We start from the raw sequence: 49,938 nt of genomic DNA on the forward strand, positions 1-49,938 counted from the left end.
GATTCCCGTAATAAGTAACCCATATTTTACGATGAAACACTATTCAGTGATAAATCCGCACTACGCACTGCACACAGATCGATTTGGGGGTCCCGGGGTTGGTGCACTTCCGCTTATGGATTTAAGCAGAAGTACACCAAACATCACCACGTCCAGTGTAGATCGAGGGTACACTCCCTCTATCGTACGGTAGTAGCCGTTTAGACATATATAAACTTCATGTCGCTATATCGAAAATCCGCCGTCTGGAAGTTGAGACTACATCGGGTATAGCGGGGCTCTGATGCGTGAATTTGACCGATTCAATCTGTGGAAACTACCTCAGATCACTTTCCAAGCGGCCATTCTTGTCACACTTCCAATCGTATGAACGAATTTTCGAGACTTCCAATAGTGTAGCCACTCAGACGGCGCGCTAACCCAGACAGAGTATCTCTCTACCCGATTCCAGTCTCCTTCTTCAGCAGCGTCAGCGTGTTGTCCGCTGTAATCACCGGTGAGTGCTCATACTCGCCGGTCAACTCGGCCTGCACGAGCAGATCGACCGCTCGCCAGATCGAGTACAACAAACAGGCGAACGCGAAGTAGAAAAATCGGAGCCCGAAATCCTTCGAGGTCGTCGCGGCCATGAACCGCTTGATCGACCTGTAGCCGCTCTCAATCTCCCACCGATACCCGTACTCAGTGAGGTGACCACTCCCGCAATTCGTCATGAACACCGAGTACTGCCGGTGGTCGTCGTGTTCGGAGTTCTCCTTCCGACGATAGATCAGCGTCGTCTCGTGCCACTCGTTGTTCCCAAGGTGGAGCTTCCGGTCGGTCTCGTAGCGGTCCTGGTCGCGCTGGAGCAATCGCTTCGCCTGAGCCCTCTCGCTGGTCTGCATCCGCTTGGGCACGACGTACGAGCGCCCGCGCTGGCTAATCATCTCCAGAACGTGCTGACTGTCGAACTCTCGATCCATCAGCACGTTATCGACGTGAACTAGCTCTTCGGCGGAGTCAAGCAGATCTTCGACGATCTCTTTGCGTGACTCGCCTTTCCGTACCGGACGGGCATCAAGGACGAGCGGGACTGCGTTCCCGACCAGCTGGACTGTCGCCCACTGATAGGCGTACTCGTCGGTGTTCTCTTTCGTTCCGATGATCTCGTCCTCGTGGCCGGTTCGGTCGCCTGTGAAGGGATCGGCTTCGGTGATGTCGATCGCGACGATTCCTGCGCGGAAGAACTCCTCCGTCTCTGCGATCTCGTCAATGAGTTGCCGGACCGCCTGTCGATACATCTCTCGAATCTGCTCGATAGAGAGACCACGAATGTGGTCGCGATAAGCGTGTCCGAGTGGTGTCCGCTCCCACGTCGACTCGTGTACGAAGCTGCGAGCCCCTTCGTTGGCGGCCAAGTTCTCACGAAGCCCGAGATACGTCTGTAAGCTCCAGTAGGCGTTCTCGTGGATCTCACAGCCCTCGCCACGGTCCAGTGAGAACGCGGGGAAGACGACGTGGCTGACATGGTCACAAATCTCCTCAGCCTGTTTTAGGACTAATTGGTCGTCGGGGTCTGAGTCCTCTCGATCGTCATCGTGGCGCCAGCGAGGAGCTACGAAGCGGCGAATGAAGCGCTCCGTCGTGGCGACGTCGTCGTCATGGGGGGGACGGTACCAGCCCAGACAACTGATGTGGTGAGCGCCGTTCTCGCCGAATACATAGACGCAGAGCGTCTCATCTACGCGACGGACATACCAGGCGTGTTTCGTGCTGATCCGAACACCTGCCCGGACGCTGCACCGTTCGACGAGCTCACTCCAAGCCAGCTGGTCTCGCGCATTCTCGATCTCGACATGGCCGCTGGCAGCAGTGTCCCGATCGATCTCCACGCTGTGAAGATGCTTCAACGGGCGCAATTCGAGACGATCGTCCTCGATGGAGGCGACCCTGAGAACATTCTTTCTGCGGTCCGAACTGACGAATTTGAGTGGACGAGAATCATCACGGACCAAAAGAACGATTCCCCACTGTGAGCCAGGAAGGGAAGTTATCCGAGTGGAGCACCAACCATGAGTATGTCTTCCTACGAGGCGTCCTTCGAGATCGACTCGAAGACCGATTCGTACGCTGCTCGACGCATTCTGGAACGGGTATATGATACGATTCGAGAAGAATCACGGAGCGTTCGAGAAGGGACGGACGACGCCGATGAGCTCTTGGAAGAGTTCCGGACGCTTCGAGACGCAGCGAAGCAGCCCACGCCGGGGCGGCTGACCATCACCTACGAACAATACGACGACGAATTCGAGAACTGAGCTCGCAGAACACCCGTCGCGATCGGCCCGACTTCGCTGCTGGGTGCACGCGTGTAGACGTGTTGTCCTGACTGGACGAGCTCGACCCCTGCTCGTCTGTCTATAAAAGGGACAAGAGATGGGTAGGTAGCGCCACTCGGAACCGAATCTCATCACATTCGAATCAGCGAATCCGATGCCGTCGCGGTGTGGCAAACGTTCGACGTCGGCGGGTGAGATGGTCCCGCGGCCACGGTCACGTGAGGACCGATGGCGGAACCTATCCCCTATCGGCCGACGGTCGAGTCCGCTCGCTCCTGGGCAAACAGGTCAAGGACGACCTTCGAGCCGCCGAGTATGACAGGGCCGACGAACAGGCCGATGGCCCCGAACAGAACGATTCCCCCGAAGATACCCACGACGATGGTCGCGACGTTGATCGCCCCGCTCCGGTTGATGATCGCCGGTCGAAGATAGAGGTCCGAGGCGCTGACCACCGACCCGTAGACGAAAAACAGTACCGCTGTAGTGGGGCGACCGATCGCGAACAGGTAACCCGAAACCGGAAGCCAGACACCGAATGCCCCAACGAGTGGGAGCAACGTGAGAACAAATGTCGCCACGGTCAAGAACACAACCCCGGGCATGCCAACGAGCGCCAATCCGATGCCGAGTAGTACCGCCTGGACCGCCGCGACGGCGACGTTCCCGATAACTGACGCCCACATGAGGGCGTCAAGTTCCCTAAGAAGTTCTCGTTCCGCACGATCAGAGAGCGGGACGATCGACTGCAACCATGTGACTAACCGTTCACCGTCTCGCAACAACGCAAAGAGTACGAAGACCGTCACGGTGAGTCCGATGAGCACCCCAGGGAGACCGCCGATGACGGTTACCGCGCCGGTTGCGAGACGCTGCAACCCGCTCGCGATCGGCTCTTGATAGGTCGCGTACAACAGGTCGAAATCGATCACGTAGCCAATGGTTTCGAGTCGAGCCTGAACGATCTCGAGACTGAGTTCCCCTTCTTGGAGGGCGGTTAGCAGCCCCAGTCCCTGCTGAATTGCGACTGCGAGGAGATACGCGATCGGGATGAAGAGGACAACTACCGAAAGCGAGATGAGGATGAGGGCGGCTGTAGCTGAGCTCGTGTGACGCTCGAGCGTCCGTTGTGCGGGTGCGAGGACGTATGCGAGGACGATCGCGAGCAGGATATACTGAAGCTGTGTGAAAACGAAAAGGAGGCCGAGAACCCCACTCACGACCGCCAAGATCGACAGTACAACGTGGTCCGAAAACCAATGCTGACGGTCTCCCTGTTCAGTCATATTCAGTATAGAGATTCCCCTCATCCTTGACTTGTGTGTACAGAATCGGGCCATCTGTCAGTGGTCGTCACCGGCTCCGAGTACGGACACAATAACGCCAGACTGGCTCTGTTGAAACCTTCAGAAGTTGATAAAAGCGGTGTGCTGAATATCGAAACTCCCCACAAGAACATGCCAGAGAACAAGTTCCCTCGTGCCGCTGTGTTCTTTGTCGTAGCGTTCGGCGCTCCTGTTCTCCTGAGCCTGCTTACGGGGGAAGAATTCAATCGTGGCGTCCAGATCGGCGTCGTAATGGGGATAATATTCGCAGTGATGAGCCTGTATTTTGAACCGACATTTGAATCAAGTGACTGAATTTTCACAGGCCGCCAGAGTTCAGCAGATGAGGCTGTGTCACTACTAGCTCTGTTTGGCGTTGTTGAGATGCTTAGATGATCATCGGTTCCCCCGGTGGTGTGACCGAATGCAGGCCCTCCCGAAGTCGCAGTTGCTCCGACTTGGCTCGGCGAGCTGTTGCTCGTACTCTTCGAAGTCCTCGAACTGACGGTAGTACCTGATCTCGACCACGGGACTATCCGTCTGGAGAGCCTATATTAGAGGATGGCAGATAATAGGAGCGGTCGAGACAAGCAAGCGCGAGACGCTGAGAGACGCCAGCAAGAGCGTGATGTCGCCACGGAACTGGAGCGAGGAGACGAAAAAGAGCCACCGGTCGAGGCGGCGGAACTCGGCGATTTCGAAGTGGAACTCGAAGCAATGAACTTCCCGGCGACTGGGGCCGAGATCGTCGCGACGTTCGGCGACCACACTATCGAATCGGTCAAGGGGAGCTACACGATTGAGGATCTCGTCCCAGAGACGGACGAGGAGACGTTCGACTCCCCGGCTGCCGTGCGAGTGCAGGTACAGCGGCCGACAGTTGCTGCGGCGATGAAACGAGTCGTCGAATCCAGTGAGACGCTTCGAAATACGGAGTTCAGTTGGACACAGCGCAAAGCGTACGAGATGACCTTCCAGGAACTCGGATCGATCGACGCCGATGACGACGACGAAGGGATCACAGCCATCAGCGACTGGATCGTCGATCAAATCCACGAGAAAGAAAAACTCCCGACATCCCGGGCTGTGCGCCGACAAGCGGCGAAGTTCTGTCGGGCGAACGGCTACCAGGTACGGGTCGACGAGTGGCTCGGCATCTAGAGCGACGGTCACGGGCACCCGTGGAAGCGACTGCTGGAACGCGCCAGGCGTGACCGATACGCATACCTCTCAAACGGCTGTTTCAGTAGGAACGGTACCGAATCAACAGGATTTCAACAGAACCGCAAATCGCTACCGCTCACAGGCGGTCGATAGCGAGCGAGTGGGGAGAGCCAGTCCATGCGCTTTCGGCATCGCGGTCGCCCGTGATTCGTGGAAACGCTGACCGCAGAAGACCAGTACGGTATCCACCCTCTACAAGTGTCCAGGCGTCCATAATTGATTATGGTTGATCTGATTTCTCTCGGCGGACTGCTCCTCGCGTTCTTCCTCGTCATCATGAACGGGGTCTTCGTCGCTGCGGAGTTCGCGTTCGTCAAAGTCCGTCCCACGCAGGTGACCGCACTCGTCGAACGCGGCAAGCCGGGGGCAGCACTCGTTCAGGAGGTCATCCAGAATCTGGACGACTATCTGGCTGTCAGTCAACTCGGCATCACGCTCTCCTCGCTTGGCCTCGGCTGGATCGGTGAACCGGCTGTCGCAGCGCTCATCGACCCCGTCCTCGGCCAGGTGCTTCCTGCGGGAGCGGTCCACCTCGTCGCGTTCATCCTGGGATTCGGGTTCATCACGTTCCTCCACGTGGTGTTCGGCGAACTCGCGCCAAAGACGTTCGCCATCCAGGAGGCCACGCGTGTCGCGCTCCTCTTGGCCCCGCTCATGAAGTTCTTCTACTACGTGTTCGTGCCCGGCATCATCGTCTTCAACGGCACAGCCAACTACTTCACCCGCCTCGCTGGTGTCTCCCCGGCGTCCGAGAGCGAGGAAACCCACACCGAATCCGAGATTCGGATGATCCTCACCCGCTCGGAGGAGACTGGACACATCGACCTCGACGAAGTCGAGATGATCGAGAGCGTCTTCGACCTCGGGGATACGGTCGCCCGCGAGGTCATGATTCCGCGTCCAGACGTGGAGACCGTGCCCGCTTCGATGCCGCTCTCGGAACTCCGGTCGGTTGCCGCCACCGGGACCTACACGCGCTATCTCGTGCTCGACGAGGACGGCGACCAGCCGCTCGGATTCGTCCACGCCAAGGACATCCTGCGAGCGAGTGAAACCGAGGCGGATTCCAAAGATTCTGTCACGGCGCGTGTGCTCGCACGAGAGGTCCTCACAATCCCGGAAACGCGTCGGATCGACGCGATCCTCGCCGACTTTCAGACGCGGGGGGAGGGCCAGATGGCCGTCGTCGTCGACGAGTGGGGCGTCTTCGAGGGCATCGTGACCATCGAAGATATCCTCGAAGAGATCGTGGGCGACATTCAGGACGAATTCGATACCGCTGCGCAGGAGCCATCCATCGAGAAGCGAGACGACGGCGCGTACGTCGTCGACGGAGGGATCCCCATCCAGGATGTGAACGATCGGCTCGACACTCGATTCAAGAGCGACGACGTCGAGACGATCGGTGGGTTTGTCTTCAGTCGCCTCGGCAGGGTTCCCGAAGTGGGCGATCAGATCGATGCGAACGGGTACGTCCTTCAGGTCCAGACTGTCGACGATTCTCGAATCGAACGACTCGTGATTCAAGAGGCACAGGCAGTACAGGAGTCGGACGACGAGTAGAGTAAGAGCCCAGTTCGGGACGCGAACGAAACGGACCCAGCGCGATTCGAGAGGTCGTAATCCGGAGTGCCTGATTAATCACTGCGGACAGGATTATCCCCGTTCGGCCCCTACTATATTCACTTACCATGCTCGCTCAACAGCCTTCCACGTCCGAATCCGACTCGCGTCGAAAGACGACACTCTTCTGTCCCAGTTGCGGTCACGAGAGCGATATCACCGGAGATTGGACCGTTCATACGGAGCACGGTCGCCAAATGTACGACTGCCCAGTCTGTAACACGACTATCACAGAACGTCTCCGAGAGCTCCCGCTAATGGCTCCGAATGGTTAATGAACTAAATCCTCACTTATCACTATCTGGCAAGTTGAGGCTTCTTTCGGTAGGAACCGGTAGTCAGAAGCCCCTGTCTTTGTGTTTCGGGAGCTGGACGGACTATCTCGAACCAGGATGGTTCTCCCAGTAGTCTCTCTGCTATTGCTCTGGGTAGATGCCGATTCAGAAATGGAACAACGTCACACAGTGTCGCCAGACAGGCGACGACGTGAACCTTGAATTAGGCGCGGACGACGTTCGTCGCACGCGGGCCCTTGGGAGCCTGTTCGATGTCGAAGTCAATCTCGGTACCTTCCGTCAGATCTTCACCGCCAACGTCCTCCATGTGGAAGAATACGTCGTCGTCAGCATCCTCAGTCGCGATGAAACCGTAGCCGCCAGTGTCGTTGAAGAAATCAACCTTACCGTTTGCCATTGCAACTAGACACAGAGCAATCATACGGTTAAGACTCCCGTATTCGTTTTCTTATACGAGAAAACTCTAAGCAAACATCCAAATAAATAACGATTAGGGACTTGATCGACGATGTGCGTGGTTCCACGGAGAAGCCACACCTGATTCGCCAGAACGAATAGTGGCTTCCGACGAAGCCATACTTCTCGCTTCGCGAGAACCCTTAGTCCCTCCGCTGCCCAGCCGTTAAGCGATGACTCTTCGGAAGCCACTCGTCGGAAAGGACGGATATCGTTCTCGATCAACGCGACCGTACGAACGTTGGTTGCTCCAGCCGCCCACATAGGACCATGGCCGAGTTTCCAGCCGAACAACAACTCGTACTACGGGCGCGTTCCCAGTTGGATCAGTGGACGAAGAGTGCCCGAATAGAGGCGTACGCCGAACTGTTCAAAGGTGACGATTCGATCCTTTCCCCGAAAGAGGTACGGCTCCTTGATGCACTCGACTCCGAACTGGAGCGAGAGGGCGACGATGGCGTCTGGGGAGCCGATCAATACGGAATCCACACGGCGGCAAGTTCGGACACCTCACTCGGAGTAGTCTGTGTGTACCACCCACAGATCACCAAAGACTCCGTCCTTCGTGGGGCCGACGATCTCGACGACGAGACCGAAGATCGACTCAATGCCGCACTTTGGCGATACAGCGAGCGGGTTGCAACACTCATCGAAGCAAAACTCGACGAGTTCGTCCGTCAGACCTAGCGGTAAGCCCCGGTCATATCCACTCTTGGGTGATCGTACGCAGCTATTGTATTTGGCGAGGGAATCCCGCCGTTGACAGCGCGGCGGAGGTCACACGCTGGCAACGGAGTCGTTCATAAACGCGAACGCTATCTGCTTCGCTGTTTCCAAGTCGGCGGCGGTTCCAAGGTCACCGTCCTGCCCCGAGTGAGATACGTTGTATTCCCAGACGTTCCTTCCGTCGATGACCTCGTTGATGTATACTGCGCTTCTGGTGTGTTCCTGGCGATAGAGTACCGTGGTATAGTCTCGCCCCATGACTTCGTCGTGTGTTGTCCGCTCGGTTTCTAACATCCAATCTCCCGGAATATTCTCTTCAGAGTTCATAATTATTTGTCGTTCGCTATCGGCATAACGGTTCCGGTGCGCTCTTTCCGGTCGTCTCTGTCAGGGTGGGCGTCGCCGCCCTCGGCGAACGCGTTCGAGCGGTTCAATAGATAGATATTCGCCGTTGTCGATGGAGACGCGACAGCCACACTACTCCCCACCCCGGACAACGTGGCCGTACTTCAGTAGGGCAACGAACACAATCCCGCCGACTGCGTTTCCTATCGTAGCGAACGCGAGGAATGATACGTAGTCAATTACTGATACGAGGGGTGAGAGGAAGACGCCGAATAGCACTTCAACGTTACCCGCAATTGAATGAGGAAGGTGGAGGACACCGATTGCACCTGTGACGATCCAGATAATAATGAGACGGCTTGTCGTCTCTTGAGCAGCGGTAACAAGCCACGCTAGTAGTCCCATCAACCACCCCGCAAGCACACCAGCGATGAATAGCCATTCGAAGCCATGGTTAACGAGTGAGAGAGCGATCGTCTCGAAGGCTTCCGGCGAGGCGACACCGAGATCAGGCAGCAGCGTAACGACGAGTGTGACGAACGCCGCACCACCGACGATATTACTGACGTAGACCAAGCCCCAGAGACGGCCTAGCTCCGCGAGTGACGCTTGTCCGTCAAGTACCGGCATCACAGCCACGGTCGTATGTTCGGTGAACAGTTCTAACCGTCCTAAGATGACAAACATGAATCCGACGGAGTAGGTGCTCGCGAGTAGCAACTCCGTTCCGAGATCACCGTACCCACCGGGTGAAAGAGTGAGTATCACCGCCATCAATAATGGTCCAAACCCGATATCGAGACCTGCTGAGAATCCAGAGAGCAACAATCCGTTCGTTTCGCGGTGGACTTCGTGGGACCCGCGTTCAATCAACGAATCGAGAACCTCTGTCACTCGCATTGGATCAACCGTGTCCTTGCTTTTCGGTCCAGATTCCTTCACGTACTTCCTCCGTGTCCGTCACTGCAAAAGCATATTGACCAACGCGAATCAGACTTCTCTACGTGACCAGTTCGGGAGCGTTCTAGTTTGGCCGAGGCAGAATACCGAATGGGCTGCCCGGAATCTCGAGGCGCTGAAACCTCGCTATACTCACGAGGACGTACTGAACGATCAGAATTCGAGCTGCTGTTAGAAGCTCGTGCTGTGTCTTCTCCTCGTTGTCGCAATCACCAACTACGAACGGGGAGACAATCCGAGAGGTACCATAATCACGGTATGAGGGCTCTTTTATGGCACCCTGAAACATTTTCAATTGTGATCGGAATACGGCTAGTATGAGCGACAGTGATGGAAGTCGCCCGAGCGACACGATGCGGAAGCGCGTACCAGAGAGCAGTCGGAAGTTCTGGTTGCTGTTGAACGCGAATCGGTGGCTGGTCGCTGCCGGGATCGCGGGCGGCGTGTTCCTCGTGCTCGCCATCATCGGGCAACTCCACCCGACCGGGACGCCGGCGTTGTTCAGCCAGGCGGACCCTATCGAGACGCTGTTCTAGGGGCTGCTCACGTCCATCATCACGGGCGTTACGCTCGTGCTCACGCTCAGCCAACTCGTACTCTCCCAGGAACAGGGACCGGTCGGGGACCAGCGCGAACGCATGGAGGGCGCGATGGCGTTCCGGAAGGACGTCGAGGACGTTATCAAGGAGCCTGTGAGTCCCGCCCAACCCTCGGCGTTCCTCCGGTCGCTCGTGAAACTCACGAAGCGCCACACGGACGCCCTCCAGGACGCCATCGCGGACATCGACGACGACAACCTGGACGACCAGGTGGCCGCGTTCACAGAGAACGTGAAGAGGAACGCGGACGCCGTCCAGAGCAATCTCGAAGGGTCCCAGTTCGGCGAGTTCGACGTGGTGTTCTCCGCGCTGAACTACAACTACTCGTGGAAGGTGTACGCAGCGCGCCGCATTCGCGCAGAGAACGAGGACGTGCTCACCGAGGAAGCGCACCACGCGTTCGACGAACTCATCAACGCGCTCGAACTGTTCGGACCGGCGCGCGAGCACTTCAAGACGCTGTACTTCCAATGGACGCTCATCGACCTCTCCCGGACGATGCTGTACGCGTCCATACCCGCGCTCCTCACGGCGGTCGCGGGCGTCGTCTACCTCGAACCGGGGCTGTTCCCGGGGACCGTGTTCGGCGTGCGCACGCTCGTCGTGGTGGTGAGCGCGGGCGTGGCCATCTCCCTGCTGCTGTTCGCGTTCCTGTTATCCTACATTCTTCGCATCGTCACCGTGACGAAGCGCACGCTCTCCATCGGGCCGTTCATCCTCCGGGAGACCGACCGGTCCCGCGATCTCGACTGGGGCGAAACCGAAGCGAAGAGCGGGGAGAACGCAGACGTCGGCAACCAGAACGAGTAGCGCGGCCCGAGACTTACATGGTGGTGTCGCGTACACCACGTGTATGACACGGTGCTCGTCCCGACCGATGGCAGTAACGCCGCGAGTCTTCCCGATCCAGTGATCTCGCCGCTTCGGAGCTATCGCCAACTTATGGACCCCGGATGGAGCGGTGGCCGGTGTCCCCGACGTTCGACCAGCGGACGCTTGCGACCCTCGTTCGAGAGGAACTTGACGAGTTTATTCGCCAGACACAGGACTAGCCCTTCGTTCTCGTGGTCCGTCGACCGTAGACCGTACCGGCTAATCGGTGGAGAGGCGTTCGCTGAACCTACTTTTCGAAGTCTATCCGTTGCGTTCGGGAGCACCCGTCACCGACCACAGGACTATCCGACTAGAGAGCCAAAACCCAAGCATGGCAGATGACAAACAGGGCCGAGACGAGCAAGCGGATGACGAAAAACGTCGCCAGCGAGAGCGGATGCAAGAGGAGGCACGTACCCGCGCCGATGAAGAAGAGCCGATGCGTGGCGATCCTAGTGAGCGGCTCGGTGACCTTGATGAAGCACTCGAAACCCACGACTATCCGACGACAACGGATGAATTGGTCAAGGCCTATGACGACTATGAGATCGAAACGCAGGGCGGGACGGAAACCCTCGATGAAGTACTTGCCGCAACCGATAACCAGACGTACGACTCCGCCGATGACGTTCGAAGACGGGTACTGGGACTCATACATCGCTAAATCCTGTCGTCCCGATATCCACTACTGGCCGTCTTTCACTGTCCACTCTTAACTAGCTCCCACCCAACTTTTCGGCGTCGCCGAGAGCTGGTTGGACGATGAAGCTAGCTGTCGGCGGCTGACGACGCCGTGATATTCGTCACCATCCGTTACGACGACGGCATCGAGTTCCTGATTCTCGAATGTCCCGGCGATTTTTGAAAGTGATGTGCTAATGTCGAACTCGGTGACCTTCGTGGAAAGAATCTCGGAGATATCCATGGTAACTCTCTAGTGAGAGGAGTGCTGGACGGGTTTGCTTGTTCCACCTCCGGCCCTTTCAGTGGGAGGTGTTCTGAGTGACGAGATGCTGATCTGAGACAGACTGGCTATGCATTGAAAGAGGCAGTCTCAACTTCTGCACAAACTGGAAGATGAGACTACACCCAGTATAGAGAGTCCAGAATGTGCGATTTTAGCCAATCCATCCTTCTGCACACGCTTCGAGCAGAACCTCAAAAGCAATTTCTAGTTACCATTCTAACTATTTTCCGGATTAGCGACTCACTGAACCAGCGCTGCCGCTGATCACCCAGTGTTCAACGTCTCGAAATCAGTTCTAACCGATGCCAGTTTGCTTCAGCAGCGTGAGAACCGTGTTAGCCGTCACAATCGGTGATCGCTCGTACTCGCCGGTCACGTCGATCTGCACCAGCAAATCAACAGCACGCCAAATCGAGTACAGCAGGGATCCAAACGCGAAGTAGAAGAATCGTAGCACGAAGTTCTTTGACGTCATCGCGGCCATGAATCGCTTAATGCTTTTGTAGCCGCTTTCAATCTCCCAGCGATATTCATACTCTCGCAACAACTCGGGCTCGCCATTCGTCATGAACACCGAATACTGACGATGATCCGTGCAATTGGAATTAGCCCTGCGTCGGTACACAAGCGTTGTTTCGTGCCGCTCGTCGTCGTTTAACAGAAGATTCCGATCGGTCACGTACCGGTCTTGATCCCACTGGAGTAACCGCTTTGCTTGGGCTTGCTCACTCGTTTGCATTCGCTTTGGAACAACGTATCGAAGCCCACGCTGGTCAATTTCCTCCAAGATGTGCTGACTGTCGAATTCCCGGTCCATCAAAACATTATCGACGAGAACCTGCTCTTGGGCGGAATCCAAGAGATTCTGCACAATCTCTAACCGAGTATCACCCTTCCGAACCGATCGAGCGTCCAAAACAATCGGTACTGCATTGCCGACGAGCTGGATTGTCGCCCAGTGATAGGCGTACTCACCGTCTTTCGCCCCGATAATCTCGGATTCATGGTCAGTACGGTCGCCAGTGAACGGATCGTCCTCGGTCCTATCGATCGCGACGATTCCCCCCCGATGGAACGCATCTGTCTCGGCAAGCCAGTCAAGTAATCGGCCAATTGCCTCACGAGACATCTCGTGGATTTCGTCGATAGAGAGGTCACGAAGGTGTGTTCGGTGAGTGTGCCCGAGCGGTGTCCGATCTCGGTGAGATTCAAGCGTGAAACTTTGTGCGCCTTCGTTGGCTGCCAAATTCTCGCGCAGCCCGAGATACGTCTGCAAGTCCCAGAACGCGTTCGCGTGGATCTCACAGCCTTCACCACGGTCCAGCGAGAACGTCAGGAAGACAACGCGGCTGACATGGTCGGTGATCTTCTCTGCCTGCTCTATAACGGTCTGATAGTCCAGTTCTGCCTTTTCAGAACCACCGTCATGATGTCTAAGCTATCGCTCTGGTTCATGCGGAACCGCGATACCTGCATTCTGGGCCTTGATGAGGATCGTTCGAGCAGCTGTCTCAACCGTCCCGCGAAGACCAGATGTGAAGCGGTTGTGCCAACTGCGCCACAGCGTCGACTGGTCCGGGATCATCTCAAAGCCGAGTCGCTTGCAGAGATCGAGTGCTTGAGCGTTGCACTACTGGGCGTCCAAACTGACCATATTCCCGATCAGGAAATATTCCCTCCATCTCGGTGGTGGAGCGGGGTATAGAGGGCTGGAGTACCTACTAGTAGTCATGTCCGAATCAGAAGTGACCCGCTGGGAGTACGAGACGCTTCGCCCACCGCGCGATGAGACCCAAAAAGAAGTAGAGGATCCGAAAGCAGAGCTGAATCAACTCGGTGCAGAAGGCTGGGAGTTTGTGGAGACGATCGACTACGAGGGAGGCGGTACTAAGTATCTCGTTTTCAAGCGACCTGCCCAATCGGGTGAGCCAGTATGACTGACGAGACCGACATCAGTACGGCCAACACGATGCGTGAGCGCTCGGGCGAGAGTCAGATTAAACTCTGGTTGCTGCTGCGCGCGAACCGCCTTCTCGTCTCCAGCGTCCTGACCAGTGCCGTATTCGTCGCATTCGTCATCTCCGTCGCTGTCCTCAATCCACCGTTTTCACAGCAAATCGAGTCCGGCGACATGATCGACACGATGTTCTCGACGATGATCACGGTCATCGTGACTGGGACGACACTCGTCGTCACGATCGGTCAGCTCGTCCTCTCACAAGAGAACGGCCCGCTCGGCGATCAACGCGAGCGTATGGCCAGTTCGATGGATTTCCGGGACTATACTGAAGAATTAATCGGGTCTCCGAGCCCTGCCGATCCATCCGAATTCCTCCGGCAGATCATCGAAATCACGGCACAACGGGCGACGGCTCTTCGAGAGTCTATTGGCAAGAATGATGACGAGAACCTCCGAGAAGAGGTCGATGAATTTGCTGAAAGCGTCACTGGGAACGCTAACACGGTACGTGACCAACTTGAGGGTGCGCAGTTCGGCTCGTTTGATGTGTTATTCGCCGCATTGAATTTCAATTATAGCTGGAAAATCTTCCAAGTTGAACGGCTCGCGAACGAATACGAAGAGAGCCTCACTGAGGAAGAACACGGCTTGCTTGATGAGCTCAAAACAGCGCTGTCTCTTTTTGCTCCGGCGCGCGAACACATCAAGACGCTGTACTTCCAGTGGGCACTCATCAACATGTCTCAGATGATTCTCTATGCTGCAGTCCCGGCATTGGCCGTTGCGGGTAGCATGGTCGCAATCGTCGATGCGGGGACGTTCCCGGGAAGCACACTCGGTCTCGATCACATCATCCTCGTCGTGGGCGGTGCGTTTGCGGTGACGCTCGTTCCATTCATGCTGTTCGTCTCGTACGTCCTTCGCATCGTCACGATAGCGAAACGGACACTTGCCATCGAGCCGTTGATCCTCCGCGAATCACAACGCTAAGATCCAACGCAGAACTCAAACCGCAGACATGGTTGGATGTGGACGCTTCGTGAGGGACTGTAAATGGATTTCCGGGTCAGTCGAGATTCATACTCGGGGCTACTTGAGATTCATGATTGTGAGAGACGACGATGCACGAGCACACTACTCCGTTCTCAATCATTACACGGCGGGGAACAGCCTGTCAGCAGAGTCATCACCGTGAGAGCCGATATCAACTCATGGGTACCAAAATGCACCAGCAATGGGAATACAAGACACTCGAACCGCCAAAGGGATTGACCAAGCGAGAGACGGTCGATCCAACAGACGAACTCAACCGCCTCGGTACAGAGGGCTGGGAACTCGCGGAGACGATCAGCTACGACGGTGGCGGCACGAAACTACTGCTGTTCAAACGCCCAGTCTCTCATGAGTGACCTCTCGACGGACAACACGCTACGTGAGCGGACGGACGTCAACAAGTACTGGTTCTGGTTGCTGCTCGGAGCCAACCGGTGGGTCGTCGCTGGCGGGCTCGCTTTTCTGATCTTCCTCGTGTTCATGCTCTGGGGCGTGATGAAGCCGGTGTCGTTGCACTCGACCATGCAGTCGAGCGACATGGTCGAGACGGTATTCGCCGGTCTCGTCGGCGCGATCATCACGGGAACGACGCTCGTCGTCACGATCAATCAGCTCGTCCTCTCCCAGGAAATCGGCTCGCTCGGGAGCCAGCGTAGTCGGATGGACGTGACAATGGATTTCCGCCAGAACACCGACAGCCTCCTCGGGATGACGACGCCCGCCGACCCAGCGGCCTACCTCCATGCGCTTATCGAAACGAGCGAACAGCGAGCAAAGACACTGCGAGACACACTCTCCGAGACTGAAAATCAGGAGGTCTACAAGAAGGTGGACGAGTACGTCAACGACCTGTTGGAGAACGCCGACCACGCACGCAACCACCTCGAAGACACAGATTTCGGCTCCTTCGACGTCTTATCGCCCGCGCTCGATTACAACTACGATCGGAAGATGCACGACGTTCGCCGGCTCGGGATGGAGTACGAAGACTCCCTCACCGACGAGGAGCGAAGCGCGTTCAGAAATTTGCTCGAGGCACTCACGATGTACGGGCCAGTCCGCGAGTACATCAAGGACCTCTACATCCAGTGGGCACTGGTGAAACTCTCACGAGCCATCCTGTACGCCGCAGTGATTGCACTCACCGTCGCTGGGGGGATGGTCGTCTTCGTCGACCCGACAACGTTCCCCGGCACGTTCCTCGGCATTGAGAGCGTTCTCTGGGTTGTTAGTGCCGCGTTTGCCATCTCAGCGCTGCCATTTCTCCTATTCACATCCTACATCCTGCGGCTCGCGACGCTCGCCAAACAAACTCTCTCGATGGGACCGCTTATGCTTAGCTAACTTACTACCAGATTCAAATGCGTACTACGCAGGTCGCCCCGCCCTCATGCCCGGTAGGGGTGGCACACTCGGACGGTCTGGACTCGCTGTGACGCGTCGCAGCCCGCAACCCCAGCTCGGAGATGATCCCGTCGCTCTCGACGGTCCACCGGAGCGCGTCGAGAGGCCGGCCAAGCCGGTGGGCGGTTCACGCTCAATCCTCTTGGACGGGGGAGATCGCTTCTCGTGGAGCACTACAGTTCGGGCACACTTCTGGCAACTCCCTCTCCAGTTCGCCCATCTCTCCGCATTCGGCACACCGCCACATCAGGTACCCTTCTCCGAACTCCTGCCCCGGCAGTTCCTCGACCTCGCTCTCGTGGGGGTCCATCGGCTCCACTTCGAACCCATCGTCGGTGAGTCCGCTCACGCGTCCCACTGGTCGCCCGTTGCTATCGTACACTACTTCTCCCGGTTTGATCGACGCACTATGGCTATGGTTCTGGTCGTCCATTCCATGATAGTGGGTTTGCACGGGTATCCCGTTTGTGGGAACATCTGCGTAGACTCTAATCTGTACCACGCGTGAGGGTCGTTCGGCCGCGGGGAGATGCCACATCTCGATTCGTACTGTGTGTCCGTTCGCAGCAAGGTTGGGCGGCTTCCGGTAACTGGTGGTAGGCCCCCGAATGAACCACACTACCTTGTATACGCCTACAAAAGCTATACGCTCTTTCCTGTCGAAAGACTACTATGACAAACGGCTCCGACGACACCCGAGAACAGGGCATCGAATTTGGCACACTAATCGGAGACCTCGAGGACGAGTCCTACCCGCTGTCTCACGAGACGCTCCTCAGTCGGTATGGTGACCGCGAGCTCGGTCTCTTCGATACCCAAGTCCCACTACGTGAAGTGCTCTCCCCGGAGCAAGAACTAGAGTACGAGGAGTGGAGAGCGTCCGGCAGGCCGTGTTCAACATGGTCGATGACGAGGCTGTCGGTCGAGAAAAGTACAGCGACCGCGGCGGGAATGCCACCGACGATGACGACTTGACTGAGTCGGAATCGTTCTAAACCCCGGCGTCACAGCTGCACCCCGGGAGAACCATAGACTGGTCCGATTCCTGCTGGTCACGTGTTCGCGTGGATTGTTCCGCGCAGAGATGAGGACCAACCGACGACTTAAGCCTGTTCGACGAAAACTTACCGCATGGAAGTTCGCCCTGCGGAGCCAGCCGACCGGGAACGGATCAGAGCGATCGCGCGCGACTCGCTGCAATCGTCGTACTCGCTCAGTCCACAGCAGATCGAGACAATACTCGAAGAGGAGTTCGACGACACGTCACTGAACGACCTGCTCGAAGATACGGACACAACCGTGCTCGTCGTCGACGAGACGATCGACGGCACGGAGACTGTTTACGGGTTCATCACCGTCGAAGTCGGAACACGAGCGACGATCCGGTGGCTCCAGGTGGATCCGGATGCGCGGGGCAAGGGCATCGCCACGGCGCTGCTCGATCGCGTTCGCGAAGAGTTTGTCGAGAAGCCGATTGCGGCGTGTATCCTCGACGAAGCCGTGGAGGGCGGCGACTTCCTCAAAGGGTTCGGCCTCAAAGAGAGTGACCACGACCAGATACTGCTCGGCGGGGAGGAGTTCGATGTCACCATGTTCACGGAGGGGCAAAAGACAGAGAAGCCGAACGAACCCGCCGTCCCGATCCCCGAATCCGTCACCGTCGGTGGAGTTGCCCGGTCCGTCAATCGCGATGAGAGCGCTCCCGGCAGGGAGGCCCCATTCTTCGCGGTGTCCGGTCTGGAGGACGAGGAGGACGCGTACGGGTACTTCTGTTCACAGTGCGGCAGTACTGACGTCTCCGCCGACGGACAAGGCAGGCTCGAGTGCGGGAACTGTGGCAACGCTCACCTGGCTGACGAGTGGGACGATGCGTATCTCTGAGACCGTCTGGTGATGGACGATGCTCAGGCGATGAATCACGAGTCCTCCGACGTCGACCGGAACCCCTCAGGCGGTGCGGTACCTCAGTTCAATGAGGCGGATCAGCCCGACCAGCCGACTGTGGACGATCGGAGTGACGATGAGGCCGGGGCACCGATCGACGTGGGGATTCTCGTTGCGCACTCGCCTGGTGGGGATGTCGAGCCGCTCCGGTCGTTCGCCGAGCGGATGGCCCGGGACGGTATCGAAGAGCTGGCGGCAGCCACGGACGCAGCTTGGCGGATCCATTGTGCCGATCCGGACTCGCTCACCGACCGTGCTCCTCGACGGCCGTCCGAGTTCCTCGATGAAGCCGCGCTTCACAGAGATGCAAGGAGGAAGCCCACGGCTTTAGCCGTGGGAGAAATCTGACCGAACATATGGCACTGGTGAACGTGACAGTGTTCTTCATCCTCGTCGTGGCGATGATGGGGCTCTTCATCCTCGTCGGATCGATCATGCTCCTGATCGAGTTCGCCGTCTTTCCGTCGAACCTGATGACGAACTGGCCGAGCCTCGAGGAACCCACGGTCGGGCTCGTCGACCTTGTCCGTGTCGGGGCCTTCATCAGCACGCTCGGTGTGCTGTCGGGCGCGCTCGCCGGCGGTACCGAAAATCGGATGGCGCTCCGGCATCTCGCGCTCTTCCGTGACAGGCCGTAGACCTTCGACACCCCCGGGTGAACGGGAGGTGCGGCGCGTGACCTGCGACGCCACCACGTACGCAGCCATCCTTGGTATATACCCGCAAGGTCTTGCGGCTGTGGACCGTACCTTATCGCATGAATTATCGATTACGGGTAGGTCCTCCCAGCCGTAGCGCTCAGAGGCCGGTGTCATGAGTATCGACAAGAGGTTCAGCCGTTGGCGAGGCTGGTTTCCGGTCCCGAGTCGGAGCAGCGGATTCACACTGAAGCGATGGGTCTTGCTCGAGGGGGACCGGCTGGCAGTGACAGGAGCGTTGCTTACGTTCGTGTTCGCGACCTTCATGGGTATCGCCACGGTGTGGACCTTCGAGATGCAGACGCTGCTGACGGACACCTCTACTATCCAGACGATCCTCAACACCTTCCTGAGCGGGATGATCCTGCTGGTATCCATCGTCGTCTCGATCAATTCGATCGTGCTCTCACACGACATGAGTTCCCTCACCGAGCAAGCGGACCGCGTCCAGGGCACGATAAAATTCCGCCGAGACCTCAGTGAATTGACCGTCCCCGGAGAGAACCCGACCGACCCCGGGTCGTTTCTCAAGGTCATGTCCAGGATTATCAGCACCCGCGCGGTCGCGCTCGCGGACGAGTTGGAGGGTGCCGATAAGGAACTCGTCGACGAAATCGACGAGTACTCGGGGTTGGTCTCGGATGCCGCCGAACAGCTCGGGACAGTCGATGAGACGTCCGGCGCCGAATTCGCCATCCTCTGGAAGGGACTCGGGTTCGACTACGGCTCACTCATCGAGGGATCCCGGACGATTATTTCCTCCCGCGATACCTCACCCGAGCGCTTCGAGGACCTGATCGATGCGTTCGAACTGTTCGCCATCGGGAAGGAGTACTTCAAAACGCTGTATTATACCACGGAGGTATCGAAGCTGTCCCAGACCCTGCTGATCGTCGCGCTCCCTGCCATCCTGTTCAACGCCTCGATGATCATCGCGATCAACGGGCAGGTCCTCCCAAGCGGGTTGATGTTCGGCATCCCGCTGCTACAACCGTTCGTGGCGGTGGCGTTCACGATCTCCATCGCGCCCTACCTCGTGTTGACCGCCTATATGTTCCGGCTCACCACCGTCGCGCGGCTGACCGCGTCGGGTGGAATCTTTTCGCTGAACTAGTCGGACATAAAAAGGCCCCCCTACCAATGCCTATCACACACTCGCTCGCACGAAACGTGACAACGAACGCAACGCTTGGGTGGGTCTTCGTCGGTGTCGTGATCCTGATTGCCGCCGTTAGCCTCCTTATGACGCCGCTACTCTGGGGTTTGCTCGCACTGGTCGCTGCCGGAATCCTCGTGGTTCCGGCGGTGCTACGGCGGGACTGGCGGGTGATGCTCCCGTGGCCACTCGGGTTGGTCGTCGCTGTCGGAGTGACCGCGCGGACGTTCGGCGTCGCCCCGGAGGTCACCGGCTACGTCGCCATCTCGTCCGTCGCGCTCGCGGTTGTCGTCGAGCTCGACTCGTTCACCGATGTGGAAATGAGTCGCCGCTTTGCAGTGCTGTTCGCCGTTATGACGACTATCGCCTTCCAGTCGTGGTGGACGATCGCCGGCTACTATTCGGACCAGTGGTTCGGCACCTCGTTTATCCACTCACAGGCCGAACTTCAGTGGGACCTCGCCACCGTTATGATTGTCAGCCTCGTGATGGGTCAACTCTTTCTGTGGTACTTCGACCGTATCGAACACGTCGGTTCACGTCACCGACCAGTCGTCCCGGAGGAGGCATCATGACAGTCTCCGAGTCTATCGGCCTCTCGGAGCGGAGAGAACGCCTGCTGACCCGACTGCTGCAGTTCGTGCTAGCAGGTGTCTTCCTCGCCGGGCTAGTCACGCTACGCCCGGGGATGGCAGTCAACGGGGCGTTCGGTCTGGCGCTTACGTTGATCCCGGCCGCGATCCGCCGGGAGTACGATTACACGATGAGTCCCGCGCTGGTCCTGTGGATTACCATCGCCATCGGTCTCCACAGCGTCGGGTCGCTTGGCCCGTACTCGTGGTTCTCCTGGTTCGACAGCGTGACGCACACAGTCTCAGCGACTGTCGTCGCCGGGCTGGGATACGCGACCTTCCGCGGGTTTGAACAGCACTCGAAGGAACTTCACGTCCCGGCGAGCTTCCGGCCCGTGTTCATCGTCGTGTTCGTCCTCGCTGTCTCCGTCGTCTGGGAACTACTCGAGTTCTCGTCCGGACAGGTAGCGCAGGTACTCGGTATCGAGGCACCGCTGATCGTCTATGGTGTCGACGACATCGTCACAGACATGGTGTTCAACACGGTCGGCGGACTGATCGTGGCCGTCGGTGGCTCCAGGTACTTCGTTCCGCTTGCGGGATTCTTCAGGCGTCGGTTCGGCCCCTAGAACTCCGGGGTCCACGGCATAGACGAGGGACGGATGCGGGGGAAGATCCCGCAGGGGTTCTCGGCAGACCGTCGCGAGTCGCTACTGGGAATCGCTGTACGGAGCAGAACCATCACCCGGAAAATTCGGAGAGAGCCTCCTCGACATCGTTACGGCGGATGTACAACACGACGAGTCCAAGGATGAGGAGACCGAGTCCCCACCAGACCGAGTCTCCGGGAATCAGCCAGAGAATGATGGTTACGATGCCCGACGACAGAAGCGACCAGCCGACCGTAGTCTGGTATGCCATACCTGTGGTTCGTGTTCGCGGTGGTTATGGGTGGCGCCGTCCGTGACCTCCGTGAGAATCGAACACCCGGTCCGATCGGGAGGCTCGTTCTCTCCGACCGGCTTCGATATTCCCGATCACGACGGCGATCCTGGGATACGGGGTTACCCCCGGGTCGTGCCCGGTCCATCTGTATCCGACGTAGCCGTGTCGGCATCGTCTTGCTGCATCTCCTCCGCGTCGGCACCGGTCCCCTCGGCGAGGTAGGGCTCCGCCACGATGGGGTCGCCGTGGAGGAGTTCGGGGAGGACGATCCGAACCGCCTCCAGCATCAGGACGAACACGATGGGCAGGAGGAACAAGCCGTACCACCCGAACAGGATCGGGCCGAGGATGTAGGCAAAGAGGAGGAGCATCGAGTTCAGCTTTCGCCCGGAGATGTAGGGCTAGACGACCGACTGCGGGAGGATATCAAGCACGAGGAAGTAGACGACGAGGAGGGCGCCGAGGAAGACGAACTGCCGGCCTCCTGCTTGAACGGCGAGGTACGCGACGATCGGAATGTAAACTACCTTGCTGACGACTATGGGGATGAGGCTGGTGAGTCCCGTGAGCACTCCCAGCGTGAACGCCATCGGGATCTGCATCTCGGCCGGTGCAACGAGGTTCGTGATCGTGTACGCCGTCGTCGCTACCACGGACATAAAGAGGACGAATAGAAGGTTCCCGAAGAAGATCGACTCGAGGTCGGTGTCCACGGCGAGGGCATACGCGAACACGGTCTCTTCCTGACCGCCGACCAGCTTCGCGAACGCGCTCGAGAGCGCCTCGTCGTATACGAGCAGGGCGTACGACAGTGTCACGGCCAGGGATAGCAGGAGGATCGTTCCGGAGATCACGTCGAGAACCTGTAGTCCCTGCTGGAGGGTGTCCCCGGACAGCAGGTCAGTCAGTCGATCGAGCGACGCCGGATTTCTAAGCAGCGCCGCCGGACTCGTCTCTTCGACGTCTGGACCGAGAACCCAGGAGACGAGCATCGAGGACACGCTGTCGTCGAACTGCTGCTGGACCTGCGGGAGGATCCGTATTCCGGCGTAGAGCGCGAGTACCAGCACCGGAACGAGCACCGTTAGCGCCGTCAGCCCGGCTGCCATCCGCTTCGATTCGGTGACCGTCTCGAAGCGGTTGGAGATTGGCCGGGTAGCGTAGTACCCGGACACGCCCAGAACGAGCATGCCGACGAACGTGTGCGCGATAAACAGCGCCGCCCCCGCGAGGACGGACACGTACAGCCACCAGAACGTACCACCCCGGTCCGGTATCGTCACGATCCAGCCGCTCCCGTCCGTTGGCTCCCCGGGGAGGACGGGAGTTCCCTGTAGCGGATCGAGGACGAACGGGTCCCCGGCCGGTTCTCACGCGCCGATGCTCGACCGCTCGCGCGACTGGACGACCGGCGAGGGCGTCTCTTCCCCGACGATTCGAGCCCGTATCGTGTCTGTTCGTCTCGTGGCGGTCTCATAGTGGGAGCAGCCGATGGCGGTGGTCGGGGGATGTGGTCAGATACCCGATCGAAACGTGTGCGATCACCATCACCGTGAGAAACCCGACGTTGATCCAGCTGGCGTTGTACCAGACGAGGTCGATACCCCAGGACCCGTCGACGAAGGGCCACAGCGGTTCGATGGGCGTCGAGATGTCGGGCGCTGAGAGCATATCGGCGAACACGTGACTGAGGCCCCCGGCCAGGAATCCCAGGAACGAGAACACGAACAGGCGGGACCTGTCGAATCGCTCGCTCTCGATCCACTCGTCGATCCGACCGGTGAACAGCGCCGCAAGGACTGCTGCACCGACCAGACCCGCAACTGTCACGAACAGAACGGTGTGCGTCACCCCGTGGTGATGGACCTCGCCGGGGAATAGCATCACGAGCCACAGGTCGATGTCGGGGAAGAGCGCGGCGACTGCCGCGAAGGCGACGAACACGACGCTGGCCCTGTCGTTCCAGACGAACCACGCCGGGAGCGCGAACAGCAATCCGAATGCGAGGTGCCCCATGACATCTACCATCGACCGCTACCTCGGACTGACTTGACAGGTATCATTCTGAGTCTACAGAATGAACGTGACAATCGCGAGAATGACGAAGATGATGACGAGCCATTTTGCGATGTTCATACTGAGTCCAGCGACCCCTCGAGCACCGAGCACTTCTGCGACGACCGCGAGTATCAAAAAGAGGACTGCAAGCTCGAGGAAATTACCCACGAACTGCAACGGCACCGCCTGGAGTGAGACGGCACTATCCAGAACGCCGTATGAGGCTATCATTGCTTACCTACGTCTCCTGAGTATTTTAACCCGTAACAGATTCACCCTCATCTTGTTTTTGAGTATTCGAGTGACTCCATCTGTGTGAGAGTAATTCACCCAGTCAATTAGGTCAAAGTCTCATTCCAGAATTCGGGGCCACAGCCCTCTTGCTAGCCGTATTCAGTATGAAAGGAATGATTGATCCATCTATAGTAGAGGCGGTCTCTTCGGCGATATGTTTCACGTGGCCAGGGATTGCCGTCTCACATTCTTCTGGGCCTGGCACTCCGAATGCTAGCGATACTTTATTATAGTTCCCATCCAATTATTACTGTGTCCCAAGACGGCTACGAAGAGGGACTGACAGCCGAACGTGCTGACTCTGTATTCGCTTCGAGACCGGTATGACACCAGTATGCCTCAGAAGATCATAATCCACAACCCAGGAAGTGGAAGCGGAGACCACGGTAAGACCGTTCGTCGTCGTGCGGATGAACTCGGATACACTCTCGAACAAACCGAAACAGCAGGTGACGCGGTTACGCTCGCAGCGGAGGCTGCCGAAGCGGGTTTTTCCACTGTCGTTGCTGCTGGCGGTGATGGAACCGTAAACGAGGTTGTCCAGGGAATCGACCGGGCAGGAGCGTTCGATGATGTCGAACTCGGCATACTCCCGCTCGGGACTGGCAACAACTTTGCGGAACAGATCGGCATTCCCGACCTCGACACTGCATTCGCCGTTCTAGAGGACGGTGACCGGCGTCGAATCGATCTCGGTTACGCCAACGAACACCTCTTTGTAAACTCCTGTATCGCAGGCCTGACTGCGGAGTCGAGCAGCGAGACACCGTCGGAAATGAAACGTCAACTTGGCGTATTGGCGTACGTACTCACGACCCTTCGAACCGTGTCGGACTTCGAATTGCTTCGTCTCACGGTCGACATCGGAGACGCCGGCCAGGAGACGACCGCGTGGGCCGGTGATGCCCTCTGTGTACTGGTCGGAAACGGTCGCCGGTATCCGACCAGTGGAACCAGCCAGGCCAATATGGAGGATGGCCTTCTCGATGTCGTTGTTATTGAAGACGTCTCTGCACTGGATCTGATGAGTGATACTGTCGTCGAACGGTTGCTCGGGCGCGATTCAGCGTCGATAAAACGGTTCAAGACCCCATCACTGGAGATTACGATCGACGATCCGGATGCGACCAGATTCAGTCTGGACGGCGAGATTATTCGGGAGCGAGACCTGTCACTTACTGTCCGCCCACAAACACTTACCGTAGCAGTCGGAGAGACGTACGATCCCAATCCCGGCTGAGAAGGTGGTTATCGGTCGATAACACTGCGAGAAATTGACCACTCATCAGAGATAGCATGTTTACAGTAGATCTCCACGCTCACACGCGATTCTTTCATGGATTCCGGGGAAGACCGACTGCGTTCGATCCGATTGGCGCGCAGTTGCTGGCGCTGTCTAGTCAACGGGCACATCTCGATGGTGTGGCTCTGACTAGTCATGGTTATTACACCGAGTTCGACCCCATCGTGAACCGAACGCAGTTCATTCCGGGTGTCGAGGTCTCGACGACCGTGGGTCATGTGGTGATCATCGGACCAAATCCACCGTCTCGAACAACTCCCGGAGAATTCACGCCGGAGGGAGTCGTTTCACTGGCGCACGAACGAAACTGCGCCGCGATTATCGCTCATCCATTTCGCCGGAGTCGTGTCCGCAATAGCGAAGCGAATTTCGACGCAGTAGAAATAAACGGGAAGCACCCCGAGCATATAGACCGTGTCAGGGAGTTAGCAGAGAAGCTTGAAGTGCCGATCGTGGGCGGCAGCGATGCCCACTTTCCGTTCGAAGTTGGCAGTGCGTTCACCAAAGTTGATATTCCGTATCTTACAGCTGACGCAGTCGTAACCGCTATACTGGAGGGTCGGGTCGAGCCCTGCGTCCGCGAGAATCAGGCGGATGGGCTCATGCGAACAGCCTACCGATACGTTCACCGGTACTTGCGACAGTGAATTGATTTCACACTCCTATCTTTCTTCAAGGAGAGAATCCCGCCCTTCAGGGCGGGAGTGAATCCGACACTTCCCACACAATTCACCGACGATTGCAGGCCGGATATTACACGCTAATCCAAGTGGCACTGTCTAGATAAGGACGAGCAGGTCGAAGAGATAGTGATTGATGCTCCTCTCAAACCTGCTCAAAAAGAGTTTAGACACGGCTACGCTTGAATGTTGGGAGCGTGAGCGGACGGCGACGCCCGTTCGGGCGTTCGCCGTCCGCCTTCACGCGACCGGTTGTTCGCTTAGGGAAACAAAAGCGATTCTTACGCTCCTCGGCGTAAAACGGTCGCATCAAGCGATTTTTCAATGGATTCATCGAATATCTGACAGCGTCTCCGACCCGCCGTCGTTCACGAGAGCTAAGCTCTCGTGTGCCAACCAGAACGCTATGCGTTCTGGTGACGGCAGCGCCGACGCGGGTCGCGGTGGACGAAACCGCTGTCAAAATTAATGGCGAGTGGTCTTGGGTGTACGCTGCAATAGACACTGAAACAAAACTGCTGCTCGATGTCAAAGTGTTTGATCGGCATGGGACCGATCAAGCGGCTGCGTTTCTCGGCCAACTGGCCGAGAAACACGATCTCTCGGACGCTGTATTTCTCGTTGATGGCTACGGCTATCGGACTGCCCTCTTTCGAATTGGGTTGCGCGGTCGGCTCGACTACACAGAACGAAACCTGATCGAAAAGTGGTTTCACACGCTTAAACAGCGGATCGACCGCTTCCATACGTCATGGGTGGGCAGTCGGCCAAGCGTCCAGCAGTGGCTTGAACAGTTTGTGCATTACTATAACCATCAGCGACCGCATCAATCGCTTGACAACCGAACACCTGTTGAGGAGGAGCTTAACTAGACAGTGCCATCCAAGTCATTGAGTAATCTTACTTACATAGGCTATGTATGGCGATTCAGGTCACTCGGACTTACGTTGGTTCCATCCAGAACCACCGGCAGGTCTGCGATGGCCTCGACTCGCTCGGAGACTCCGCCTCCAAGATTTGGAACGTCGCACGATGGACAGCCGACCGCATCTGGGACGCCACTGGCGAAATCCCAGACGAAGGCGTGCTGAAATCGCACATGAAGAACCAAGCGGTGACGAGCGAGTGGGCAAACGGGAGACGGGTGCTCGTCTGTCCGTCGATATCGATCCGATTACCCGCCGAGCCACCAGCCATAGAGCTGTGCCTGCTCGTCAGTGTCGGGATGCTTCTTCGAGTCGCCGTAGGTCTTCCCCTTGAGGAGTTGGCGTTCGACCGCGTTCGCGGCGAGTCGAAGCGCGTGAGAGGCACCGTACCCTTCCCCATCGGCCGTGAAGTAGCCGCGGTCGGTGACCAGTCGGATCCGCGCCAGTACCAGTGGAACCCCCCGCGATTGTTCCTTGTGCTCCTGCAGTTCGATACTGGCCTTGATCACACTCATCTCGCCGTACTTCGAGGTCATGTCCTCGATCAGTGTGGAGACGTCGTCGTAGTCCATCCCCTCCAGCAGCTCGAGGCCGAACACCTGCACGGCGTTCCGGTCGTCGCGCTCCCAGGTGAGCGCCTCGAGAACGTCCGTCTTCGTGATGATGCCGACCGGCTCACCGGTTTCGTCGGCCGTGACGACGAGCGAGGAGATCTCCCGCTCGAACATCGTTGCGACGACCTCGTTGAGCGGTGCGCTCCGCTCGACCGTCGCGACTGCGTCGGACATCAGGTTCCGTATCGGCAGATCGAGCATTCGGTCGGCATCGCCCTCGCGCGCCCCGAACCCGCCACGATTCTGTCCGCCACCGCCGCGGCCACCGAAGCCACCCGACGACCCGCCCTGGCTCTTGCTGCCGCCCCGCGTCGTGAACTCGATGACGTCGTACAGGCTCAGCATGCCCGCGAGGTCGTCCCCGTCGACGACCGGGAGATGGGCGATTCCGGCCTCTCGAAGCAGATTGAGGGCTTTCCCGATCGTGGTTTCAGGGGTCGCACTGACCAATTCCGCCGTGTACGCGTCGTCGACGGTCGCTGCGTCGAGAAACGGACGGACAGCCTCGAGCACGGCATCGCCAGTCACCACACCGACGACACGGTCATCGCGGAGTACGGGGAGCGTTTTGGCGCCGCTCCCGATCATGAGTCGCGCGACCTCGCGGACGTCCTCGGTGCGGTCGACCGTCGGGACGTGCTGGACCTGTGAGCCGACCTTCGCGGACGGCTGGTTGGACGAGGACGCCAGCTGTCTGCGACTCACGATGCCGCGATACTCGTCGCCGTCCGTTACGATGACGGCATCGAGCTCCTGATTCTCGAACGCCCCGGCGACTTTCGAGAGAGGGGTTCCGATGTCGAACTCGGTGAACTTCGGTGAGAGTATCTCGGAGATATCCATGGGTAACTCTCTAGTGTGAGGGGTGCAGGACGGTTATGCCTGTCCCAGCCCTGATATTTGAGGGAGGGACGCGCGAAGTGATGTTTGAGTGTGGTATCTAACTACGTCGGCCATATGCATTGAGACAGGCAGTCTCAACTACTGCTTAGCCACGGGAGAAAACTTGGCTGAGTCGCGAGAAGAACCCGTCTTTCTCTGAGTTATGGAGCTTGAGCTTGGTATTCGCCTCTTGGTAGCGTGCCTGTGCACTGTCACGTTCGCTGCGCACACGATCTAGATCGGATTGTATTCGCTCGTTTGCTTCCTGTAATCGCGCGGCCTCCACACGCTTGTCTGTGAGCGTCTCAGTAGCCGACTTGTGTTCGTCCTGAAGAGTGCTATGTTGCTGCTTGAGGCTCTCGTACTCTTGTTTGAGGCGATCATGATCGGTTTGTAAGCGGTCGTGATCCTGCTGTAGACGCTTGTGTTCGCTCTGTAGACGCTCGTGTTCTTGTTGTAATTGCTCATACTCGACCGCGTCTTCAGTGTCCTCATCTCTGTGTTCGATGAGCGTCCGCATGTACTCGGAGAGCGTTTGCCCGTCCTCGGCCGCCTCGTCCTCAAGTGATTCTTTCACCTCCTCCTGTACGCGGAGTGTGATCTGTTTCATGCACGGACGATTACAGGGCGTCTACAAGAAATTCAGTCAGACGCACGTGCGACTCATTTCGTGTGGAGAACTCACAAGGTTCTGTACTGGGAATCTGGGTTAGTATCGTCGGCAGAAGACGGAATACGAGCTCTACAACGGTAGAAGAGAGGCAAACGGGGTTGAGATCGAACCACCGAGGCAACGGAGTGGTCCCCATCGACGACACGACGAAACATCGATGGTACATACGGAAGACGAACAACACGAAGATTACACTGTCGTAATTAACGCCCAAAAGTGAACCGTAATCACGCCAGACCTGTTCTCCAACCATTTTCCACCTCGAAAGCGCGGTGAGAAAAGTGAGAGTAATTACACCCCACAGTAGCCGACTGTTCGTTCCGCATCGAAGGGGGGCGCAATTTGCGCCCCCCTTGTCATCTGTGGAGGAGTACTCCGGAACCACTTCGGGGCAAGATTACGCCCCGCGTTCGAGGGATAATTACGACAGTGTAATTATCGCTACTCAGCACCTCCCTGTTCGAGTACAGCCTGTGACTGTTCGGCAGCGAATTCACGGAACACCTCCGCGTCAGCAACCAAGCGGGCAGCCTGTCCACCCCGCTCGCCGGGTTCGAACCGAACGAGGTTATCCTGGTTGTCCCACTCGCCTGACCCACTCACGCCACCGTCTCGCCGCGTGTGGCGCGCCAACATTTTCATCGATCGTTGCACCGTGTTCGTGTTCGGATCCTGAATCCCGGCGCGGTGTTTCAATCGACGACGGCACGCCGACGAATTGAGTTCCAGCTTCCCGCCTTTCGTTTTCTGCGCTGATTCGATGAACTCGCGCCAGAGGAACGTCATCCGATGCTTGTTCCCCGACAGAGGCGAGTCGACGTCTTCCCGCTCAGCGGTCAGTCGTGCGGCCGTCTTCCGTTGAATTTCGAGGTCGTGAGTCACATCCGAGTTGATGAGGTCGCTTACGTCCACTCGGTCGTGTTCGATATCCTGGAGCCGTTGTTCGTGATTTTCGAACACGCGCGTCGTCACGTTGTCTACCCGTGGTTCGAGCGCGTCTGTGGAATACGTCCATTGTTGTCGTATGTGCGCAATCGCGGCGTCGGCCACGGCCTCGGCGCGGTCGGCCCGATCGTGTGCGTCGGCCAGTTCTTCCTTGACTTTCTTATGATCTTGCTCGAGCGTCTCGATGTGTTGCTGAAGCGATTTGGTCTGCTCGGCCTGCTGCTGGATTACCGCCCACATCGTTTCCCGGCTTGGGGGCTCCTGCTCTGCCGTGACCGCGTTCGATGTGTTCGGCTTTGGTACGTCTATTCCCATCGCGGCGGCAAAGTCGTCGTCTGATACCGCGTTCTCATCAACTTCGTCGGGCGACAGTCCGATTGACATCAGCACTTACCTCCGAAATCCGTCGTGCTCATGGGTGTTCACCCAACGGAGAGAGTCCGAGATCCTCGGGTAACAGGTCTTCCAGTCGGTTCGCAACAGATGACAGTCCCTCTCTTTCGGGATCATAGATTCCGTGGTGAATCAGCCACAGGCGAGCTGTCGTTTCTGAGACGTCGAAGTGGGCCGCCGTGCTCGCGATTGTTCCTGCTTGCTCGTAGGCAGTCCGCAGCCGATCTGGATCACGGTACGGATGCTGCTCAAGTTCGTCGGCAGTCGTCAGCGAGGATAGCGACTTTGGAAAGCCGGAAAAATGCGAGGCAGATTGGTCGGACGAGCTCGAACTACACTTGTCTGTTGTATCAACCCACTGATCTAGTTGGCATTGCGTGTCCGGCAGCGGGGAACCTTTACAAGACGTGGTTTCGAAGCTTTGGGTACTCTGGGACATAATCTAAGCGTGATGCTTGGGTGTGTTCTGTGCCAGAGATGGCCGGTGCGCTTGCGAACGAGTGCTTGGACTCACGTACGTTCGCTGATTTGCGCACCGGTGCTACCGACCCGAGAGCTGTGCGTATTCGGGTACGATTCAAGTCTCGTAGAGTGACGAGTTATCCCTGAACGACAGTCTTCGAGCAGTGATCTCTGGTGTGTTTGGCGTTTCTCAGCGGAGGGTAATATCTTCACCGCCGTTTACGGTGTTAAAGTGTGTAGGACACTGAAAATATCGCCAACACGTTCACGAACGATCCCCGAATTGCTTATCTGCCGTAAAGGAGCGTATGAATGCCTCTATCACTTACTTAAATCTATTTTGTCGGCATGGATAGATTGTTCACGGTAAGAATCATACAAATCAATTCCCCAATCAACCAACTTCTCATTGGAGCTGATAATCATTGCAACGTGGTTACCATTGCCGGATTCGTTGTACGCTCCGATCGCGACTCGTCGATCATCATATATTCCGATACCTAACGTGTGTGAATAATCAAGTGCATATATGTCATAGTCACTTAGGTCCAAAGAATCGAGTATATAGTGAGTCTTGCTCGTATTAGCGATTTTCACGAGTGTTGGCCAATCGAAGATGATTTCGCTATCAATGCTAAAGTTGAGCAATTCGTATGCTGTCCGATATGCGCTGAATAGAACCGGATGATAGATTGAACAGAGCCCTCGAAATCGGCTGGTATCCCGATCATAGAGGTTGAAAACCGTTGAAAGTACTGACCCAGGGTTAGCAGGATTAGAGACGATCAGTTTGGCGTCAACGAGCGCATGGATAGGGAAAGTGGCGTCTTCCGGAGGAAGGCGCTGAAGCCAGGGTGCCTTTTCAATTAGCTGTTGTACTGCGAGCGACAATTCTCGGTATGCATTCAAAGCGTCTTGTCCGGCGGTTGTGATCTGTTGTTTACCACCCTGGTCTTCCGTCCATCCAAACTCTATAAGATCACTGAGGACTCGTCTGATCGTGGGTTGTGAGGGTGGATCGCCTACTACAGCGTGTAGATCTGTGAGTCGATAAGATTCATCTTTCAGCTCTTGGAGAATATTGAGCGGGTGGTCGGATCGGGTCAGAAACGCTAATTCTTGGAGTGGAATTGTTTGGAGGCATGTTTCGATGACGTCCAAGAGAAGAAGACCACCAGCAGTAGGTTTGATTTCCGTTTCATGGTTTCGGACAAAGCCCCGATCACGAAGAACCGCAAGATGATTCGAAACGGCTTGTCGAGAAATCTCGGCATGAGTAGTGATATCAGTTCGTGTAGTAGGGTTTCCAAGCGAACAGAGGGCACGTAGTACTGAAAAACGCGTAGTATCCACGGTCTCATTGATTACATCACGTACAACCAATTCTTCACCTGTGAGCGGGTTTGTGGCTTGGCGACAAGTGGAATTCACAGAGATCTCTGTGGAAGAGTTCACTTTACTTCTTTTAGATATTTGCTATCCCATCTATGAAATTTAACTCGATGAGAAATACCTATTTCATTTTAGTTCAAGACCAACATTTGAGTTGTTTCGGTAAGCTCAACGATGAACCCGAGACCACCGCTCTCACATTAGGAGGGTAATTCGTCCGCCGATAAATGCCACAGCTGAGATGTACATTGCATATTTAAGGATTGACTGTCCTACCGACGGATCGTCGAAGCTCAAGTATCCAGCATAAATAGTCACAAGAATCGCTGGTGTCACTAACACGAGATACGCGATTCCAAATATCCCAAGAAGGTACGGAACAGGGCTTGCAAGCACCGCGATGAGTAAAACCCCGATGGCGATCAATAACGAAGGCCGAGATCCGATAGTAATTGGCAGTGTTTTCAAGCCTTCTTCGCGATCACCCTCAATATCTTCGATGTCTTTGATTAGCTCTCGAGCAAACGTCGATAGCGCTGCTAAGAGGAATAACACGATGACTGGCGTATTTACTTGGCCAACAGCCGCCGCACCGAAGAGAAACGTACTCCCACCAAGGTAGCTCACGAGCAGGTTTCCGATGCCGGGCAAACCCTTAAAAAACTCCGTATACATGACGAGGGCGACAAGGTTCCCAACTGCAATCAATGTCGCTAACAATGGAAGTAGGAAGGCAAGCGCTCCAGCAATAATAAACAGAACGAGGCTGAAGATGAGGACTGTTCTGGGGGCGACTGCACCACGAGGGATCGGTCGCTCAGGATCGTTGATTCGGTCGATTTTGCGGTCGAAGTAGTCGTTGATGGCCATTCCTGCACCGGTTGCAAGGATCGTTGTGATGATTGCTGCACCAACTGCCCCGCTATTACTGAAGATAGCGGTCCCTTGAGCAACGAATGCGCCGATGAACGTCAAGACTCCAGCTGCAATAGCATTCCCTGGTCGGGTGAGTTCTAAGAGTCCTTGAACGCGGTCGGCATGGGACACACCTGCGATTTGCTGTGGCCTTCCAATAAAGAGTACGAATTATGTATCGTCAAAATCGGAATGGAACGGTGTTTAAGCACGATTCGGTCGGTGTGTGAGAAAGACCTATTGTCAATCACTAGTCTCTTCATATATGAAGACAGAAAGTAGTGAGTTGACAGAAGGGACAGTACTCCCAGATGAACGTGTAGCGAGATTCGAGCAACTACTGGATGAAAAATCCGAGTTGGAACTCACGGAGATGATGGCCACGGTCTGTGGAGTCCATAAAGCATCATTCCGTGTATATCTGACCGTACTTGATTATCCACATAGTACAATCGCTGAAATCGCTGAAATTCTCGACCGTGATCAGAGTACGATCGGGAAGCAACTGCAACCGCTGTATGAACAGGAGTTGGTCACTCGGTATCCACACACTGTCAGTAGTGGTGGGGTCCAGTATTTGCATATCGCTCAACCTCTCGCAGAAACCACGGAGTGGCTACAGCAGAAGCTAGACACTTGGACAGATGTGGTAGTGGCCCAACTTTCGCAACTCGGTGTGAACGAGTCCAGTGTCTGCTAAGCAGTACAGTACGATAGATGGAGAGAGGAGACCACTGTTCACCAAATAGAGAATTCAATAGGAATAGCCATATTATAGGCTATAGGAATAAGAATAGACTATATTATATGATTAGCCATATGTCTGACGCAGTTTTATGCCTATAGGATATGCAATAGGCAAATAGGATGCCGAATACAATGCGTATTGCGTCGTTCCTTGACAAAGGAGGAGTCGGAAAGACGACCACTGTTGCTCATTTTGGCGTTGCTCTCGAAGAGGATGGGTTTGACGTCCTCCTTATCGATCTCGCCGGGAAACAGGGCGACCTCGCAAAGCACTTTGGTCTTTGGGACGAGGTACAAGCGAACGAGGAGAATTGGCCGAACATCACGACCGTGTTCCAAGATGAATGGAATATCATCGCCAAACAAATTGACGACGCTGTTGATCAACTTGTTCTCGAAACTGGAGAGGGTCCTGATATGATCCCGGCACACGAGGGACTTGACGGGCTAGATAGTATGCTCGGAAACATCGATGATACGCAGGAACGATACTCTCGCCTCGACACGTTCCTCACCGAGTTCATCGATGGCCACTACGACATCGTGCTTCTCGATTTACCAGGAAGCACATCCAACATCACCTATAATGGACTGTGGGCCGCAAAGAACGTACTCGCACCTGTGAAAGCAGGACCGTTCGAGGAGGGCCAAGCGGCACAATTACGCGACGATCTAAACGAAATCCGAGAAGAGCAAGATACAGACATTCAGCTGACGATGCTCATTCTCAACGAACTTGATGAACGTACGAATGCTGGTAAGCATTTCAAGCAGACGTTCACCGAGAACTATCCGGATGCGATTGCTCCTCGGCAGGTCAATTATTCGCAAGATATCGTGAATGCACAGATAGACGGCCAAACAGCGTTTGCACTCGAAGAACCATCAAAGACGGCCACTCGTGCGTTAGAAGCGTATCGAGAAAATGCAACTGAACTCGTCACTCGACTGGAGGAACAATGAGCGAAGATGTCGATCTTGAGGAACTCAAACAAAAGACGCAGGTCGGGAATCGGAACCAAGAATCAGCGAAACAATCAGAATCAAAATCGTTCCGTGAAGATATTCTCGCAGTGCTCTCTGAGATTGAGAATGGAGATCGACAGAAGACAGTCTCGTTCTGGGATGGCGATACAGCAGCCCTTATTTCTGCACTCGAATCAAATCCCGAGATTCAACAGGACGTCGGGTCACGATTGCAAGAAGAACTTGGACGAGAGATCAATGAGGAAGCGGTAGATCGAAGTGAAGTGCTCCGACTAGCGATTCGAGCGGGGCTTCAACGAGCGGCACCAGATATTGTTGAAACGTGGTTAGACGCCAAAGCAGAGTCTGCACGACGCCTATAGGAAATCCCATATTATTTCCTATATTCAATCATATTGAGTGAGTTATAAATATAATGGCAGGTATTAGTATAGGATTTGCTATAGGAGATACAGTAGTAGAAACTAGAGGGTGTTGTTTAAGAAACGACGGTGAACGAGTATGGATATAGGTTATCCTATAGCTACATAATGCGAGAAATATCCCTCCCCGATAACCCATAGAATCTACCAGAGGAACACAGATTGACTTAGCTATAGAATACGCGATAGGAATAGCTATGGCTAAAGCTATAGGATTTACAATAGGCGAGTGGGAACCACTCCGCTAGAATGAGATTGATCAAAGCTCAATGAGAGAACCGTAAGTTAGTATAAGATACTAACAACAGTTCTGTCTAGCCAAACACGACCAACTAGGAGAACAAGGCGAAAGATGCGGGGGATTTCTGTTCGGTACGTTCATCCGCGTACATTTCGAAGACGTGTCGCTCTTGCAAGCACGTCGGGTATCGGCCTCGGCAAGCCAAATATACGAGCAAGGACTCGGAGTGCGAACATCGCATGTCGTGTAGACCCACGGGAGAGCCTGCCATGGAAGCAGGCAGGCGTAGTGACACGGCTACGACTCAGGGTGGACAGGCGAGACACCCCCGAAGATAACATTCACAACATTTCGAGAGTCGGAACCCCTGCCAGCGTGCCCGAGACGCGGTCTCGTGAGCAAACCAGAGCTGTTGGTTCTGGTGACGATGACGACCTGGCATCCCTACCGTGTCGGAATCCCCCGTCGTTTATCACGGGATGACATCACAGGAATGCATACTTGCAGAGCTATAGAATACGCCATAGAAGAAACAATAGGAAGGAATATGGCTGTAGCTATAGGATTTCACATAGGCAAGTCAGAATCCCTCAGATGGGTAAGAGTACCGATTGAAGACCAATGAGGGAATTACAATATTGGGATAATATACTAACTACAATAACGTCTTCCCAATACGACCGATGAGAGGATATGCATGAATTGGCAGAGACTACTTGGATAATCCGTCTTAAAACGGTTCTAAAAATTGTATGGAACAGACGGGCCTCCACTAATAAGAATTATTCTAATCCACCGCCGGCACTGACCACCCGTAGGTTAATTGAGCTATTGTTCCCCCGACACGCCCGTCGTAGAGTGTTCAAAGAAATGTACCAGCTGTCGAGTATCAGAATGTCCAGAATACTATGAATCGTCGATAAGCCCCTGCTGAGTTGCCCGATTACGGAGTGCCGATAGGTCGAGATCTTGTGTAACAAACAAATTTTCAAGCGTGTTCAACGCCGCTTCAAGTGGGACATCGAGTCGATATTCGTAGTATATGCCTCCTCCTCGCCCTTCATTTCGTTTGTTACGGTGGAGAATACCGAGCATTGAAAGCTCGGCAAGATGGTTATGGAATGCACGACCACCAAGGGAATCACCCCCCGCGATATCTGCAAGCTCAGAATAGCGGTCGAAGAGTGGTTGTTTGGTCGCAGGGATCATTTTTGGATTGTTGATTGTCATTGAAACAACCGCAAAAAGAACTAGATGGCCGTGCGAAGTGAGATTCTGCATACTCTCTTCGATCCGCTGTTTTTCGAGAAGTTTTCGCGCTTCACGAACATGCGATTCGCCAACTGTAGCATCGCTTTGTCGTCGCGCAAAATCACCTGCTTCGAGTAAAAGATCCAGTGCTTGTCGAGCGCTCCCTTTATCCTGAGCTGCATATGCACTACAGAGTTCGAGAACGCCATCTCCTAAAACATCGGGTTTAAATGCCAGTTTAGAACGTCGTGAGAGGATATTTTTAAGCTCGGTAGCGTTATACGGTGAGAAATGGATTTCTCGTTCACAAAGAGTATCCTCAACTCGTGGGTCAAGCTTCTCTCGGAATTTGAAGTCGTTACTGATACCAATGATACCAACACGGGAACTATCGAGTTTCCCGTTACTACGTGCTCGTGGTAATTGGTAGAGAATGCTATCGTCTTCTCCAATATAATCGACTTCGTCAAAAACAATAATAACGCTCCCTCCAAGTTCGTCAAGCTCCGTCCATAGCATCGAATACACGGCGTCGAGTGGATGACCAGTTTTGCTTATTTGACTCCCGTTTGGTCGGAGTCGGTTGACAAGTGCAATAGCAACACGATAACTGGATGTGAGATCTTCACAGTTGATGTAAATCGTCTCGATGTTCAGATCGTCGTAGCTTTCTGCGTCTTGTTCGAGATGATGAAGAAGATACTTTGTCGTTGCTGTCTTCCCTACTCCAGTTTTTCCGTATAAGAAGATGTTTCGCGGTTGCGCACCGTTGATGACGGGTTGGAGATATCCTTTGTATTGATCTAGTTCTTCATCACGCTCTTCTAATGACTGTGGTTGGTAATCTTCGTGGAGAACGTTTTCATCCTCGAAGATTTCCTCAGAGCGTTCAAAGAGAGCCATGAACTAACCATTGAGAACATCTATTATAAAACCACGGGTGAAAACGTTTCATTTGATGCAGTCGTTTCTCTCGTTCATACGGAGGGAGACACACACCACTTATTCATTCGTTCTCTCTCTAAGAGTGTCTAGGAGAAACGATTGCATTAGTGGTGTCTTACACTCACTCTCGTCTGTCGATTTCCGATATGTATTTATTACAGATCGGATTTTTGTTGTGCTTCTGAACTTGGTGGGTATGGTTTCGCCGAACGTTTGAATCAGTGGTGTCTCTCTGTAGTGCAACGTTTGAATGGATGGTGTGGCAGTCGAACTATGACTATGTCGCTACAATATCGCTTAGTAGTCGTCCTTTGTTTGGTCGAACGTTTGAATGGGTGGTGTCTCTGCCTTGATCCACGTCTCAAACAAAGATCGAGTAGAAATCATTGAACGAACTTCGAATAACTGCTAACGTTTGAATGTAGGGGGTGTCCATAGTTTGGCCATCACAGTGAGACTTAGTGAGAAACGTTTGAATGGGTGGTGGGGGTCCACCTGATGGTATCGGGATATTCTACTAATTTCGACGGTCACTGGGCGTCATCTGTCGTAGGATTGATCGCTGGAAGCTCCTTTGATTGTGCGACGTCAACGAGCTTCTTGTCCGCACAAACAAACGTGAGATCTTCTACGTTAGTCGCCAGCGCACGTGCAGCTGAGAGTTGAAGACTATCGAGTGTTCGAAGATCGTCTTCAAGAATGAGCTCAAACGCATAGTCAAACAGCTGTTCGTCCAGAGGAACGATCTGGAAATCTGCAAGGGCTTCGTCGAAAAACGCTGCAAGGAGTGAATCCACCTCCTCGCGAGAAATTGAGTCTCGATTCTGCTTTCGACGAAACGCAGAGACTGTTTCGATGACTGCGAGTGAGGTGATGAGGATGTTATTCTCGGCAGGTTCGATTATCGTGTCGACCACGTCTGTCCCTTGTTCGTCGTAGTAACGCTTCACGAGGGCAGAGGTGTCGAAAAAGTATGACGGCATTCGTAGTTAGAGACGTTCGTCGCGGTCTTCAGAAACGAGATCAGAGACGGGCTTTCCTGCTGCTACTCGCTCTCGCGCTTCCTTTAGATCATCAGGTGCCTGATGGTCGGCGAGGAATGCTTTCATTCGGGCTTCGAGCGGCGTGTGCTGCGACTGCTTGAGCAGTTCTCGGCCCATATTTTCCAGATTCTTTTTCGCAGCGTCACTCATACCCATTAGTCGTTTCTCAATCGGTATACCGTTTACGTCTATTGCTCGGGAAGAGTACGGAAGCTCTCTCCGGGTTACTCCTATGAACGTTTTCTCTGGTGTGTTCTCGAAAGGTGTTGTATGTCGTGCTCGAAGAGGTGTGATTAGCATAAACTACTAACCAATACACGTTCAATCTCAGACCTGCTCTTTCCGAATCGTCACGATATCTGCCGCCACTCGTTTGGATCCTTCTGTTGCAATCACGAGTATATTCGGCGCTGGTGTGCAGGGCGCTCGATCACCGACGTGAAACCCTGCATCTGCAGCGCCGGGGAGTTGCACCTGGTACCCATTGCCCGCAATTTGCAGTGAAGCGTTTGCGACTCGATGGATCGAGACAGTGTCGAGCGCGGCTGAGGTCGCGAGTTCGACGATATTCTCGTCTGTGATGCGGTCGATGTCGACGACGAGCAGGAGGCCGTCGAAAGCAAATACGCGGATGTTTGCGAGACGGGTCGGCTCGTCGTCAGTCTCTTCAACGAGTCCAGCGGCTCGGGCAGGCTTTGTGACCTGGAGAGCAAGGCCATCGCCGGATCGTTTGATTTTGTTGGGCATTGTGGTTAGTATGAGATACTAACCCATGAGTGTTCACCTTGGGAGATGCGCTCTCGACTCGGCGTTGGTGGTGAGAAGTGTGGGGTATCCATCCTTCCAGGTGGTATCCTGTGTACTTACCTGTACAGCTCTCAAATCCAGAGATAGCAATGAGTTCGAATGGGACGTCGCCACTCACCCCACTCGCGCAGGATGCGCTCGACGCCCTCGCGACAGCACTTCCGGACGCGGGAGAGCTCACGTACGAGCAAGCGTATGCAATTCTCAACGACGAAGAGGATCTTGAGCGCCCTGCTGCCGAGGATATCATCGAACGGCTGCACGATAAGGGCCATATTTACGAGGTTGAAGGGAAGCTCCGGTTGACTGATTACGGGGCTGAATAGTGGGAACGCCCTTGTCAGTGACCTCTAATGCGATTAATATGTTGTGTAGTGCAAAATCACTTTTCTGGCTCTGTTGAAATCCTCAGCTGCGAACATGATTGGGGAGAAGTACTCGCTAAGTACAGAACATACAGTTATAGTCTGAGAATCCGATGTGCGAGGTATGTCTGAAGTATGTAACGGTGGAATGAATCGTAGTAAGATGGGAATGGGGCTGGCACTTGGAGTTGGAGCTGGTGCGGCACTTGGCGTCGCAATGGATAATTTGCCAATCGGAATTTCAATGGGGATTGCCATCGGTGTCGCCTTTGGTATCGCATTATCTGACAGCTGATTCACCTGTATCCCGCTCCCGATTTTTCTGAACCATTCGCAACCCCATTTACCGGCTGTATCAGTGCGGAAAGTATCGAACTAATAGGATTTCAACAGAGCCACTTTTCTTGATTACCTAGGCGGGCATGGGTTTTCACCAGCATCACGTCGTGTTCCGAGCGGTTCGTAGATGAGGACGGTGTTGTTACTCCGAACAGTGACGAGATAGTCCTCGACTGTGAATCGCACCTCAACGTCGCTCTTTTTCGATGCACTTGCTTCGATGATGTCTTCGAGCGCATCTGGGTCCACGTATTCGTACAGCGAGAGCTTAGTCTGGCCACCTGCAGGCTCGATCACATCAATGAGTGCTTCAACGACACTCGTAATGAGCTCTGAAGTCGGTGAGTCGAGGTCAATCGTCTCAGATGCGACTAGTGCATACTGCGGTGGTGGGCTCGGTCCGGAGTGCTCTGTGGTGGAACCGAACCAACTAGTCGTTTTCGTTCTCATTGTGTCGCTGTTCATACTTTCTGTTAGCTCTCCAGAACCTTGAGTAACGGCCGCTTACCGCAGAATTCACTGGGTTGAAAGAAAGAGACGCTAAAAATTGAGTTCGATACACATAGATCGGTTATTTGAACGAATCATATAATAAAATCAAGCTATGTCTGACGAACTTATTTTATCCTTCGGATCATTGGTGAAGATACGCTCTCACACTGCCTAGTACGACGCCATCGTCTGGCGCCATCACCCGACAATGGCTCGTGCTTGGGTGTGGGGGTTACCTCTCCCTTTCCCCCGCTGTCCGTTCCGATACGTGAGTGCATCTATTGTTCAGTGATTTCCCTGTCGAGAAGTCGGGTTTCGGAAACCCGAATCGGAAACGGATGGAACGTATCGAGTTCTGCTGGTGCTGTCAAGCATCTCGGATGATAACTGACTGAGATAGATTCGTGCACAATGCCGTCAGTATCGGAGGTTTTTCGCCCTCAACAACCCCTTGGAACTGCCCGTATAGGTCGAATGAAATTCACCACCACTTCATCAATCAATTCATTCGACATCATCTCGCCCTCATCGAGATTTTGCGGAGAAGTTGTGGGACTCTGATTGGCCAACTAGTCCGAAATATCCCGAGTTTCCGCCGGGCTTCTATTGGTGAAGTGAATCCATCTCTCCCACCAATTACAGAGAGTGCGTTCTCGCATTGCTGTGGCGTCCTACATGGTGGTAACTCGCCCTGGTTGACGTCGGTCGTTCCTGTATCGGAATATTCGGAAGCGACCCTGGCGTGCCTTTCTGATACCCCGGTGAAATATTATCTGTGATGCGCCAAACACCACCAGAACTCCCGTCACTGGATCCGGGAATTACATTGCTCGAAACCGAGGAGCGCATGACTGGGTCACTCCAGTCGCTCGTCCTCGACCAGCTACTCCTCGATCAGGGGTCGGCCATCTGGATCGATGCTCACGGGCACGGAACAACACACCCGCTGACGCGAATTACGCCATCGATGCGTGTCCTCGACCGGATTCACATTGCTCGGGCGTTCACCCCGTGGCAACACCAGAGTCTCGTAGGGGATCTTGCTAGAGAGCTTACGGACGAGACGACGATTGCAGTCCTTCCGGCTCTTGACTGGTTCTACCGGTCGGAGGATCTTCCGCGTGGTGACGACGAGCGAATGCTCTCGGCTGTGACCGAGCAGATCAATGCGCTTGCCGAACGGTTTGAGATTCCAGTGCTGTTAACGTTACAGACGGACGATACGCTCACAGCACCGATTCATGAAATTGCTGATCAGACGATTCGGTGTGAACAGACCAAATTCGGCCCACGGTTTGCAGGCGAGGAGTACGAAACCTTGATCTACCCACTGGAAAATGGATTGGTGCAAACGACACTCGCATATTGGAAGCGTATTCTAGCGAATCGGCATCCGGCGATGGTTGATGCTGACGTTTCACCGGAGGTGAGTGTGAATGGGGCGTACTAACACAACGTATCGTGATTTACTCCGGGCGATGGAGTCGCGGTGGCAGGAGTATCGGCGGGCACTCCGATACGATGACCAGGGCGTCTTTGATCGACTCTTCGAGTATGCCCGCGCCCATGCTGATGCGAGTGGGGTTCAGAACCACCAGTTCGTCGAGATTCCAGCGCTAATTTCGATGGTGATCGAGCAACAAAAGCAGATCGAAGACCTGGAAGATCGGCTCGATCACGTAGAGGACGACTTAAACGGTCAGGGATGAGGTCATGGTGTACAAAATCGACTACGTCGATGGTGACGTGCTCAAATGGTCGCTGATTGAGACGGGAGTGGAGTGTGAAGTCGATGAGTCGTATACGCCGACGATCTACGTGTCGGTGCATGGTGACGGCGATTTTTCCACGGCCAGTGCTGCCCTTCGTGACCATCCCGCCGTTGTTCGGGTTGCCGTGGTTGATGAACGTGTGAGTTTTCGCCACGATCCGGAACAAGTGCTCCGAGTGGATGTGGTCGATCTCAAGGCGGTGAATTCGGTGGCACGGATAGTGAGCAAGTGGGGCTCGCCCGGTGAGTATCGCTGCTACAACGTCGATTTCTCGCGGGAGTTCCGGTACTGCCTCGAAGAGGAGATCGACCCACTGCCGACCCACGAACTCTCGAAGATGCGGATTGCTGTACCGGAGACGGAACTAGTGAGTGAGAGAGTCACAGAACTCACGATTGACGACGAGAAGGTGACTGGGTGTGGCGAAGACGTGTTAACCACATTGTCGGCCCGTGTTGAGCGTGTTGACCCTGACGTTCTCTTCTTGAATACGAGCGACCTCATTCCCGTTCTCTTCCAGCAGGCCGATCGACTCGACGTAGAGTTCAAGCTTGGACGACGTCCGGGGTGGCAGCAGTTGGCGGGCGAATCAACGTACGAAAGCTACGGGCAAGTCGGGCATTCACCGGCACGCTACAACCTCCCTGGACGGGTGATCATCGACGGCTCGAATACGTTCATGTGGAATCAGACGAATCTCGATGGCTGTCTGTATCTCGTTGAGCAGTCGGGCAAGCCACTGCAGGAGTTGGCGTGGTCGTCGATTGGGAACATCTTGACTGGGATTCAGATACAGGAAGCCCGTGAACGGGATGTTTTGGTTCCATGGCGTTCGTGGCGACACGAGAAATTCAAAACGATGCGCCAACTCCACGATGCCGACCGGGGTGGGTTCACCTTTGCACCGGACGTCGGGTTGCACGAGGACGTTCACGAACTCGACTTCTCGTCGCTGTATCCGAATATCATCGTCACGCGGAACGTGAGCCCCGAGAAGATTCGGTGTGAGTGCCACGCTGAGCGGGAGGATGTGCCGGGCATCGGCTATTCGATTTGTGACGAGCGGGGGTATCTTCCCGACGTGCTTGAGCCGTTGATCGAGGATCGCGATGCGATTAAAGCCGAGATTCGAGTGACGGAGGACGAGGATCGTCGCGATGAGTTGGAAGGCCAATCGAGTGCGATCAAGTGGATTTTGGTGTCCTGTTTCGGCTACCAGGGGTTTTCGAACGCGAAGTTTGGTCGGATCGAGTGCCACGAGGCAATCAACGCGTTTGCTCGGGAGATTCTGTTGGAGACGAAGGCAGTGCTCGAAGAGCATGGGTGGTGCATGGTATCGTCGATAGCGTGTGGGTGACGCCGATCGAAGATGAGGAGCAAACGTCATTGTCCGAGCTTGTCTCGAAGATTTCTGAAGAGGTGGCGATTCGGCTTGAGTATGAAGCTCACTACGACTGGGTTGCATTTGTGCCGTTACGTGATTCAGATGCTGGTGCGTTGACGAAGTACTTCGGGAAGGTGGCTGGTGAAGATGAGTACAAGTATCGAGGGATCGAATGCCGCCAGCGGAGTACGCCATCGTATATCGACGAAGCGCAGAAAGCGTTGATTCGAGCGGTGGATGAGTATCGTGATCCAGAAGCGGTTTGTGAGGAACTGCGGTCATGGGTTGATCGCTTGGAGCGTGGGGCGGTCGATTCGAGTGAGTTGGTGATTACGAACTGCGTTTCGAAGAAGAAGGAGGACTACACGCAATCGACGCGGAGTGTGGCGGCACTGAAGCGGGCGGCTGAGTTGGGGTTGGGACGTGCCCCTGGTCAGTGTGTGTCGTATGTGGTGGTCGACGATGACAAGTGTTCGCGAGAGCGGGTGAGGTTGGCGAGTGAGGAGTCAAACGAGTACGATGTCGGGTTCTATCGAGAGTTGTTGGTGCGGGCGGCAGCGAGTGTGTTGTCGCCTTTGGGATGGCGTGAGCAACGTATTGCGCAATTCCTTTCGAGTCATGACGAAATCAGCCTCAAATCGTATCTCTAACGATACTCATTTCGAGGATGAGTTGGAGGTAATAGTATGAACATTTCGACTAGCGGGCTAGTGAAATTTCTCCTGATTTTCAGTCTCGTCGGGAGCATTGTCAACGAGCAGAGGGTAGGCGCGTTGATCAGCCTCACCCTCCTCGTGCTCTGGTACGAGTGGCGAGAACACAGGCAAAAGAATGGCCAAGACGGATCTCAGAACAATCTCGAAAACGAGGGAGAACCGACTACGGACTCAGTTTGACCGCGATTAGATTGGACAACGAGAAATTGTAGTCTATCGATCTTCTACGTTCAATTCCCCCGCGTAGTTTACTGGTGAAGATAATCCGATCCGTTGATCTGACTGGGGGGTCTGTCCTGCTGTCTGTTTAGGGGGTCGGTTTGATCATCGGAGGCTGTAGTCGACGAGGACGGAGCCGTCCTCGAAACGCCGTGTCGTGTTGAGAGCAAGGTCGACTCGCGCTGCGTCGGGGAGGGCTCGGGTTCCCCCACCGACAATCGTCGGGACCAAGCGCAGTACATACCGGTCCACCAGACCTGCCCGGATGGCCTCGGAAGCCAGACCGGGACCACTGATGGACAGGTCGCAGTCGGCTTGGTCTTTCATGGCCTGTACGACTTCGGGGTCGAACGTTTGCTCCAGACGGGTCCGCAGTTCCGGCACGGTATCCAAGGTGGTTGAATAGACGACCTTGTCGGTATCCCCCCACGCCTCGGCGAACTCGCGTTCTACCTCGGGGAGGTCGTCGAGGAGAAAGGTGTCCCACACCCGCATCGTCTCATACATGCGACGGCCGATAAGGGAGGTGTCGACCGATTGTTGGAAGTCGTTGAAGAAGGCATGCGCGTCCTCAGATGGCTCTGCCCAGTCGAAGTTGCCATTCTCGTCGGCGATGTAGCCGTCGAGTGATGAGTTGATGAAGTAGATGAGGTTGCCCATGGTATCCTCTTGGTCGTCGCGTCTATTCAATATAGACGACAGAAGGACCGGAACCCGATCAGATGGTATGTATCTACGTCGCGCATCTGCTCGAAGACAGCCACGAGGCCGGATGAGACCGGCGCTATGTGAACTAGGTCTATTTTTCCTGTAGATAACACTCTGCTGCATGCATCCTCTGTATTCAGACGGCGTTTGTGACAGCAGCTCGGCAACCCGCTGCACCGCTGCAAGATTCGGGGCGCAAGTCGGTCAGACGGGTTTCAAAAAGGATTGGTGAGGCGGTTCCTCAACGGGATTCTATTCGACGTATCTAGCAGGGGCTGAGAGGCCAAATTCGTCGGCTGTTCCCGCATCGATTCTCTTGGCGGTGTAGATATCGGGTTTGTAGTATAGTTCGTGTGTAACGTCGTGTTCGTCTCGAAGGTGTTCTCGGACGCGGGTGACATCGTGACGCTCGAAATAGTTGGGTGTGTAGACTGTGAGGATGTATTCGTCGTACATCGGCAGTTCCTCGTGTCCGAATGCAGTCATAGCTTTCACTGCCCAAATGATGCCTGCCTCAGCGTCAGCGAGGAGCTCAGGCCACAGCTGTTCGATGCGATCTGCTGACCCTGTCACTTGCCACTTGCCGATCGTTTTCTTCTGTTCGAGTGCTTCGCGATCAATCTCGTGAACGGCCTCGCTGTCTGCTGGTGGCAGATCATCAGATTCCACGTCTTCAGGCCGTGTAACATCGTGTTCGGAGAAATAGTCATCACCTCCAATTTTCGGTGAGTCACTTACGTCTCGACTACGGAGCCAATACGGTTCTGTCTCGGTGATTTCAAGCGGAGACTGCATGGTCAACTTCGGCTCAATATCGGGCGGGTTTGAACAACAATGCTTGCCATACAGAGTGAAAGTAAAACTAAATCTGTGGAGTTTGCTAGAATATCTATCGGGAGCGTTCAATAGAGCTGATGGATACGACCTCTCTATCTTGCGCGCCACTCATAACAGGTGATTAGTGGGTAATGTTCAACCGCTAGCTCGTCAGCTCGAAACACTTTGCCACGTTCCCAACCAAACCGTCCTCGACTGTCACTCGGGGGAATAGTCGATTACAACGTTGTAATAGAGGGGGATCGCGGAAGCGACCCCCTCCTTTTCGCAGAAAATGACGCAGAAAAAGACGCACTCCACCGTAATCAACCAACTACTACCACCATGTGTCACCGGCAGTGCGGTGTGAATCTCGTGTGGTGGTGCCGCCGAAATGGGGGTTCTGCGAACCCCCGTGATTACAACGCTATAATCAGCGTCCTCCGTTTCCTCCCGTGTTCGCTTCGTGAGCTCGCATCCATCCGGCCAAGTCGGGATGCGCGAACGTGATTTCGATGTGGTGACCACCGACGCCCATAGCGTCATCAACCGACAGCGTTCGAGATTCCTTGTAGGTCACACCGGGCACACGTTCGGCCATTTCCTCCATCACACGATAGCCATCGTTCTTGTACGCACAGCCATAGTGCGTCGCCACCTCTCGATAGCCCAATCGAGCAACCATCACGTCATTTGTCTTTGCGACGTTCTTGGCATGCTCGAGGACGTCGAGATACTTGTCCTCGACCTGCTGGCTCTCTGCGCGCTTCTCGCGGAAGTTCACGAGTTCAGTGTTCTGTTCCGAGCGTTGGACCGTCTCGAAGAGCTGGCGACCTGCATTGGTTGCTTCTGCGGCGAGATTCGGCGACTCATCGTCAACACTCTCTTCGGTCTCGTAATCCCGCACGAGGTTGATTATACGCGACACCGACGCTCGCACACGGGCGTTCTTTTCCTCTACGTCGGTGAGGTCGTCGATGTCCGCTTCTAGGGACTCGGTTGTGTCTTCGAGACTACCGAGCTGCTGGCGGTCTTGCGCACGCTCTTTCGCCGCCTCCTCGCGATAGTCTTCGAGCTCGTTGACTCGCTGTTCGAGGTCGTTGATTCGCTCGTCTTTCTCGGTGACTTCCTGCTCGAGATCGTCAACACGGTCAGTGAGCGACTGGACGTGCTTAGCGAGGTCGCTGATCGAGATATTCTCGAGAGTGGACGCTCCGGACGTGGTGGTGTTAGTCATTGGCAGGCACCTCCACTGCGACCGCAGTGTCCTCTGCTGGCGTCGAGAGACGCGGCAGGTGGGCGATGGTAGTGAGCGAACCGATACAACGGGTAGTCGTGTCAGTGGCGGTGTGGGTGTACTCGAGAACAGTCATGGCAGAATCGGGCTGACTGATGCAGTGGAAGGTGGCTTGTTGCAGGTCGTCCTGTGCCGTCGTGGTGATCGGTGGGACCGTCAGAACGAGATGCGGTCCACAGTGTGTCGGTGGGTTCGTTTCTTTGACCGTGCAAATCGTCCGTGGCAACTCTGTCGTCGTGATGCGAACGCAGTCATTCGGTGAGAGATGTTGAACGAGTGCCTCGGCATCGCGAGGGTTCAACGGCTTCGGAGCAATCCCACTCACGCTTGCTCACCTCCAGTCGGGTTGACGATGCACTCGACAGTTGCGTACGTGCGCAACCAAGCATACGAGCCGGAGGGGGTGCGTCCGTAATGATCCAGCTCGGTGTCGGTGTGTTCGATTGCGTCATAGTACCGGTACTGCAGCCGGTACAGATCGTTCGACGGTGTGGCGACGTACAGGACGTGCTCACCGGGTTCAGGGCCACGACAGGAGAGTGTGGGCTCCGAATGTTCACACTGATAGACGATGCCCGTGAGCGTGCGCTTCTTCGTGTGAATCTGAATCGGGTCTGTACACTCTAACGCGAGGACCACACGCTGATCGGTCATTGCTCGGCCTCCCGTTTCTGGCGCAGGCGCTGACAGAGTTGGCAGGGTGCATACTGGTCGTCTTGTGCCGCTGCACGCGTGCAATAGGCGAGTGGGTTGTCGGTATGCAGCGTACAGAGCGAGTGGTTGTCTGCGTCGAGTTCGTGATAGGCAAAGGCGTCGCCTGCAAGCTGATCGACGATGGCGACCGTCTCATCGGCAGGATAGGGGTCACCAGTAATGCGCTGGTCGCGTTCGGCGTCGGTGAGATTGCTTGTGAAGTGGCTGTCACAGTAATGGGAGTCGGTGATCTGCACTGCGTAGGTGCCACAGTGTGGACAGCGTTCGAATGTGTTCTCGATCTCCTCGGCGGTGATCGAGGTGGACGTGCGGGTCATTGCCCATCACCGCCGATAGCTAGCGCTCTCTGAGAAGGGCGTTCTGTGGGGGCCATTTACGCGTGCACCTCTGTTGTGGTGGTGTGGGTGGTGGCGTCGATGTCGTACAGCGTGGTGAGGATCCGTTGGTAGTGCCTGCGGGTTTCCGCGTGGGTTTCGCCCGGTGGTGTCGAGGGGAGTTGTGGATTGCCCGTTTTGGTGGTGGCGACCGAGCGGTAGGTGTCGGTGTCCTCGGGAATCTGGAAGCCTTCCTCACCGTAGTCGATCGAGCAGCGACGTTCGAAGAACCGTTGGCAGTCTTCGGTGGCGTAGATGCAGTACAGGTAGGGCGCTTGGCTGGTGGTCTTGGTTCGGGTTTGAAAGCCCACGCGGAGTTCGACAAGGTACGCACGGGTGATTGGCTCGTCGGTAGTGGGCGTGGGTTGGTCGGGGTCTTGTGTGGCAGTATAGGGTGTGGGTTCGAGGCGTTTGACGGGGTGGAAGGTTTTTGTGCCGAATTGGGCCTCGAGTGAGAGCAGCCCGCCGTTGGGTTTCTCGTCGTAGGACGCCATTAGTTGTGTCCTCCGAGAACGGGTGGTTGGTAGTCGATGCGTTTTTCTACGGCAGGGGTATTGCTAGTCATGCTTCGTGAAGGGCGAAGCGCGGTCGGTGTTCTAGCACCGGCCTTTTGAGGCAGTCCGCGCTTCGTAGCTATATCTACATTCTACACGCACTTATAATTGTGCATCTTGCACACCTATTCCGGATGGTTTAATAGACAATTCTAAGTGCCCATACGATGTCAGTATGCATATGGCGTTAGCACAACAAACATCTACCGAAATAATGGATGCTGACGATCTCACAAAAACTGATCGTGCTATCCTTGACTGTCTAAAACAAGGACGTAATGGCGACAAACCATGGGGAATCGCCACGAAAGGAAGGCTTGTGGATGAAACTGGATTTAGCAGAAATAGTGTCTACCAACGTCTGGAAATCCTCAAAGCAAATGATCACATCGAACTCGTACATGAACCTACGCGTGAATTCGCATTTGTAAGTGATCCTCGTGATAGTGAATCTCTTAAGTAGTCAGATCACTTTGCGATGTATCGTCAGTTAAATTCCTATAGAAACTGGGGTCATAGGACGGATGAAACGATCCGCAAAATTGTACATATCCATTGCGAGCGTCGTGTTTAATATGAGACTGCTGTTCGTGTGTTCTGCTCTACTGAACATTTTCGTCGAATCTATCTCGTATATATTTTCCAAACGCTCTTCTGTAGGAGATTGTTGATACAGTTCAGCTGTTGCTCTCGAATCGAAGAGGGCAAGGACACCGCGTTAGCGGTGTCCGACACGAATGATTCCGCTGGATGTGTTTGGTTCG

At 55.3% G+C, this 49,938-nt stretch carries 57 protein-coding genes and 8 pseudogenes; 34 read left to right on the forward strand and 31 right to left on the reverse strand.

Going from position 1 to position 49,938, the window contains the following annotated elements; genetic code table 11:
* Positions 1-437 precede the first annotated feature (437 nt).
* Positions 438-1,571, reverse strand: a pseudogene (locus tag ACR3FE_RS25765) (transposase); the annotation flags it as partial.
* Positions 1,572-1,577: 6 nt separating this feature from the next.
* On the opposite strand from ACR3FE_RS25765, the gene ACR3FE_RS25770 reads away from it, so the two are divergent.
* Together ACR3FE_RS25770 and ACR3FE_RS25775 are read left to right on the forward strand one after the other, a co-directional pair.
* Entirely contained in the window at positions 1,578-2,015 is a 438-nt protein-coding gene (locus ACR3FE_RS25770; RefSeq protein WP_458210763.1) for an amino acid kinase family protein, read from the forward strand.
* A gap of 42 nt (positions 2,016-2,057) precedes the next feature.
* Positions 2,058-2,297, forward strand: coding sequence for a hypothetical protein (locus tag ACR3FE_RS25775; protein ID WP_458210764.1), 240 nt, complete (start codon positions 2,058-2,060; stop codon positions 2,295-2,297).
* A 266-nt stretch (positions 2,298-2,563) separates the two neighbouring features.
* On the opposite strand, the gene ACR3FE_RS25780 is transcribed toward ACR3FE_RS25775, so the two are convergent.
* The gene (locus ACR3FE_RS25780) at positions 2,564-3,604 is read right to left on the reverse strand and encodes an AI-2E family transporter (RefSeq protein ID WP_458210708.1); all 1,041 of its coding nucleotides are present in this window, start codon (positions 3,602-3,604) and stop codon (positions 2,564-2,566) included.
* A 60-nt stretch (positions 3,605-3,664) separates the two neighbouring features.
* Between ACR3FE_RS25780 and ACR3FE_RS25785 the strand changes: the two genes are divergently transcribed.
* The 4 genes from ACR3FE_RS25785 to ACR3FE_RS27840 all read left to right on the forward strand — a co-directional run bounded on the left by ACR3FE_RS25785 (position 3,665) and on the right by ACR3FE_RS27840 (position 6,765).
* Positions 3,665-3,958, forward strand: a complete 294-nt coding sequence (locus ACR3FE_RS25785; RefSeq protein WP_458210709.1) for a hypothetical protein — start codon at positions 3,665-3,667, stop codon at positions 3,956-3,958.
* Between the two features lie 246 nt (positions 3,959-4,204).
* Positions 4,205-4,804 (forward strand): DUF5789 family protein, encoded by a 600-nt coding sequence (locus tag ACR3FE_RS25790; RefSeq protein ID WP_458210710.1) that lies wholly within the window; start codon positions 4,205-4,207, stop codon positions 4,802-4,804.
* A gap of 285 nt (positions 4,805-5,089) precedes the next feature.
* Positions 5,090-6,430 (forward strand): hemolysin family protein, encoded by a 1,341-nt coding sequence (locus ACR3FE_RS25795; RefSeq protein ID WP_458210711.1) that lies wholly within the window; start codon positions 5,090-5,092, stop codon positions 6,428-6,430.
* A 128-nt stretch (positions 6,431-6,558) separates the two neighbouring features.
* Positions 6,559-6,765, forward strand: a complete 207-nt coding sequence (locus ACR3FE_RS27840; RefSeq protein ID WP_472850196.1) for a DUF8106 domain-containing protein — start codon at positions 6,559-6,561, stop codon at positions 6,763-6,765.
* 223 nt (positions 6,766-6,988) lie between these two features.
* On the opposite strand, the gene ACR3FE_RS25800 is transcribed toward ACR3FE_RS27840, so the two are convergent.
* The gene (locus ACR3FE_RS25800; RefSeq protein WP_069449925.1) at positions 6,989-7,183 is read right to left on the reverse strand and encodes a cold-shock protein; all 195 of its coding nucleotides are present in this window, start codon (positions 7,181-7,183) and stop codon (positions 6,989-6,991) included.
* A gap of 329 nt (positions 7,184-7,512) precedes the next feature.
* Between ACR3FE_RS25800 and ACR3FE_RS25805 the strand changes: the two genes are divergently transcribed.
* Positions 7,513-7,929: a DUF7539 family protein gene (locus ACR3FE_RS25805; RefSeq protein ID WP_458210712.1), complete on the forward strand. Its 417-nt coding sequence runs from the start codon at positions 7,513-7,515 to the stop codon at positions 7,927-7,929.
* A 90-nt stretch (positions 7,930-8,019) separates the two neighbouring features.
* Here the strand turns inward: ACR3FE_RS25805 and ACR3FE_RS25810 are convergent, their stop codons facing one another.
* Genes ACR3FE_RS25810 through ACR3FE_RS25820 form a run of 3 tightly spaced genes read right to left on the reverse strand, consistent with a single transcriptional unit; the run spans position 8,020 to position 9,213 of the window.
* Positions 8,020-8,295 carry a hypothetical protein gene (locus ACR3FE_RS25810; protein ID WP_458210714.1) on the reverse strand — a complete coding sequence of 92 codons (276 nt, stop codon included), beginning with the start codon at positions 8,293-8,295 and terminating at the stop codon, positions 8,020-8,022.
* Positions 8,296-8,297: 2 nt separating this feature from the next.
* Complete coding sequence (locus ACR3FE_RS25815) at positions 8,298-8,444, reverse strand: hypothetical protein (RefSeq protein WP_458210715.1); 147 nt, start codon at positions 8,442-8,444, stop codon at positions 8,298-8,300.
* Between the two features lies 1 nt (position 8,445).
* On the reverse strand, positions 8,446-9,213 hold the full coding sequence (locus ACR3FE_RS25820; RefSeq protein WP_458210765.1) for a formate/nitrite transporter family protein: 768 nt from the start codon (positions 9,211-9,213) through the stop codon (positions 8,446-8,448).
* Positions 9,214-9,590: 377 nt separating this feature from the next.
* On the opposite strand from ACR3FE_RS25820, the pseudogene ACR3FE_RS25830 reads away from it, so the two are divergent.
* The 3 genes and pseudogenes from ACR3FE_RS25830 (at position 9,591) to ACR3FE_RS25840 (ending at position 11,409) form a co-directional block, all read left to right on the forward strand.
* Positions 9,591-10,682, forward strand: a pseudogene (locus ACR3FE_RS25830) (DUF7972 family membrane protein).
* Between the two features lie 75 nt (positions 10,683-10,757).
* A pseudogene (locus tag ACR3FE_RS25835) lies at positions 10,758-10,900 on the forward strand (site-specific integrase); the annotation flags it as partial.
* Between the two features lie 176 nt (positions 10,901-11,076).
* Positions 11,077-11,409, forward strand: a complete 333-nt coding sequence (locus ACR3FE_RS25840) for a DUF5789 family protein (protein ID WP_458210718.1) — start codon at positions 11,077-11,079, stop codon at positions 11,407-11,409.
* A gap of 60 nt (positions 11,410-11,469) precedes the next feature.
* Here ACR3FE_RS25840 and ACR3FE_RS25845 read toward each other — a convergent pair.
* Positions 11,470-11,670 (reverse strand): annotated as a pseudogene (locus tag ACR3FE_RS25845) (CBS domain-containing protein); the annotation flags it as partial.
* A gap of 337 nt (positions 11,671-12,007) precedes the next feature.
* Positions 12,008-13,315: pseudogene (locus tag ACR3FE_RS25850) on the reverse strand (transposase); the annotation flags it as partial.
* A 127-nt stretch (positions 13,316-13,442) separates the two neighbouring features.
* On the opposite strand from ACR3FE_RS25850, the gene ACR3FE_RS25855 reads away from it, so the two are divergent.
* The 4 genes from ACR3FE_RS25855 to ACR3FE_RS25870 all read left to right on the forward strand — a co-directional run bounded on the left by ACR3FE_RS25855 (position 13,443) and on the right by ACR3FE_RS25870 (position 16,069).
* A complete protein-coding gene (locus ACR3FE_RS25855; protein WP_458210719.1) occupies positions 13,443-13,649 on the forward strand; it encodes a DUF4177 domain-containing protein in 207 nt (68 codons plus the stop codon).
* Positions 13,646-14,662: a DUF7972 family membrane protein gene (locus ACR3FE_RS25860; protein ID WP_458210720.1), complete on the forward strand. Its 1,017-nt coding sequence runs from the start codon at positions 13,646-13,648 to the stop codon at positions 14,660-14,662. Before ACR3FE_RS25855 ends, ACR3FE_RS25860 begins: the two co-directional genes overlap by 4 nt.
* A gap of 221 nt (positions 14,663-14,883) precedes the next feature.
* Positions 14,884-15,081 carry a DUF4177 domain-containing protein gene (locus ACR3FE_RS25865; protein ID WP_458210721.1) on the forward strand — a complete coding sequence of 66 codons (198 nt, stop codon included), beginning with the start codon at positions 14,884-14,886 and terminating at the stop codon, positions 15,079-15,081.
* Positions 15,074-16,069, forward strand: coding sequence for a DUF7972 family membrane protein (locus tag ACR3FE_RS25870; RefSeq protein WP_458210722.1), 996 nt, complete (start codon positions 15,074-15,076; stop codon positions 16,067-16,069). The genes ACR3FE_RS25865 and ACR3FE_RS25870 overlap by 8 nt, the downstream gene beginning before the upstream one ends.
* A gap of 193 nt (positions 16,070-16,262) precedes the next feature.
* Here the strand turns inward: ACR3FE_RS25870 and ACR3FE_RS25875 are convergent, their stop codons facing one another.
* On the reverse strand, positions 16,263-16,511 hold the full coding sequence (locus ACR3FE_RS25875; RefSeq protein ID WP_458210723.1) for a DUF7130 family rubredoxin-like protein: 249 nt from the start codon (positions 16,509-16,511) through the stop codon (positions 16,263-16,265).
* Between the two features lie 290 nt (positions 16,512-16,801).
* Between ACR3FE_RS25875 and ACR3FE_RS25880 the strand changes: the two genes are divergently transcribed.
* From ACR3FE_RS25880 to ACR3FE_RS25910, 7 genes are all read left to right on the forward strand, one after another.
* The gene (locus ACR3FE_RS25880) at positions 16,802-17,104 is read left to right on the forward strand and encodes a DUF5789 family protein (RefSeq protein WP_458210724.1); all 303 of its coding nucleotides are present in this window, start codon (positions 16,802-16,804) and stop codon (positions 17,102-17,104) included.
* Positions 17,105-17,260: 156 nt separating this feature from the next.
* The gene (locus ACR3FE_RS25885; RefSeq protein ID WP_458210725.1) at positions 17,261-18,010 is read left to right on the forward strand and encodes a GNAT family N-acetyltransferase; all 750 of its coding nucleotides are present in this window, start codon (positions 17,261-17,263) and stop codon (positions 18,008-18,010) included.
* Between the two features lie 12 nt (positions 18,011-18,022).
* The gene (locus tag ACR3FE_RS25890) at positions 18,023-18,421 is read left to right on the forward strand and encodes a hypothetical protein (protein ID WP_458210726.1); all 399 of its coding nucleotides are present in this window, start codon (positions 18,023-18,025) and stop codon (positions 18,419-18,421) included.
* Positions 18,422-18,429: 8 nt separating this feature from the next.
* Positions 18,430-18,711: a hypothetical protein gene (locus tag ACR3FE_RS25895; RefSeq protein WP_458210727.1), complete on the forward strand. Its 282-nt coding sequence runs from the start codon at positions 18,430-18,432 to the stop codon at positions 18,709-18,711.
* Positions 18,712-18,886: 175 nt separating this feature from the next.
* Complete coding sequence (locus ACR3FE_RS25900; protein ID WP_472850197.1) at positions 18,887-19,885, forward strand: DUF7972 family membrane protein; 999 nt, start codon at positions 18,887-18,889, stop codon at positions 19,883-19,885.
* Positions 19,886-19,941: 56 nt separating this feature from the next.
* The gene (locus ACR3FE_RS25905) at positions 19,942-20,502 is read left to right on the forward strand and encodes a hypothetical protein (RefSeq protein WP_458210729.1); all 561 of its coding nucleotides are present in this window, start codon (positions 19,942-19,944) and stop codon (positions 20,500-20,502) included.
* On the forward strand, positions 20,499-21,128 hold the full coding sequence (locus ACR3FE_RS25910; protein WP_458210730.1) for a DUF2238 domain-containing protein: 630 nt from the start codon (positions 20,499-20,501) through the stop codon (positions 21,126-21,128). Before ACR3FE_RS25905 ends, ACR3FE_RS25910 begins: the two co-directional genes overlap by 4 nt.
* 112 nt (positions 21,129-21,240) lie before the next feature.
* Here the strand turns inward: ACR3FE_RS25910 and ACR3FE_RS25915 are convergent, their stop codons facing one another.
* The 5 genes from ACR3FE_RS25915 to ACR3FE_RS25935 form a co-directional block, all read right to left on the reverse strand.
* A complete protein-coding gene (locus ACR3FE_RS25915) occupies positions 21,241-21,420 on the reverse strand; it encodes a hypothetical protein (RefSeq protein WP_458210767.1) in 180 nt (59 codons plus the stop codon).
* A gap of 143 nt (positions 21,421-21,563) precedes the next feature.
* Positions 21,564-21,815, reverse strand: a complete 252-nt coding sequence (locus ACR3FE_RS25920; protein WP_458210731.1) for a hypothetical protein — start codon at positions 21,813-21,815, stop codon at positions 21,564-21,566.
* Between the two features lie 30 nt (positions 21,816-21,845).
* Entirely contained in the window at positions 21,846-22,727 is an 882-nt protein-coding gene (locus tag ACR3FE_RS25925; protein WP_458210732.1) for an AI-2E family transporter, read from the reverse strand.
* Positions 22,728-22,917: 190 nt separating this feature from the next.
* Positions 22,918-23,472 carry a metal-dependent hydrolase gene (locus ACR3FE_RS25930; protein ID WP_458210733.1) on the reverse strand — a complete coding sequence of 185 codons (555 nt, stop codon included), beginning with the start codon at positions 23,470-23,472 and terminating at the stop codon, positions 22,918-22,920.
* Positions 23,473-23,514: 42 nt separating this feature from the next.
* Complete coding sequence (locus ACR3FE_RS25935; RefSeq protein ID WP_458210734.1) at positions 23,515-23,733, reverse strand: DUF1328 domain-containing protein; 219 nt, start codon at positions 23,731-23,733, stop codon at positions 23,515-23,517.
* A gap of 397 nt (positions 23,734-24,130) precedes the next feature.
* On the opposite strand from ACR3FE_RS25935, the gene ACR3FE_RS25940 reads away from it, so the two are divergent.
* The 4 genes and pseudogenes from ACR3FE_RS25940 to ACR3FE_RS25955 form a co-directional block, all read left to right on the forward strand.
* Positions 24,131-25,036 carry a diacylglycerol/lipid kinase family protein gene (locus ACR3FE_RS25940; RefSeq protein WP_458210735.1) on the forward strand — a complete coding sequence of 302 codons (906 nt, stop codon included), beginning with the start codon at positions 24,131-24,133 and terminating at the stop codon, positions 25,034-25,036.
* Positions 25,037-25,092: 56 nt separating this feature from the next.
* On the forward strand, positions 25,093-25,746 hold the full coding sequence (locus tag ACR3FE_RS25945; protein ID WP_458210736.1) for a PHP domain-containing protein: 654 nt from the start codon (positions 25,093-25,095) through the stop codon (positions 25,744-25,746).
* Between the two features lie 169 nt (positions 25,747-25,915).
* Positions 25,916-26,651 (forward strand): annotated as a pseudogene (locus ACR3FE_RS25950) (IS6 family transposase).
* A gap of 47 nt (positions 26,652-26,698) precedes the next feature.
* Positions 26,699-26,890: pseudogene (locus ACR3FE_RS25955) on the forward strand (RNA-guided endonuclease TnpB family protein); the annotation flags it as partial.
* A gap of 63 nt (positions 26,891-26,953) precedes the next feature.
* Here ACR3FE_RS25955 and ACR3FE_RS25960 read toward each other — a convergent pair.
* From ACR3FE_RS25960 to ACR3FE_RS25980, 5 genes are all read right to left on the reverse strand, one after another.
* Positions 26,954-28,162 (reverse strand): CBS domain-containing protein, encoded by a 1,209-nt coding sequence (locus ACR3FE_RS25960; protein ID WP_458210737.1) that lies wholly within the window; start codon positions 28,160-28,162, stop codon positions 26,954-26,956.
* A 145-nt stretch (positions 28,163-28,307) separates the two neighbouring features.
* On the reverse strand, positions 28,308-28,811 hold the full coding sequence (locus tag ACR3FE_RS25965) for a hypothetical protein (RefSeq protein ID WP_458210738.1): 504 nt from the start codon (positions 28,809-28,811) through the stop codon (positions 28,308-28,310).
* A 504-nt stretch (positions 28,812-29,315) separates the two neighbouring features.
* On the reverse strand, positions 29,316-30,203 hold the full coding sequence (locus ACR3FE_RS25970) for a hypothetical protein (RefSeq protein ID WP_458210739.1): 888 nt from the start codon (positions 30,201-30,203) through the stop codon (positions 29,316-29,318).
* Between the two features lie 792 nt (positions 30,204-30,995).
* Positions 30,996-32,105, reverse strand: a complete 1,110-nt coding sequence (locus tag ACR3FE_RS25975) for a transcriptional regulator FilR1 domain-containing protein (RefSeq protein ID WP_458210740.1) — start codon at positions 32,103-32,105, stop codon at positions 30,996-30,998.
* A gap of 156 nt (positions 32,106-32,261) precedes the next feature.
* A complete protein-coding gene (locus tag ACR3FE_RS25980) occupies positions 32,262-33,113 on the reverse strand; it encodes a geranylgeranylglycerol-phosphate geranylgeranyltransferase (RefSeq protein WP_458210741.1) in 852 nt (283 codons plus the stop codon).
* 244 nt (positions 33,114-33,357) lie between these two features.
* On the opposite strand from ACR3FE_RS25980, the gene ACR3FE_RS25985 reads away from it, so the two are divergent.
* The 3 genes from ACR3FE_RS25985 (at position 33,358) to ACR3FE_RS25995 (ending at position 35,077) form a co-directional block, all read left to right on the forward strand.
* Complete coding sequence (locus tag ACR3FE_RS25985; RefSeq protein WP_458210766.1) at positions 33,358-33,681, forward strand: helix-turn-helix domain-containing protein; 324 nt, start codon at positions 33,358-33,360, stop codon at positions 33,679-33,681.
* Between the two features lie 167 nt (positions 33,682-33,848).
* Complete coding sequence (locus ACR3FE_RS25990) at positions 33,849-34,691, forward strand: ParA family protein (RefSeq protein WP_458210742.1); 843 nt, start codon at positions 33,849-33,851, stop codon at positions 34,689-34,691.
* Positions 34,688-35,077 carry a DUF8115 family protein gene (locus tag ACR3FE_RS25995; protein ID WP_458210743.1) on the forward strand — a complete coding sequence of 130 codons (390 nt, stop codon included), beginning with the start codon at positions 34,688-34,690 and terminating at the stop codon, positions 35,075-35,077. Before ACR3FE_RS25990 ends, ACR3FE_RS25995 begins: the two co-directional genes overlap by 4 nt.
* 1,207 nt (positions 35,078-36,284) lie before the next feature.
* Here the strand turns inward: ACR3FE_RS25995 and ACR3FE_RS26000 are convergent.
* From ACR3FE_RS26000 to ACR3FE_RS26015, 4 genes are all read right to left on the reverse strand, one after another.
* Positions 36,285-37,532, reverse strand: a complete 1,248-nt coding sequence (locus ACR3FE_RS26000; RefSeq protein WP_458210744.1) for an orc1/cdc6 family replication initiation protein — start codon at positions 37,530-37,532, stop codon at positions 36,285-36,287.
* Between the two features lie 572 nt (positions 37,533-38,104).
* A complete protein-coding gene (locus tag ACR3FE_RS26005) occupies positions 38,105-38,557 on the reverse strand; it encodes a type II toxin-antitoxin system VapC family toxin (RefSeq protein ID WP_458210745.1) in 453 nt (150 codons plus the stop codon).
* Between the two features lie 6 nt (positions 38,558-38,563).
* A complete protein-coding gene (locus ACR3FE_RS26010) occupies positions 38,564-38,767 on the reverse strand; it encodes a hypothetical protein (protein WP_458210746.1) in 204 nt (67 codons plus the stop codon).
* Between the two features lie 177 nt (positions 38,768-38,944).
* Positions 38,945-39,364 carry a hypothetical protein gene (locus ACR3FE_RS26015; protein WP_458210747.1) on the reverse strand — a complete coding sequence of 140 codons (420 nt, stop codon included), beginning with the start codon at positions 39,362-39,364 and terminating at the stop codon, positions 38,945-38,947.
* A gap of 149 nt (positions 39,365-39,513) precedes the next feature.
* Here ACR3FE_RS26015 and ACR3FE_RS26020 point away from each other — a divergent pair, with 149 nt between their 5' ends.
* Positions 39,514-39,750, forward strand: coding sequence for a type 1 periplasmic-binding domain-containing protein (locus tag ACR3FE_RS26020; protein ID WP_458210748.1), 237 nt, complete (start codon positions 39,514-39,516; stop codon positions 39,748-39,750).
* Between the two features lie 163 nt (positions 39,751-39,913).
* Positions 39,914-40,084: a glycine zipper domain-containing protein gene (locus ACR3FE_RS26025; protein WP_458210749.1), complete on the forward strand. Its 171-nt coding sequence runs from the start codon at positions 39,914-39,916 to the stop codon at positions 40,082-40,084.
* Between the two features lie 113 nt (positions 40,085-40,197).
* Here ACR3FE_RS26025 and ACR3FE_RS26030 read toward each other — a convergent pair whose 3' ends face one another.
* A complete protein-coding gene (locus tag ACR3FE_RS26030) occupies positions 40,198-40,593 on the reverse strand; it encodes a HalOD1 output domain-containing protein (RefSeq protein ID WP_458210750.1) in 396 nt (131 codons plus the stop codon).
* Positions 40,594-41,398: 805 nt separating this feature from the next.
* Here ACR3FE_RS26030 and ACR3FE_RS26035 point away from each other — a divergent pair.
* The 3 genes and pseudogenes from ACR3FE_RS26035 to ACR3FE_RS26045 all read left to right on the forward strand — a co-directional run bounded on the left by ACR3FE_RS26035 (position 41,399) and on the right by ACR3FE_RS26045 (position 44,426).
* The gene (locus ACR3FE_RS26035; protein ID WP_458210751.1) at positions 41,399-42,070 is read left to right on the forward strand and encodes a P-loop NTPase family protein; all 672 of its coding nucleotides are present in this window, start codon (positions 41,399-41,401) and stop codon (positions 42,068-42,070) included.
* Positions 42,057-42,329 (forward strand): DUF8156 family protein, encoded by a 273-nt coding sequence (locus tag ACR3FE_RS26040; protein ID WP_458210752.1) that lies wholly within the window; start codon positions 42,057-42,059, stop codon positions 42,327-42,329. Before ACR3FE_RS26035 ends, ACR3FE_RS26040 begins: the two co-directional genes overlap by 14 nt.
* 4 nt (positions 42,330-42,333) lie before the next feature.
* Positions 42,334-44,426, forward strand: a pseudogene (locus ACR3FE_RS26045) (type B DNA-directed DNA polymerase).
* A 390-nt stretch (positions 44,427-44,816) separates the two neighbouring features.
* Here the strand turns inward: ACR3FE_RS26045 and ACR3FE_RS26050 are convergent.
* The 7 genes from ACR3FE_RS26050 to ACR3FE_RS26080 all read right to left on the reverse strand — a co-directional run bounded on the left by ACR3FE_RS26050 (position 44,817) and on the right by ACR3FE_RS26080 (position 49,114).
* Entirely contained in the window at positions 44,817-45,371 is a 555-nt protein-coding gene (locus ACR3FE_RS26050; RefSeq protein WP_458210753.1) for a dihydrofolate reductase family protein, read from the reverse strand.
* A gap of 300 nt (positions 45,372-45,671) precedes the next feature.
* Positions 45,672-46,214 carry a putative phosphothreonine lyase domain-containing protein gene (locus ACR3FE_RS26055; RefSeq protein WP_458210754.1) on the reverse strand — a complete coding sequence of 181 codons (543 nt, stop codon included), beginning with the start codon at positions 46,212-46,214 and terminating at the stop codon, positions 45,672-45,674.
* Positions 46,215-46,668: 454 nt separating this feature from the next.
* Positions 46,669-47,472 carry a hypothetical protein gene (locus ACR3FE_RS26060; RefSeq protein WP_458210755.1) on the reverse strand — a complete coding sequence of 268 codons (804 nt, stop codon included), beginning with the start codon at positions 47,470-47,472 and terminating at the stop codon, positions 46,669-46,671.
* The gene (locus ACR3FE_RS26065) at positions 47,465-47,857 is read right to left on the reverse strand and encodes a hypothetical protein (protein ID WP_458210756.1); all 393 of its coding nucleotides are present in this window, start codon (positions 47,855-47,857) and stop codon (positions 47,465-47,467) included. Before ACR3FE_RS26065 ends, ACR3FE_RS26060 begins: the two co-directional genes overlap by 8 nt.
* On the reverse strand, positions 47,854-48,186 hold the full coding sequence (locus tag ACR3FE_RS26070; protein ID WP_458210757.1) for a hypothetical protein: 333 nt from the start codon (positions 48,184-48,186) through the stop codon (positions 47,854-47,856). The genes ACR3FE_RS26065 and ACR3FE_RS26070 overlap by 4 nt, the downstream gene beginning before the upstream one ends.
* The gene (locus tag ACR3FE_RS26075) at positions 48,183-48,563 is read right to left on the reverse strand and encodes a hypothetical protein (protein ID WP_458210758.1); all 381 of its coding nucleotides are present in this window, start codon (positions 48,561-48,563) and stop codon (positions 48,183-48,185) included. Before ACR3FE_RS26075 ends, ACR3FE_RS26070 begins: the two co-directional genes overlap by 4 nt.
* A 56-nt stretch (positions 48,564-48,619) precedes the next feature.
* Positions 48,620-49,114, reverse strand: a complete 495-nt coding sequence (locus ACR3FE_RS26080) for a hypothetical protein (RefSeq protein WP_458210759.1) — start codon at positions 49,112-49,114, stop codon at positions 48,620-48,622.
* Between the two features lie 241 nt (positions 49,115-49,355).
* Between ACR3FE_RS26080 and ACR3FE_RS26085 the strand changes: the two genes are divergently transcribed.
* Positions 49,356-49,637, forward strand: coding sequence for an ArsR family transcriptional regulator (locus ACR3FE_RS26085; protein WP_458210761.1), 282 nt, complete (start codon positions 49,356-49,358; stop codon positions 49,635-49,637).
* Positions 49,638-49,938: the final 301 nt, after the last annotated feature.

This window comes from Haladaptatus rarus (genome assembly GCF_054177585.1).

Bases quoted from the DNA above. Each gene is read 5' to 3' on its own strand.
- ACR3FE_RS25775 (WP_458210764.1), top strand. From the start codon at position 2,058: ATGTCTTCCTACGAGGCGTCCTTCGAGATCGACTCGAAGACCGATTCG.
- ACR3FE_RS25780 (WP_458210708.1), bottom strand. From the start codon at position 3,604: ATGACTGAACAGGGAGACCGTCAGCATTGGTTTTCGGACCACGTTGTA.
- ACR3FE_RS25790 (WP_458210710.1), top strand. From the start codon at position 4,205: ATGGCAGATAATAGGAGCGGTCGAGACAAGCAAGCGCGAGACGCTGAG.
- ACR3FE_RS25795 (WP_458210711.1), top strand. From the start codon at position 5,090: ATGGTTGATCTGATTTCTCTCGGCGGACTGCTCCTCGCGTTCTTCCTC.
- ACR3FE_RS27840 (WP_472850196.1), top strand. From the start codon at position 6,559: ATGCTCGCTCAACAGCCTTCCACGTCCGAATCCGACTCGCGTCGAAAG.
- ACR3FE_RS25800 (WP_069449925.1), bottom strand. From the start codon at position 7,183: ATGGCAAACGGTAAGGTTGATTTCTTCAACGACACTGGCGGCTACGGT.
- ACR3FE_RS25805 (WP_458210712.1), top strand. From the start codon at position 7,513: ATGGCCGAGTTTCCAGCCGAACAACAACTCGTACTACGGGCGCGTTCC.
- ACR3FE_RS25810 (WP_458210714.1), bottom strand. From the start codon at position 8,295: ATGAACTCTGAAGAGAATATTCCGGGAGATTGGATGTTAGAAACCGAG.
- ACR3FE_RS25820 (WP_458210765.1), bottom strand. From the start codon at position 9,213: ATGCGAGTGACAGAGGTTCTCGATTCGTTGATTGAACGCGGGTCCCAC.
- ACR3FE_RS25840 (WP_458210718.1), top strand. From the start codon at position 11,077: ATGGCAGATGACAAACAGGGCCGAGACGAGCAAGCGGATGACGAAAAA.
- ACR3FE_RS25855 (WP_458210719.1), top strand. From the start codon at position 13,443: ATGTCCGAATCAGAAGTGACCCGCTGGGAGTACGAGACGCTTCGCCCA.
- ACR3FE_RS25860 (WP_458210720.1), top strand. From the start codon at position 13,646: ATGACTGACGAGACCGACATCAGTACGGCCAACACGATGCGTGAGCGC.
- ACR3FE_RS25865 (WP_458210721.1), top strand. From the start codon at position 14,884: ATGGGTACCAAAATGCACCAGCAATGGGAATACAAGACACTCGAACCG.
- ACR3FE_RS25870 (WP_458210722.1), top strand. From the start codon at position 15,074: ATGAGTGACCTCTCGACGGACAACACGCTACGTGAGCGGACGGACGTC.
- ACR3FE_RS25880 (WP_458210724.1), top strand. From the start codon at position 16,802: ATGACAAACGGCTCCGACGACACCCGAGAACAGGGCATCGAATTTGGC.
- ACR3FE_RS25885 (WP_458210725.1), top strand. From the start codon at position 17,261: ATGGAAGTTCGCCCTGCGGAGCCAGCCGACCGGGAACGGATCAGAGCG.
- ACR3FE_RS25890 (WP_458210726.1), top strand. From the start codon at position 18,023: ATGGACGATGCTCAGGCGATGAATCACGAGTCCTCCGACGTCGACCGG.
- ACR3FE_RS25895 (WP_458210727.1), top strand. From the start codon at position 18,430: ATGGCACTGGTGAACGTGACAGTGTTCTTCATCCTCGTCGTGGCGATG.
- ACR3FE_RS25900 (WP_472850197.1), top strand. From the start codon at position 18,887: ATGAGTATCGACAAGAGGTTCAGCCGTTGGCGAGGCTGGTTTCCGGTC.
- ACR3FE_RS25910 (WP_458210730.1), top strand. From the start codon at position 20,499: ATGACAGTCTCCGAGTCTATCGGCCTCTCGGAGCGGAGAGAACGCCTG.
- ACR3FE_RS25915 (WP_458210767.1), bottom strand. From the start codon at position 21,420: ATGGCATACCAGACTACGGTCGGCTGGTCGCTTCTGTCGTCGGGCATC.
- ACR3FE_RS25920 (WP_458210731.1), bottom strand. From the start codon at position 21,815: ATGCTCCTCCTCTTTGCCTACATCCTCGGCCCGATCCTGTTCGGGTGG.
- ACR3FE_RS25930 (WP_458210733.1), bottom strand. From the start codon at position 23,472: ATGGTAGATGTCATGGGGCACCTCGCATTCGGATTGCTGTTCGCGCTC.
- ACR3FE_RS25935 (WP_458210734.1), bottom strand. From the start codon at position 23,733: ATGATAGCCTCATACGGCGTTCTGGATAGTGCCGTCTCACTCCAGGCG.
- ACR3FE_RS25940 (WP_458210735.1), top strand. From the start codon at position 24,131: ATGCCTCAGAAGATCATAATCCACAACCCAGGAAGTGGAAGCGGAGAC.
- ACR3FE_RS25945 (WP_458210736.1), top strand. From the start codon at position 25,093: ATGTTTACAGTAGATCTCCACGCTCACACGCGATTCTTTCATGGATTC.
- ACR3FE_RS25960 (WP_458210737.1), bottom strand. From the start codon at position 28,162: ATGGATATCTCCGAGATACTCTCACCGAAGTTCACCGAGTTCGACATC.
- ACR3FE_RS25965 (WP_458210738.1), bottom strand. From the start codon at position 28,811: ATGAAACAGATCACACTCCGCGTACAGGAGGAGGTGAAAGAATCACTT.
- ACR3FE_RS25970 (WP_458210739.1), bottom strand. From the start codon at position 30,203: ATGTCAATCGGACTGTCGCCCGACGAAGTTGATGAGAACGCGGTATCA.
- ACR3FE_RS25985 (WP_458210766.1), top strand. From the start codon at position 33,358: ATGGCCACGGTCTGTGGAGTCCATAAAGCATCATTCCGTGTATATCTG.
- ACR3FE_RS25990 (WP_458210742.1), top strand. From the start codon at position 33,849: ATGCCGAATACAATGCGTATTGCGTCGTTCCTTGACAAAGGAGGAGTC.
- ACR3FE_RS25995 (WP_458210743.1), top strand. From the start codon at position 34,688: ATGAGCGAAGATGTCGATCTTGAGGAACTCAAACAAAAGACGCAGGTC.
- ACR3FE_RS26000 (WP_458210744.1), bottom strand. From the start codon at position 37,532: ATGGCTCTCTTTGAACGCTCTGAGGAAATCTTCGAGGATGAAAACGTT.
- ACR3FE_RS26005 (WP_458210745.1), bottom strand. From the start codon at position 38,557: ATGCCGTCATACTTTTTCGACACCTCTGCCCTCGTGAAGCGTTACTAC.
- ACR3FE_RS26010 (WP_458210746.1), bottom strand. From the start codon at position 38,767: ATGAGTGACGCTGCGAAAAAGAATCTGGAAAATATGGGCCGAGAACTG.
- ACR3FE_RS26015 (WP_458210747.1), bottom strand. From the start codon at position 39,364: ATGCCCAACAAAATCAAACGATCCGGCGATGGCCTTGCTCTCCAGGTC.
- ACR3FE_RS26020 (WP_458210748.1), top strand. From the start codon at position 39,514: ATGAGTTCGAATGGGACGTCGCCACTCACCCCACTCGCGCAGGATGCG.
- ACR3FE_RS26025 (WP_458210749.1), top strand. From the start codon at position 39,914: ATGTCTGAAGTATGTAACGGTGGAATGAATCGTAGTAAGATGGGAATG.
- ACR3FE_RS26030 (WP_458210750.1), bottom strand. From the start codon at position 40,593: ATGAACAGCGACACAATGAGAACGAAAACGACTAGTTGGTTCGGTTCC.
- ACR3FE_RS26035 (WP_458210751.1), top strand. From the start codon at position 41,399: ATGCGCCAAACACCACCAGAACTCCCGTCACTGGATCCGGGAATTACA.
- ACR3FE_RS26040 (WP_458210752.1), top strand. From the start codon at position 42,057: ATGGGGCGTACTAACACAACGTATCGTGATTTACTCCGGGCGATGGAG.
- ACR3FE_RS26050 (WP_458210753.1), bottom strand. From the start codon at position 45,371: ATGGGCAACCTCATCTACTTCATCAACTCATCACTCGACGGCTACATC.
- ACR3FE_RS26055 (WP_458210754.1), bottom strand. From the start codon at position 46,214: ATGCAGTCTCCGCTTGAAATCACCGAGACAGAACCGTATTGGCTCCGT.
- ACR3FE_RS26060 (WP_458210755.1), bottom strand. From the start codon at position 47,472: ATGACTAACACCACCACGTCCGGAGCGTCCACTCTCGAGAATATCTCG.
- ACR3FE_RS26070 (WP_458210757.1), bottom strand. From the start codon at position 48,186: ATGACCGATCAGCGTGTGGTCCTCGCGTTAGAGTGTACAGACCCGATT.
- ACR3FE_RS26075 (WP_458210758.1), bottom strand. From the start codon at position 48,563: ATGACCCGCACGTCCACCTCGATCACCGCCGAGGAGATCGAGAACACA.
- ACR3FE_RS26080 (WP_458210759.1), bottom strand. From the start codon at position 49,114: ATGGCGTCCTACGACGAGAAACCCAACGGCGGGCTGCTCTCACTCGAG.
- ACR3FE_RS26085 (WP_458210761.1), top strand. From the start codon at position 49,356: ATGGCGTTAGCACAACAAACATCTACCGAAATAATGGATGCTGACGAT.